Genomic DNA, 56976 nt, shown 5'->3' on the forward strand with positions numbered 1-56976 from the left:
CTGACAAGACTCGTTTTCGGTCCACCCTGCCTGCCCGGAGTTTTTTTCGAGCGATTTACCGCTTCGGATCGTTTCCAGTCCGGCAGAAGCAAGCTTAAGCCCTAACCGGCGCAGTCGCTTCGAGTAGCGTACTACTATGTCGGTAGCGACATCCCACGCCCGAAATCCGGATCGACCCGGCGGACCGCGGTTACGAAAGGCGTTTTACCTCGTGTGGTTCGTCGACCTCATGGCGACTATGCAGTTGTTTCTCGTCCCGTACGCTCGAGAGTTGAACCCCATCACGGTCATGTTCTACGAGAGCATCGGGTTGGTCGGCGTCGCCCTCGCAGCGGTCACGTACGCGGCGATAATCGTCGCGGTCGGGCACCTCCTCTCGAGACCGTTCGACGTCGGCTTCGTCACCGCGGTCGTCTCGAGTTACGCCTTCTTCGCGAGTAACAACGTCTTCCTCCTGCTATTCCGCGAACCGCTGTTCAGCGGTGCGGGGATGTAACTCTCGACGAAGAGAACCGTCTCGAAGGGTGGTCCAGCCGTTCGCATACTCGCCCCTGTGTATTCAAGTACGTACGTGAGAACGTCCAGATATGCAGGCGTTAGAGCGGATTGTCGATCCCTGCGCCGGGACGGGTGAAGGACCGTTGTGGCACCCCGGGGAGGCGGCGCTTTTCTGGGTGGACATTCCCGTGGGCGTACTGTACCGCTACGATCCCGAAACGGGCGAAAATGCCGTCGCCTACGAGACCGACGACTCGCCGCTGGGTGGATTTACCATCGAGGACGACGGCTGCCTGCTGCTTTTCGAGCACGGAGTGGTTCGTCGCCTGCAACCCGGATCGGTCGACGCCGACCCCGTCGTCCGAGTCGACTCGAGCACGCGATTCAACGACGTAATCGCCGACCCCGAGGGGCGCGTGTTCTGTGGCACGATGCCCGGCGAAAACGCGCTGGGGGACCTCTACCGCATCGATCCCGATGGTACCGTTCAAGTCGTCCTCGAGAATGTCGACATTCCGAACGGAATGGGATTCACGACCGACGAGGAGACGTTCTACTTCACGGAATCGGAAGCGAATCGGATCTACGCGTTCGATTACGACAGGACTACTGGGGAGATATCCGCCCAGCGGACGTTCGTCGAAACGCCGCCCGACGACGGGGTCCCGGACGGGATGACAGTCGACGAAAACGGACACATCTGGTCGGCGCGTTGGAACGGCGGTCGAATCCTGCGATACGATTCGACGGGTGCCGTCCGCGCCGAGTACGAACTTCCGGCCCGAAAGGTGTCCTCGGTTACGTTCGGTGGTTCGAAGTACGCGGATCTGTACGTTACGACCGCGCTCGACGGCGGAACGCGCGACGCGGAAGGAGACGGAGCTGGGGTGCTGTTTCGCGTTCCCGGCTCCGAAATCGACGCCGCCGGCGTTCCCGAGTTCCGATCGAGGATTGGGATCGAGTAAGCGAACGGGCCCTACCCAGAAGCGAACGAAGGTTCTCAAAACCCGCGGCGAGATCGACTCCTGCTCAGCCCGACCGCCAACTTCGATCCGGTTTCCATCCGAGCACGCGACGGGCTTTCTCCGTCGAGATGAGCGACTGGTGGGACTCGAGGGGTGCATTCAGGCTCGCATTCGGATAGTAGCGCTCGACGAGCGTCTCGGAATCCGCGGCCGCGGTCGTGTCGGCCGCGACCGCCCAGAAGCGTTCGTGCCCGTCGAAGGACGCCTCGACCGCCAGCCGAGCGATCGACGCGGCGTCATCGATGTGGAGGTACGAAAAGAGCACGTCTCGAGTCGTGTGGTGCCAGGCGTCGGCCAGTCCCTCGAGCGATCGGTCCGTCTCGACGAACGTCTCTCGCAGTTCCTCGTCGGTCGCGACCCACGGGTACCGAAGCGACGATATCGTCGGCCCCTCGGGCGTTCGAGCGAATCCGTCCGCGGTGACCTCCATGGCGTGCTTGGCGACCGCGTACGGATCCCTGGGCGTCAACGGGTGGTCTTCGTCGACCGGGAGATATCTGACCTCGGTCGGCGCCTCCTGGTAGGCCGCCCCCATCGCGTTGATGCTCGAGGGGAGAACGACCGACTCGAGGCCGAGGTTCGTCGCGGCCTCGAGGACGTGGTAGGACGATTGAACCGTACTCTCGTACGTTTCGAACCCCGGATGGTCGGTCGGTCCCGGTATCGTTCCCATGTGAACGACCGCGTCCGCGTTCGTCTGCGCGAGCGACCCGTACACCGCACCCGCATCGAGCAGGTCGATCGACTGGAACCGATCGGAGACGGTTTCGGTACGTTTTCCGCGAGAGAGATTGATCGTGTCGTATCCGTGCTCGCCGAGCTCCGCGAGGATCGCCTCGCCGATCTTGCCGTTGCCGCCGGTGACCGCAACTCGCTCGATGGCCATAGGCCACCTTCTCGAGGGGACCAATTATAGATGGCGTCTCGCAGAACGGTCGTTCGAAAACAAACAGCCGTAGGTAGCGGCGGGTTCGGCAGAACTACACGGGAAACGCGGTGTGTCGATCCCGGACGATGGCGACGAGTTCCTTCGTTCGCCTTTGGGGGGCTTCCGTCCGTCGACGGGCGGGTGGGAAAGCACATAAGACCGACCGAGAGAAACGTCGGTGTACACCGCGTGAAACGCACATGGATCTCGCACTCGTACTTCCGCCGACGACGGACGACCGCTGGGATATCGCGACGCAACTGGGTGTCACCGACGCAGTCGTCCACACCCTCGAGATCGGGGAGGGCCAACGTCCGACGGACTACGATACGCTCTTACGTTGGAAGAACCGTTTCGAGCACGCCGGAATCGATCTGCGCGTCATCGAGGGAAGCGTCCCGTTGACCGATACGACGCGACTCGGAAAGCCCGGCAGGGACGAAGAGATCGACGAATTCTGCCGGTTCGTTCGAAATATGGGTCGGCTCGATATCCCCGTGGTCTGCTACGACTGGATGGCCGGGATCCGCTGGGCGCGGACCGCGACGTCGGTCCCGTCTCGAGGCGGGTCGCTCACGACGGCCTATGACGACGACCAGATGTCTCGGGGGCCGACGCCGGACGTTCCACCGATCACCGCCGAGGAGCTCTGGGAGAACCTCGAGTACTTTCTCGAGCGCGTCGTCCCAGTGGCCGAAGAGGCGGGGGTCAAACTCGGCCTCCACCCCGACGATCCGCCGCGCGAGGAAGTCAGAGGGGTTCCCCGCATCGTAAACAGCGTCGAGGCGTACGAGCGCGTGCTCGATATCGTCGACAGCGAACACAACGGCGTCACGTTCTGTCAGGGGAACTTCGCGGCGATGGGCGTCGATATCCCCTCGACGATCCGACGGTTCGGCGACCGGGTCAACTTCGTCCACTTTCGGGACGTCGAGGGCGACGCCGACGGATTCGTCGAGACGTGGCACGACGACGGGCCGACCGACATGCTCGCCGCCATGGAGGCGTATCGCGATATCGGATTCGACGGCCCCGCGAGGCCCGATCACGTCCCCACGATGGCCACCGAGACGAACGACAATCCCGGCTACGAGACGATGGGGCGGCTGTTCGCGATCGGATACATGAAGGGGCTACTCGAGCAAATCGGGCCAGACGAATAATCGACTCGCCGATAGAGTCGCCCAGATACGCCCTCCACGAGTCGTAATCGCACGTTCAGCCCAGTCGCTCGAGCGTCTCGGCACCGTCGGAGAGCGACCGGATCGGATCGGTCGGGCGATCGTGTTCGTAGATTCCCCACTCCGCGTTCGTCCGTTCGACCGCATCGAGACAGGCCTCCAGGTCGAGGTCGCCCTCGCCGAGTTCCGTCGGTGTTCCTGTCGACGTCTCGGCGTCGGCGAGGTGGACGAGCGAGATCCGATCCCGATACCGCTCGAGGAGTGAAACAGGGTCGACGCCGCCGACGTTCGCCCAGCCGAGGTCGATCTCGAATCCGACCGCGTCGTCGGTCCGCTCGAGCAACGCCTCCATCGCCGTCCGATCGCCGCAGGCGACGAACTCGTGGTCGTGGTTGTGGTAGTGGAGGTCGATCCCGTGGCCCTCGAGGGCCGCGGCGACCTCCGAGAGACGCGTCGCCGTCGATTCGACGGCCTCGGGAGACGCGAAGTGATCGTCGTCGAGATACGGGACGACGAACGTGTCACACCCGAACTGCGTGTACAGTTCGACCGTCTCCGAGAGGTCCTCTTCCAGCGCCTCGAGGCCAACGTGGGCCGCCGCCGGCGTCAGCCCGGTTCGCTCGAGCGCGCGTTCGATTTCCCGTGGCTCGGTCTGTCCGACTCGGTGGGCGAACTCGACGCCGTCGAAGGACGTCTCGCCGATGCGATCCAGAATCGATGGGATCGGTTCTTCGAGGTCGCGAAGGGAGTACAGCTGTATCGCCGTCCGGGTCATACGTACACGGATCGGCGACTCGAGGTATAGTTCTTGTGAGATTCTTCACGCCGAACACGTCGGTCCGATCGGACGAGAGGAGTTCGTTCCCGCCTGGAAAACGGCGGGCCCACGTACTAGCATGAATTACAATCATAGCGTTGTAATTCATCCGAACGAGAGTCACCGAGAGATTGACGCCGATACGAACGGACTACGACTCCGTGACGGGTTCGACGCGGGTCCCGTGGCCCGATTCCCCGAGGAGCGCGCCATCATCGTAGACGACCTCGCCGCGGACGATCGTCGACACCGCCTTTCCGGTGAAGGATTCGCCTTCGAACGGTGTAACCCGCGATTTCGAGCGAAGCGTCTGTCGATCCTCGAGCGTCCACTCGCGGTCCGGATCGACGATCGTGATGTCCGCGTCGGTGCCGATCTGAAGCGAACCTTTCTTCGGATACATGCCCCAGACCTGCGCGGGGCGAGTCGAGTGTCGCCTGACCCACTCCTCGAGGGACAACCGCCCCTCGTCGACGAACGTGAGCATCGCCGGCACTTCGGTCTCGAGGCCGACGAAGCCAGAGATCGCGTCCCAGGTGTTTCCGAACGGATCGTCGACCATTTTTTCCTCGTCGGTGTGGGGGGCGTGATCGGTCGCGATACAGTCGATCGCGCCCTCGTCCAGGCCGGTCTCCCAGAGCTTCTGCCGTTCGTCCGCGTCGCGAATCGGCGGTTGGACTCGAGCGATGTTGCCCTTCTCGCGCATGACGTCCTCGGTGAACCAGAGGTAGTGCGGCGTCGTCTCCGCCGTCACGTCCACGCCGCGATCTTTCCCACGGGCGACGGCCTCGGCGCCGGCTCCGGACGAGACGTGGAACATGTGGATCTTCGCGCCGGTTTCCGCCGCGAAGGTGATCGTGCGTTCGATCGCTTCGCGTTCGGCGACGACCGGCCGGGAGTGCGAGTGATGGATCGGGTCCGATTTGCCCTCCGCTTTGAACCGGCGCTCGTAATAGTCGATTATCTCGTCGTTCTCCTCGTGGAATCCGAGTCGCTTGCCCGTCTCGGCGATTCGCTTCATCGCCTCTACCACTTCACCGTCGGATGGCGGAGGCACGTCGCCGACGGTCGACCCGAGGAAGATCTTGTAGCCCAGCGCGCCCGCCTCGTCGAGGGCGGGAATGCGATCGAGATTCTCGGAGGTGATCACGGCGTAGCTCTGAAAGTCGACGTGGGCCGACGCCTCGGCGCGCTCGTACTTCAACTCGAGGCGTTCCGGACGGTCGATTATCGGGTCCGTGTTCGGCATCCCGACGACGGTCGTCACGCCGCCCGCGGCTGCCGATCGGGTCGCCGACTCCCAGTCTTCTTTGTACTCGAGTCCGGGTTCGCGGTTGTGGATGTGACAGTCGACGATTCCCGGGACGAGGACGTTCCCGTCGGCGTCTATGACTCGGTCGGCTTCGGGGAGCGCGTCGCTGTCCCCGACGGCGACGATCGACCCGTCCTCGACGGCGACGCCGGCGTCCTCGACCCGGCCCGTCGGCGTCACGATGGTGCTGTGTTTTACCACGAGATCGACAGTCATCGGGAGACGGTTTCGTTCAGGCGCGGATATAGCTTCTGTTGCGTGGTGAGCAGGATTGTATCGCTCTCCTCGCACATGACCAGAGATGGATCACACTCGTCGCACACTGTGAGCGTCATTGAAGGCGGGGGTGCAGGTCTCACAGCACTGTTCCAGAGGCGGTGCGGGATTCGACAGTAAGGAGATGCTTCCCGGCTGGTACGTCTGGCATACTAAACGGGAAGGGAGTGGTTCGTTGGGTCGATGCACTCTCCCGAACTCCGCGATCGAACGGTTCTCGTCACCGGCGGCGCAGGCTTCATCGGGAGCCACCTCGTCGAGGCGCTGGTGCCCGACAACGAGGTTCGCGTCCTCGACGACTTCTCGAGCGGGCATCGCGAGCACCTGCCCGAGGACGTCGCGGTCATCGAGGGCGACGTCGGCGATCCGATCGCGCTGCAACGGGCCGCTCGGGGCGTCGACGTCATCTTTCACGAAGCGGCGCTCGTCAGCGTAACTCGGAGCGTCGACGCGCCGCGGACGAGCAACCGGATCAACCTCGATGCGACGCTGCTCGTCTTAGAGCAGGCCCGCCAGGAAGACGCGCGGGTCGTCCTCGCCTCGAGTGCGGCGATATACGGCCATCCGGCGGAGCTCCCCGTCTCAGAGCGAACGACGCCGGACCCGACCTCGCCCTACGGCGTCCAGAAACTCGCGGTCGACCAGTACGCACGGTTGTACGACGAAATCTACGGAGTCCCGACCGTCGCGTTGCGGTATTTCAACGTATACGGGCCGCGTCAACAGGGCCCCTACAGCGGCGTCATCTCGACGTTCCTCGAGCAAGCCCGAGACGGAACCCCGCTGACGGTCGACGGCGACGGCGAACAGACGCGGGACTTCGTCCACGTCTCCGACGTCGTCCGGGCGAACCTGCTGGCCGCGACGACCGACCGAACCGGCGTCGCGTACAATATCGGAACCGGTCGATCGACCACGATTCGCGATCTCGCGGGACTCGTCTGCGACGCCACGGGCAGCGACTCCGCTATCGTCCACGAACCGCCGCGGGACGGCGACGTTCGCCACAGCAGGGCGGATATCTCGAGCGCTCGCGAGCACCTGTTGTTCGAACCTCGCGTCTCGCTCGAGGCGGGGATCCGGTCGCTGGCGACCGAGACGAGCGAACCCCCGGTTTCGAACCTCGAGGAGAGCCACTCCGTCGACTCGAGCGGCGGCGTGGCCGACGAACCGATCAGATAGGGTGAAGCTACTGCTCGAGCGCGGGCGTAACCGATGATCGGATGGCCCGTAAAAAGCGCCAGTCGTTCCACGGACAGAGTGCTATTTCACGCCGGGACGATCGAATATCCGTCGTTGTAGGTGAGTGATAACTATCGGCGTCGGTGGCCTACGAGGGACGTATGATCGATAGTTTGATCGTATTCATCGTGAGTCTCCTGATCGGCGCGATCGGGATATACGTCGGCGCACGCCTCGTCGTGGATACAGAAGACTACACGTACGCGATCGTTACCGCGTTGCTCGGCGCGATCGTCTGGGGAGTCGTGGGCTTTTTCCTGGGCTGGATTCCGCTGCTCGGTCCGCTGCTGGTCCTCGTCGCCTACCTCGCCGTCGTCAACGCCCGCTACCCCGGCGGCTGGGTCCAGGCGGCAGCGATCACGATCATCGCCTGGATCTCGGTCCTCGTCGTCCTGTACGTGCTCGCGATCCTGGGCGTCACGGGATTCGATGCGGTCGGCGTCCCCGGCATCTAACCGACCGGCTCTCGAGCGCGGTCGTTGGGTCAGCCTACGAACGCGAAATACCGCGTTTCGCGGTCGCCGTGTCGAAAACTCCGTAACGTCAAACGGGAACCAAGAGCCGACACGACTCGACAAAGGCCGATATTACCGACACGAAATCACCGGATGCGACACGGGTTGACCAACCGAATGCGGGTACTCGAGGCGGTCGTGGTCCCCTCGCTCGATTGGACAGCCGATGAGGCGACGGATCGGTTCCGCGATCATCCCTGGTTGCGCCGAGCGGGCCCATCCACGCCGACTGGCCGAACGCTCTAACTAGCCAGGAGTTTGACACCACACGTTCGAGTGGTCCAAGTCCGGTCCAACATCGAACGTAGCGCCATCGAAAAGCGTATTTACGTATAGCTAATCCGATAACAGAACATGACCGATAAAAATTACTTTGTAGCACCGTGACGTGGACAGGATCGACGATGAGCGATCACCACCGTCGGCCACAGCAATGAGCACTCACGCCCAAGCATACACACCGGCGTCGATCCTCGCGCTGGGATACGACGCCGGGTTCGACGTGTCCGTCGCCGCGAGAAGCCCGCTCCAGCTCGAGTGGAGTACGCAACTGGTCGCGACCGCAGCGATGGTCGTCCTCGTCGTCCTCGGCGGGATGCTCCTGCTGAGGAATCGATTGGACGGTACCGGTTCGGGTTCGAATCAGTCGATGGTCGATCGACAGGAGTTCAAAACGGATCGCGAGAAAATCTGTGAACTCGTCGACGAAAACGGGGGGCGGATGAAACAATCCGAGATCGTCAACTCAGTGGACTGGTCGAAGGCGAAAGTGAGCCGGCTGTTAGCAGAGCTCGAGGAGGACGATCAGCTCACGAAGTTGCGGCTCGGACGAGAGAACCTGATCTGTCTCCCCGGACACGAACCGCCGGCGTCGAAGTCGACCGACGGGTCGGACGGCTCCTGACGTTTCAGGGATAAATACCCGTTTTCTCGCGGCAAACCAGCGGCTGTACGCGCCGACTGACCGTAGTACTGAATTTCTCCCCGAAAAGATTGCTCCGGTTTATGCGCTGAAATGGCGATACTCCAGTGCCTTTCAGGCACAGACATGAACACACGCAATCAACTCCTCGTCGTGGTAACCGTCGTGATGCTCGTACTCTCGAGCGGGGCGATGGTGACGGGCGCGTCACCGGCCGAGAATACGACAGATGATGAGACGGTCGACGACGGTCTCGAGACGGACTACGGCGATAACGACACAACGAACGAATCGACAGACACGGACGGTGAGGTAACCGACGACGAGTCGGTGACGGTAACGATCGAAGAGGCGACGATCGTCCTCGTCGAGGATAACCTCTCGGACGTAGCCGGCGAGGACGGCACGGAAATGATCGAGAACGCATCCGACGACGCGTACGCGGTCCACACCGTCGAGGACATGACCGTAACGATCGAGGAAAGCTCGGTTCACTCGATTAGCGACGGAAACGGCGCATCGACCGATGCACAGTCGAACGCAAGCGCCGACACCGGCCTCGAGTCCGGCGACGTGACAGTCGACGCGGCGACGATCTTCGTCACCGTCGACGGCGTCGAAGGGCTGACCGAGACGGCTGCAGACGACGACAGCGCCGACGAGTACGACTCAGAGAGCGATACGTCGACCGACGACAACGTCTCGGTGACCGACGACGAAGCGAACGAATCCGAAACGAACGCTTCGGAAGAGGGCTACGACGATAACGCGTCGACTGCCGAAGACAATAGCTACGACGACAACACGTCGACTACCGAAGACAACGGCTACGATGATAGCGCGTCGGCAGACGGAAACGGCTACGACGACAACGCGTCGGCAGATGACGGAACGGTCGTCGACGACGAAGCCGACGAGACCAGTATCACGATCGAAGAGGCGACCGCGTTCGTCCTGATCGGCGACTACCCGAACATCGCCGATGCTGGTGCGACGGACGTATCTGACGCCGGCGACGCTGTCGACGAGAACGACACCAACGGCGCCGTCGAGACGAACGAAACTGATGGTGCCGTCGACGGAGACGGTGCTCTCGAGGATAACGAAACGACCGAGTCTGCCACCCAGAATGGCTGTGTGCCGGTCGAATCGAGCGACGGAGCGACGGATAACGGGGCGTACGACGACGCGGGAGCGAACGGAAACGACTCGATCGACTGCAGCACCGAGACGAACGAAAGCGATAGCACGACCGACGGCGAAAACGGTATCGGTGCCGACAACGGTGCTGACACCGACGAAGCCGCTTCGGACACGTCGACCGAAGCGAACGTCTCCGTGACGATCGAGGAGGCGACCGTCTTCGTCCTCGACACCGAAGGCGAACTCTCCGGAGCGAGCGAGACAAGCGCGAGCGATGACAGTGCCGCCAACGAGGCGCCAGTCGAGGACGACTCCGAGACGTCGACCGACGGCGACTCGATCGACGTAACGATCGAAGAGGCGACGATGGTCCTCGTCGACAGCTCCGCTGACGAGCCAGCAGCCTCGGCACCCGCTGACAATGATGCGGTCGAAGACGAACCGGTCGAGGAACCGGCCCCAGCAGAGCCAGCGCCGGATGCGCCGGCGACGAACGACACTGACGACGGGCCTGCTGTCGACGGAGCGGACGAGACGACTGCCGACCCGGCGACTGAGCCAGGCACAGACGAGACGACCGCTGCGAACGGCCCGGCCGCAAACGACTCGACAGATGCCGGTCTGGCCACTACCGACACGCCCGCCGAGCACGAGCAACGACGTCAACCGCGTTTCAGACGCGACGACCGCGGAGGCGGTAAAAGTCTTCGAGGGGATCTACCGGGACGTCAACATCGGACTGGCCAACGAACTCGCGCGCTCCTGTGAATCGTTCGGCATCTCGGTCCGCGAGGCGATCGACACCGCGAACGACCTGCCGATGTGCGACCTCCACGACCCCGGTCCCGGCGTCGGCGGCCACTGCATCCCGTTTTACCCCCACTTCGTGCTCTCGCGGGTCGCCTCGGAGATGCCGGTGACGCGGGCGGCACGTCGGGTCAACGAGTCGATGCCCGCGGTCACCGTCGCCCGACTCGAGCGAGCGCTCGAGGACAGAGAGACGACGCTCGAAGACGCGGCGGTCGCAGTGCTCGGCATCACCTATCGACCGGGCGTCGAAGAGACGCGAGCCGCCCCCGCCCTCGGCGTGATCGAGGAACTCGCAGATCGCGGAGCGACCGTCTACGGCCTCGATCCGCTGATCGATCCGGCTGCGTTCGGCGCTCGACCGCTCGAGATCGACGAGTTTCCGGACGCAGATGTCGATGCGGCGATCCTGGTGACGCCCCACGAGGAGTTCGAGGGGATCGACTGGGGCCGCCTCGAGCCGACCGTCGTCGTCGACGGCAGGGACGCGCTCGATTTCGACGACGAGGCGTTCGCCCGTCACCGCGGCTACACGCTCGGCGGCGCGAGAAGGGACGACGCGTTGGCCGGCGGAGCGGCGGTCGACGGAACGCCGATCGAGGACACGCCGGTCGACGGAGGTGGACCGTAGATGTACCGCGGAAAGACGATCGGCGTGGTCGTGACGGCGTACAACGAGGAGTCGTTCGTCGGCGAGGTTATCGAGACCGTCCCCGCGTTCGTCGACCGGATCTACGTCGTCGACGACGCGTCGCCGGACGGCTGCTGGGACGTCATTCAGCGGGTGAGCGCCCGAATCAACGACAACGCGACGCCGGAGCGCGCGGTGGCCGACGGCGGGGAAAGCAGGCGCGTCGTGCCGATTCGACACGCGGAGAATCGCGGCTACGGCGCGGCGGTCAAGAGCGGCTACGAACGCGCGGTGGCCGACGGCATCGACGTCGTCGCGGTGATGAACGGCGACGGGCAGATGGACCCCGAGATCCTGGATCGAATCGTTGACCCCGTCGTCGCCGGCGAAGCCGACTACGCGAAGGGCAACCGCCTTCGCAACCCGGGCGACCGCCGCGGAATGTCGACGTTCAGGTTCGTCGGGAACGCGCTCCTGACCGGCCTCTCGAAGTTCTCGACGGGCTACTGGTCGATCAGCGACCCCCAAAACGGCTACACGGCCATCTCGAGCGACGCCATCGAAGCGCTCGATCTCGGGGCAGTAACTGACGAGTACGGCTTTCTGAACCACCTTCTCACGCACCTGAACGTCCGCGGGTTCCGAGTCGCCGACGTGCCGATGCGGGCCGTCTACGGCGACGAAGAGAGCAGTATTCGATACGTGACGTTCATCAGGTTCGTCTCGACGCTGCTGTTGCGGAGTTTCCTCTGGCGGCTGCGGGTCCGGTACGTCCGGCACGAATTTCACCCCGCCGTCCTCTTCTACGCTGCCGGTTCGGTCGGTTTGCTCGCGGGCACCGCCGGATTCGTCGGCTCGGTCGTCGAAGCGGCCCGGGACGGAGACGGGTTGACAGCTTCGATGACGGCGGTGCTGACGCTTCTCGTGAGCACGATGTCGCTCGCGGCAGCGATCACGATGGACGCCGAGGAAAACGAGGCCCTCGAGGTCACCTACGACGAACGCGACTCGACGCCGACGGGCGATCGCGATCGCATCGAACGCTGAGACGATCTGCCGTGAATCAGCGCCGGTTCGACGAGGCGCTCTCACGGACCGGTCAAACAATTAATATCTACGGTTACCAGTCTCTCAGTCGATCGCGTAGGTAACGATGTCGGTTCCCTCACACGCGGGGCACTGGATCGTCCGGTCGGAGACCGACGTGCCACAGGTCCGACACTCGTGGACGACCGTCCGGTCGACGGTCCCGTCCGGTCGCCTCGACGAGTCGGTTGTCGCGTCGGTCCCCGCGTGAGCGAGAACCTCGAACAGTTTTGAAAGGCTCATAGCGCTGACGATCTGGAATACCTGAAAGACTGGCATAAGTGTTTCGCGCGTATGACCTCCATACTGGCAGTACGGCGCCTATACTGGTTTCCCGACGATCGGTCGACGACGAAAACTCGCCGGCGCGATCAGTCTCGATCCTGCAGTGGTCGCGGCCCAGCGGTCGCGGACCGACGAACCGCAGGGCGCGGTTAACAAAGCCGGCCGAACTCGCCTAGTTCGCCAGCCGAATGCACGTGCTGATTCTGACGACGAACGAGGACGCACCCTTCATGAACCAGCAGCTCGCGGCGCTCGAGCGACTCGGAGTCTCGTTTACGGTTCGGTCGGTTCCCGGAGAGACGGGTCCCGGACGGTCGCGCAGCCCCCTCGAGTACCTCAAGTTCTTCCCGACGGTCGTTCGCGAATCGCGAAACGGGTACGACCTGATCCACGCCCACTACGGGCTGACCGCGCCGATGGCGCTCGCTCAGTTCAGACAGCCGGTCGTGCTCTCGCTGTGGGGAACCGACGTCTACGGTCCCGGCGAACCGATCAGCCGATTCTGCGCGCCGTTTTGCGAGGAGGTCGTCGTGATGTCTGCGGAGATGGGACGAACTCTCGGGCGGGACTGTACGGTGATCCCCGACGGCGTCAACGTAGCGCAGTTCTACCCGATCCCGCAGGCGGAAGCCAGAGAACGAGTCGGCTGGAACGAGGAGGGATACGACGTGCTCTTCCCGTACTCGCCCGACCGGGAGGTGAAAAATCATCCGCGGGCGAGGCGAGTCGTTCGGGCCGTCGAGGAACAGATCGGAGCGCCGGTTCGGCTTCGAACGGTGTACGGAGTCGACCACGACGAGGTCGTCCACTACATGAACGCGGCCGACGCGCTCCTTCTGACCTCCGAGAGCGAGGGGTCGCCGAACTCGGTCAAGGAGGCGATGGCCTGTAACGTCCCCGTCGTCGCCGTCGACGTCGGCGACGTCGCCGATCGGCTCGACGGCGTCTCGCCGTCGACTGTCGCCACGAGCGATCGCGATCTCATCGCGGGGCTTCGAGACATCTTAGAGCGCGGCGAGCGTTCGAACGGGCGCGAGGCGGCCGCCGAGATCAGCGTCGAACGAACGGCGGCGCGGATGCTCGAGACCTACGAGCGAGCCGTTGCGAGAAAATCTTGATTCGAGTTAATAGAAGACGATGCCGACCACTTCCATCGCGAAGAACATGGTTACCCAGAGGCCCGTCGTGATGATGACGAGATAGCCGACGCCCATCGCAGCCATCCGCGGGTTACGCGGCGAGCCGAGGAACCACGCGGCGATCATGACGTAGACCGGCATCAGGATGATGCCGAAAATGAGCCAGGTCCCCGTATCCGGAAACCCCGCTGTCGGGCCTCTGCCGCCGTAGCCGTGAGTCAACACGACCTCGAGGATCGAAACGAGCGCGCGATCGACCGCGATGGCGCTCATGCTCTCACCTCCGCCATCTCGCCGCCGTCGTCCGACTCATCGTCAGTTTCGTTCTGTAAGTGTTCGATCGCGTGTAGTTCGACCACCGGGAACACCTTCGCGACCACGAGAAAGAACATGGTGACCATCGCGATCGTTCCGGTTATCGACGCCAGTTCGATCAGGCTCGGCACGTAGCTACCCGGCACGGCTTCGTAGATATCGAACGTCGGGTGCAACAACCCGTCGGCGACGAACAGGACCTTCTCCATCAACGTCGCGGCGAGCACGGCGATCGCGGCGACGACAGAGCGTTTCTTCGTGAACACCGCGGGACGGACCGCCTGAGCGAACGTGTAGATGAGCACCAGCGTCACGAGGGTCATTGCGAGGATGTAGATCGGCGTCGAAAGCTTCGCGCCGACCGCCGCGGCCTGATCGACCGGCGGCAGGAACGTGCCGCTGATGTTCTGCTGGAGCTGGAGCCAGAGAAAGAGGAGACAGAAGAAGCCGAGCCAGAGGGTGAGCCCGCGGAACACGTCGTCGCCGATGATGTGGTCCCAGTCGTAGACGTATCGGAACCCGTACGATAACAGGATGACGCCGCTGATAGCCGAGGTCAACGCGATGGTCAGAAACTGCGGTCCCTGAATCGCACCGAACCAGCCGGGCATCGACGGGATCAACGCGAACAGCCACGGGATGACGCCGCCGTGGAGCAACAGGGGCGCGAGGATGATGATCGCGAGCGCGAGCCACCAGACCATCCGCTGGACCATCCGATCCTCGCTCTCGGTGTAGCCGATCGTCATGACTTTGTAAATCGGCTCGAAGTGGCTCGGAAGGTCGTCGCGGAGACGAGTGATGTCGTACCGGAGCGTCAGCGCCAGATACGTCGTCGTGAGAATGAGATAGAGCGTGATGACGGTCACGTCCCAGACCAGCGGCGAGCTGTGGACGGTGATGTGAAAGTGACCGACGATGCTTCGGACCATCCTGTCGGGCCGTCCCAGGTGGACGATGATGTAGAACCCGGCCGCGGACAGTCCGGCGATCGTCAGGAGTTCGGCCAGTCGCGCGACCGGCATGTACCGCTCCATTCCGAGCAACCGAACGGCGGCAGAGAGGATGATACCGCCGTGGGCGATCCCGACCCACCAGATGAACGCGCCGATGTACACGCCCCACGGAACCCCGCCGCCGCTCCCCCAGTCCGAGAGGCCGGTCACGATGAGTCCACGAGAGAGCTGGTACATCCACCCAAGGAGAAACACACCGAACACGAGTCCCGCGACGGCAAACAGGACGTAATAGCCCCTCGAGGTGTCCTGAATCGGGCGCAAGATGTCCTCTCTGGTCGGTCGTTCGGTGCTCATAGCAGGTCCCCACCCACGGTTCCCTCCTCGGTGACGTTCTTTCGAGCGTCGGCGAGACGAATGGTGTCGTCGTCGTTGCTCAGGTAGCTCAGTTCGTCGTACTGAATCGGTCCCTCGACCTGCTGTGCGTTTGCTCCCGGCTCGTTGCCGATGTAGATGATGTTCGGATTCGTCCCCATCTCCTCGAGCAACTTGAACGTCGAATCGGCTTCCCCGCCGAAGTCCTCGATCAGGGCCTGGGCCTCCGCTTCTGTCATCCCGTCGTCGCCCTCCTCGGCCGGTTCCGTCTCGCCGTCGACGATGTCGATCGCTTCCTGAATATCGTCGTCGTCGTCCGCGGCGACCGCCCTCGCTCGTGCGAGCGCCGGGTTGTCCAGGTACTGTCGGGGTGGGCTCTCGGGGTCGTTCATGTCGCCGAACTGGATCGCCTCGGGCGGACACGCGTCCTCGCAGGCCGTACTTCCGACCATCTCCTCGCCCTCGTGTCCGTCCTGACGGGTTGGACAGAACGTACACTTGCTCATAACGCCGCGTGGCGCTCGGCTGTCGACGGGACGATCGCGCTCGTCGTATATGTGCTGGTCATCGATTGCGTCCTCCGGAACCTCGGGTTCCATCCACTGGAAGTAGTTAACACCGTACGGGCAGGCGACCTGACAGTACCGGCACCCGATGCAAATCGCGTAATCGGTGAGTACGAGGCCGTCACTCTGGCGCGTGTGACGCGCCGTCGTCGGGCAGACTTTCTCACACGGCGCGTCGGTACAGTGCTGGCACGGACGGATGAGTCGCTGTGCGCCCGTTTCGAGTTGCTCGTTGGGGTCCTCCCAGTCGAGGACGTACATCCAGTTCACGCCGGAATCGAGCTGATTCTCGTCGGCGCAGGCCTCCACACAGGAGAGACACCCGTCACAGGTCTCGAGATCCAGGGCCATTCCCCACTGGAGTCCCTCGTCGTCACCACCGCCCTGGGTGCCGGCGTCGACGCTCGGTTCTGGGTCGTCCGCGGTCGACCACGCGCCGAGTCCGAGGAAGGCCGCGCCCGCTCCCATCTTCTTTATGACCTCGCGGCGGTCGACATCGCCGTCGCCGTCGAAGGCCTCGAGGGCTTTCGCGAGTCCGCCACTGTCCTCGTCGCCGGACTCCATCTCGGCCAGCGCCGCCTCGGTAGGTCGATCGTCCTGACCGAATTCCTCCATCACGTCCTCGTGATACCGCTCGTGAAACTCCGCCTCGGAGAGTGTTCCCTTCGTGACGGCCATCGCGTCGCGAGCCATCTCCATGCCGAGCTCGACGTCGTACTCGGTCTCCTCGAGTGATTCCTCGAGTTCGCGTTCCCACTCCTCGCCGAGCGGGTGGAACGAATCGTCCGTTCCGTTCGACTCGTCGTCCGCGTTCATTCAGCGCTCCCTCTGGAATTCGGCTCCGCAGTCGCAGTGGGACGCTTCGTGAGACCCCAGCTGATCACGCCGAGTAACAACGCCGTGGCGACGGCCAACGTGAGCCAGCTCGTCGGCGAGGCCGCGCCGTACGCGTTGGATGCAGGGAATACTCGAGTCGTCTGGATCATCACGAGGACGAGAAAGAGGACGCCGAACATCGACGCGACGGCGACCCAGATACCGTCGTAGAATGCTTTCATGGTCTCGTCCGCATCGCGGGCACCGCTCTCGGTCTGTTCTTCCGGTGGATCCGGTTCGGTTCGGTACGTGTGACCCATGGGAACACAACCTACGTCAGCAGTTACAAAAGAACCGCGGGGAGATCCGAGGATAAATTCGAAATTAGACTGCGTTTGGGCGATGATACTGCGGCGTTATCGAGTAACGTTCAATAACACGGGAACGTCGTCAGTGTCGACATCGGCGGGTCGACCATCGGCCCGAACGACCACGGACGGGCGGCGTCACCCCACATCCGGGCAGTCGGCACACTCAAAAACAAGAGTCACTCGTCGCCCGCCAACTTCTCTCTGGGTTGCCAGAGCGCACACCAGTCTGCGGACCGTATCTGTCCGGCGACCTCCGTACACGCGCCGATCGCGTCGCCGTTGCGATCCGCGATGTAGAACGTGCAGTTGCCACACTGTGCGCCGTCTCTGGCACCGCACTCGTAGCCCGCGTTGCTCTTCGATTGCAGTTCGTCCTCGTCGGCTCGCTCGAGGCCGTCGATGCTCGGCGCGGTCGCTTCGGATTCCGGGACCTCGCCCTCTAAGACATCGAGACACCAGTCTTCGGGTCGTTGCACTGGCGGCGTTGGGTCCGCGCCAATATTGAGACAGCCAGCGAGACCGACGACCGCACCACTGCCGGCAAGTTGGAGCAATCGACGCCGCGTTTCTCGACGCTCGGAGTCGTTCATGCGGAAATCAGTCGACCGGACGTTCGAGTGCGAGCGGTATCAAGACGGTCACTGTTCCAGCGACAACGACGGGTTACTGGCCTCGACGTCCGTAAGTGCCTCGAGCGATCGACGGCACTCACTGCTGAGCCACAGACGAGCGGTCGATCGGTTCGCGTCAGCTTCACCGCCGGTATTTATAAGCACTCGATCGTAATCGGCACGTATGACGGTACTGGTCGCGTACGATAACTCGGGTCCCGCACAGAAGGCCCTTCAGTGGGCCGTCGACGAACATCCCGGCGAAGAGATCGTTCTCCTCCGCGTCATCGAAGCCGCGGGCGGTTCGACGTCCGCCGGAATCGGTCTCGCCAAGGAGAAACTCATGGAACTCCAAGAGGAGAAACACGACGAAGTCACCTCGGAGATTGCGGACGTGCTCGACGACGACGACCTCGAAGTGCGGACCGAGACGGCCGTCGGCGACCCCGCTCGAGAGATCGTCGAATTCGCCGAGGAGAACGACGTCGATCACATCCTCGTCGGAAGCCACGGTCGATCGGGCGTCTCTCGCGTACTACTCGGCAGCGTCGCGGAGACGATTGCCCGCCGCGCGCCCGTGCCGGTGACGGTCGTTCGGTAGTCGACCGAGGACGGTCGGTAGTCAATCGGAGACGTTCGAATCGGTTGGGGACCGGCTGACGAAGATGGCCCGCGCCGTGGGTAAGTAGATCCGGCCGAACGGCTCACTCGATTTCCTGTGTCTGCTCGAGAAGGGTTTCCGAATCGAAGTCGTTGAGCGCGTTAGGTTCGTCTTTGATGGTTTCGATGACGAAGCGAGAACTCGTTCTGACGACTTCGTCGATGCGCTCGTAATCGCTGATGAGTCGGTGGACCATTTCCCTGTCCGAGAGGTGCGAAATGACGACGAAATCCGTCTCGCCCATCGTGAAGTACACCTGATTGACGCCCTCGACGTCGGCGAGTTTCTCACCGACTCGCTTGTGATACTGCTCGTCGTACTCGGCGGCGACCTCCGTGATAACGGTGATGTCGAACCCCACCTTCTCGAGGTCGATGTCGTAGAGATCGTTGGTGACGATGCCGGCGTCTTTGAGCTTCGTCAGCCGGTAGTGAACCGTCGATTTCGGAATGTCGGTGTGACCCGCGATCTCGTCAGGACTTCCAGTTCCGAGTTCGGCGATCGCCTGCAAGATCTGGATGTCGCGTTGGTCCATACCGTATCCCATGGGCGAGTCGGATAAACAACATTCGAAACGAACCCCTCGAGTTGAACCACGATCAGGAGATCCGGTCTATCTGGACGGGGAGAAAACGCTCACGAAGAGAGTATCAACGGAGGACCGCAGTTTGCAGAATGTGGTTTTACACGCAACGGTTTATTAGTACGGTGTGCGATATATATTAGTATGTCTGAATTTGGGTCGAACTCGTCGGTCACCGACAGCTACGACGAGTACGTCATGCCGATCTGGAAGTCACTCGACGTGCCGGTCGAACGAGCCCACGGCTGTACGCTCGAGGACTTCGACGGGAACGAGTACCTCGACGCGTTCTCGGGGATCTCGGTGACGAACGTCGGCCACGGAAACGACGCGGTCGTCGAGGCGGCGACGAACCAGCTCGAGCGGTTCGTCCACGGCTGTTCGTACGTCCACCCGAACGAACCGGTCGCCTCGCTCGCGGAGACGATCGCGGACGTGAGCCCGGGGGACCTCCAGAAGAGCTTCTTCTGTAATTCGGGGACCGAGGCGGTCGAGGGCGCGATCAAACTCGCCCGAAAGTACACCGGTTCGACGGAGGTCGTCGCCCTCGAAATGGGGTTTCACGGCAGGACGCTCGGCAGTCTCGCGCTGACCGGGAACAACGCCTACAAACGCGAGATGGCGCCGGCGCTCAACGACGTCTTTCACGCCGGCGCGCCCTACGGCTACCGGTGCCCCCGCTGCGAGGGCGAACGGTGTACGCCGTCCTGTGCCGACGACATAGAGCACGTCATCGGAACCCACACCAGCGGGGACGTCGCCGCGGTCGTCGTCGAACCCGTCATGGGGGAAGCCGGAATCATCGTGCCGCCCGACGGGTGGCTCGAGCGCGTCCAGGAGATCGCACACGACCACGGCGCGTTGCTCGTCTGCGACGAGGTCCAGACGGGGTACGGCCGAACCGGCGAGCTGTTCGCGAGCGCGCACTTCGACGTCGAACCCGACATTCTCACCCAGGCGAAGGGGATCGCCAACGGCCTCCCGCTCGGGGCGTTCACGGCCTCGGAAGCGGTCGCCGACGCGTTCGACGCCGGCGATCACCTCTCGACGTTCGGCGGGAATCCCGTGGCCTGCGCTAGCGCACTCGCGACGATCGACCAACTGCGAGGCGGGATCGTCGAAAACGTCCGAGAACAGGGCCGATGGCTCGAGTCGGAGCTGGACTCGCTCGAAGGGGCCCACGACGCGGTCGGCCAGACGCGGGGGCTCGGGCTGATGTGGGGGATCGAACTCGTAGACCCCGAGAAGACCGGCCCTCGCGGCGTCGCACCCGCACCCGACGCCGACCTCGCCGCGTCGGTCCGCGACCACCTCCGCGATGAATCGGGCGTCGTCATCGGCGTCGGCGGCTACTACAAGAACGTACTGCGACTCCAGCCGCCGCTGTCGATGACGCGCGACCAGCTCCAGCGGGTGGTCGAAGCACTCGAGCGAGCGCTTGAGGCGGTCTGAGCTCACTTGAGCGAGCGGTTGATCGAGATTCGGTTCCGGTCGTCACGCGTGGCGTGAACTGAATCCAACTGGAAATCACAGGGTAGCTTTAACAGCCAATAGAACACAGTATATTACACCGTGTTCGAGAAGGTTCTTATCGCCAATCGCGAGGAGATCGCGGTCCGGATTATGCAGGCCTGCACCGAGTTGGACATCGAGGCCGTCGCCGTCTACAGCGATGCCGACGAGGACGCAAAGCACGTTCGCCTCGCGGACGAGGCCTATCGCGTCGGGGGTTCGAAAGCCGCCGACAGCTACCTCGATCAGGAGTCCCTGCTCGAGGCCGCACGCGAGGCCGACGTCGACGCGATCCACCCGGGCTACGGGTTCTTGGCCGAGAACGAATCGTTTGCCGCGAACGTCGAATCGAGCGGGTTCGAGTGGATCGGGCCGCCGAGCGACGTGATGGCCGATTTCGGGGAGAAGACCAGAGCCCGGAAGATCATGTCGGCGGCCGACGTGCCGGTCGTGCCCGGAACGACCGACCCCGTCACCGATCCAGAGGCGGTGGCGGCCTTCGGCGAGGAACACGGCTACCCGGTCGCGATCAAGGCGGACGGCGGTGGCGGGGGTCGGGGACTCAAAATCGTCCGCGAACCGGACCAGATCGAGGAGAAATTACGGGAGGCGATTCGCGAGGGCGAGGCTTACTTCGACAATCCGAACGTCTATCTCGAGCGCTTTCTCGAAGCCCCGCGTCACATCGAGGTGCAGGTGATCGCCGACGAGCACGGAACCGTCCGACACCTCGGCGAGCGAGACTGCAGCGTCCAGCGCCGCCAGCAGAAACTTCTCGAGGAGGCGCCGGCGCCGGGTCTCGACGACGACACTCGAGAACGCCTCTGCGAGGCCGCCTGTCGCGGGGTCTCGAGCGCCGACTACGTCAACGCCGGGACGGTCGAGTTCCTCTACGACGACAGTACGGGCGAAAGCGACGACGGCGAGTTCTACTTTCTCGAGGTCAACGCCCGGATTCAGGTCGAACACGGGGTCAGTGAGGAGCTGACCGGCATCGACCTCGTGAAGTGGCAACTGCGCGTCGCCGCGGGAGAGCGCCTCTCGTTCGAGCAGGACGAGGTCGAACACCGCGGCGCTGCGATGGAGTTTCGACTCAACGCCGAGGATCCGGACAACGACTTCACTCCCATTCCCGGAACGCTGTCGACCTATAACCCGCCGCGTGGCATCGGCGTCCGGGTCGACGACGGCGTCGATGAGGGCGACGCGATCACGCCCTTTTACGATTCGATGTTCGGCAAGGTGATCGTCACCGGGGAGGACAGGGCCGAAGCTATCGCCCGCGGTAAGCGAGCGCTCGCCGAAATCGAAATCGAAGGGATACCGACGACGATTCCGTTCCACCGCCACATTCTCGAGGACGAGGGCTTTCTCGAGAACCGACACTCGACGACGTACGTCGAGGAGGAGTTGCTCGAGGAGTGACGAACGTATCGTGAGCCCCTCATGGCGAGAGACTCACACGAGGGGCCCTGAGTGTTGTTCAAACTCGTACCGACACCGAGTGGTCGATAGATTGCCCAGCGTACTACCTGAAAACATCAACTATCGGTATTATCTCTGAGATAGAGTATCGTAACCCCGCTGGTGAGACCGATCGTAGCTCCTTCGACGACTGCACCAGTCAACGAACCGTCGAAGAGAAGTGTATGAACCGCACTGGCGACTACTATCCCGACGACGACGTTCATAAAAACGAACAGCAACGGATTCCCTTGATCGAAACGGCGTCGCACGTTCATACGTCATTCACAAACTTCGACAATGAATACGTTTTTTGTATCGAGACATTCATCGATTCGAAAAACTGCTATCGAGCGTTCATCCCACGTGTTTTGTGATAGCGATAGAAGGTAACTCGATTTGGTCTGCTCAGACGACCTCAGGAAGCGACGCGAGTTCGATGTCGTTATCCTCGAGTCGATCGTGTATCTCCTCGAGAATCGCGACGGCGTTCGGATTGTCCCCGTGAATGCAGATGCTGTCGGCGGGGATATCTATCTGCTCGCCGTTTGCGGCTTCGACGACGCCTTCCGTCGCGATGGAGACGAATCGATCGGCGACGAGGGAGGGATCCCGGTCGCCGACCTGCTTTTCGACGATCAGCGATCGATCGGCGCGGTAGTCGAGGTCGATATACCCCTCGAAGACGGCCTGCAGGCCCTCGACGTCCCGTGCGACCTCGTAGATGTTCATATCGGTCGCGAGATAGATGAGGTCCGGATCGACCTCGAGCATCCCCTCCATGACGGCGCGGGCGTGTTCGTCGCTATCGGAGAGCATCGAGTACATCGCGCCGTGGGGTTTGACGTGTTGGACGCTCGCGCCGTGCCGGCGGGCAAACCCCATCAGCGCGCCGAGTTGATAGACGACGTAATCCCGGAGTTCCTCGGGGGTCGCGTCCATCGTTCGGCGCCCGAATCCCATCTTATCCGGGAGGCCAGGGTGGACGCCGATGCCGACATCGTGTTCGGCGGCGAGTTCGACCGTCTCGCGCATGACGTGTGGATCACCCGCGTGGTAGCCGCCGGCGATATTCGCCGACGTGATGTAGGGCATGACCCCCTCGTCGTTGCCCATCTGCCAGTTGCCGAAGCTCTCGCCCATGTCGCAGTTGATGTCGATGGCGGTCATAGTCGTATTTCGACCGCAAACGACATTATAGCTTGTGTCGGGGTAGCAAATCTCGAGGGGAGAGGCCCGGGGTCACTCGAGCGTCGCGATCGGCTGATCGGCTTCGATCTCGGCTTCGTTTTCGACGTGGAACTCGGTGATCGTCCCCGCCTCCGGCGCTTCGATGTCGTGGAAATTCTTCATTACTTCGACGAGGCCGATGGTGTCTCCCTGCTCGACCTGGTCGCCCGGTTCGACGAATAGCGCTTCGTCCGGATCCGGCCGTCGGTAGAAGACGCCCGGCATCGGCGAGTTGATGGTTGTTGTGTCAGTCATTGTAGTTAGTAGGTAGTGATGGTGGTTTCGTATACTGGTTCTGGAGCGGTCGCGTGGACTCGGTTTCCGATTCACCGGCTGGGCGTGTCATCCCGAGCATCTTAGCTATCGCCCGAGAGCACCGCCTCGATCTCGTCGAGTCGTTCTCGGCTATCGGTTCGAGCCGAAATAGCGGCTTCAACGTCGACCGGTTCGAACGTGACCGTCTTGTGCGTTTGTCGCTGTGCGAGCAGTCCGCGATCGGCGCTGATGACGGTGCCGACGGTCGCGTAGCCGCCCCCCGTCACCGCGTCCTGCATGAGGACGATGGGCTTCTGGGGCACCTGAATCGAGCCGACCGGATAGCCGAGGTCGACGACGTTCGAGGGGTTCGTCCCCGCGCCGAACGGTTGCTCGCGCTCCTCGAACTCGATGTCGGGTCCCTCGAGTCGGTAGCCGGTTCGATCGGCTTCCGGCGAGACCGTCCACTCGGCGTCACAGAGGGTTTCCCTCGACTCCTCGGTGAGCCGATAGTCGGTAAGTCCCACGACGATCCGGACGGTGTCTTCCGCGGCGTAGTCCGGGACGTACTCCGCGGGCAGTTCGGTTCCGACCAGCGCCGTCGGGTCTCCGCCGTCGACGTGCTCGTTCGCGTCCGCCTCCGTCGAACCGATCTCGAGTCGATCTCCCTTCTCGAGTCCGCGCCCCTCGTGACCCCCTATTCCGACGAGCGTGTACGTCGATCGGCTTCCCATCACCTCGGGAACGTCGATCCCGCCGGCGACGGCGAGGTAGGCCCGCGCCCCGTCGGTCGCGAACGCCACCTCGAGTTCGTCGCCCGCCTCGACGGCCACCGTTTCCCACATGCCGATCGGCTCCCCGTCGAGACTGGGCGACATGTCCGCGCCGGTGATCGCGACGACGGCGTCCTCCCGAAACGTCGCCGTGATTCCCTGGTAGGTCATCTCGATCGTCGCCGCGTCCGCGTCGTTCCCGACGAGGAAATTGGCGACGCTGTGTGCGTAGGGATCCATCGCACCCGATGGCGGCATCCCAATGTGGTAGTTGCCGGACCGGCCGCGGTCCTGTATCGTACTCGAGATGCCGCCGTCGCGGATTTCGATCATTGGATCCCCTCCACCAGCCGGTCGTTGTACGCGTGCGGGTCGGCGAAGAACTCGTCGGGGGAGAACTCGACCCGTTCGTAGGTGTACTCGTACGTGCCGGCTTCGACCTCCTCGCGGATCGCGTCGTACTCCGCGCGATCGATGGCGCGGTAGTTCAGGATATCGCCCGGATTGGGAAAGACGATCGACTCCGTGAAGTCCGGAAGCTCCTGATCGACGTCGAGCACTTCGACCGGCGTGCGCCCGTACAGCTGATAGCCACCCGCGCCCTGTACGGGGTAGATGACCGAGAACGCGCCGCCGAACCCGACCGCCCGACTCGGCGTGTCGGTTCGGGGCTCGACGTACTTCGGAACCTCGAGTTGCTCGCTTCGGGGCACCATCTGGAAACACCACGGGAGGCCGGGAACGAACCCGACCATCGTCACCATGTGCGGCGCGCCGACGAACGCCTCGAGGAACGCGTCCACCGAGTCGAAACCGTTCAGCTGCGCGGAGTACTCGAGGTCAGTCCCGTCGGGGTCCTGATGGCGGTCTCGAAACTCCATGAGCGTCTCGTGGGTCCACGGATCCTCGAACAGGACCGGCACGTCGATGACGCGCGTCTCCCACTCGTACTCCTCGAGGTCGATCTCCGATTCGATCGTTTTCAGTCGCGCTATCAGATCGTCGGGGTGGATCACTTCGGGGTCGATTCGAAGCATGTACGAGGCGTTGCCGGGGCAGTTCTCGACGACGCCCTCGATCTCTTGTGCAGCGACCTGCTGGGTGATCGCCATCGCCTTGAAATTGGCGGTGAAACTCATCGCCTCCGCGAGTTCGACGAAGACGAAGTCGTCGGCCCCGTACTCGTAACGGGGATCGGGAAGCGCGGCTGGGGTGATTTGCTCGGGGGCCATACTGTGTGACGCTAATTCATGCCACGAAGATTAAAGATATTGGTGTAGAGTCTATATTTCGACATGATGCCCAACCTTATACAACAGTCACGGGGAGAAATCGACTAGCTCGAGCGATACCAGGCCATCGCCTCGGGGACGTGTTCCTCGAGCGGGTCGTAGTCGTAGCCGAGTTCGTCGCGAGCCCTCTCCGAGGTGTAGTAGAGGCGTTTGGTCGCCAGGCGAGCCATCTCTCGGTCGAAGGGGAACACTCGAATCCCCGAAACCGCCCCGACCGTTTCGACCACGGGGCCGGCGGCGTGAATCGCCGCCGCCGGTACCTCGAGCGGTGCGCGATGACCACCGGTGCAGTGGGCGATCCGCGATATCGCCTGCTCGAGCGTGAGATTCTCGCCCCCGAGGATGTAGTGAGCGCCGTTCTCCCCGCGTTCGAAGGCGGCCACGACGCCGTCGACCACGTCGCTCACCCCGACGATGCTCAGTCCGCCGGGGAGATAGACCGCCATCGCCGGATCGGTCGCCATCGCGAGCAACTGCGTCGTGAACGTCTCGTCGCCGGGCCCGAAAATCGACGTGGGATGGACGGTGACGGCCTCGCCACCGGCGCTCGCGTAGTCGTCGACGAGCTCCTCCGCCTCGGCTTTCGATGACTGGTACGCGCCGACCGGCGGGACCACGTCGGTTTCGTCGGCGACCCCGCCGTCCTCGGACGGTCGTCTCGTCCCCGCCGTGCTCGTGAACACCAGCCGACCCGGGTCGACGTCCGCGTGTCGACACGCCTCGAGCAGTCGTCGGGTGCCGCCGGCGTTGACGCGCTCGACCGTCGCCGCATCGGCGCTCCAGAGGCCGATCCCCGCCAGATGGAAGACGGCGTCAGTCCCGTCAACGAGCGAGCGAAGCGTGCGGTCGTCGAACAGATCCCCGACGTGCCACTCGAGCGAATCCGCGAGCCCGCCGCGATCCGAGGTGGGGCGCGCGAGCCCCCGAACCGTCCAGCCGTCGGCGAGGAGGCGCTCGCACAGGTGGGTGCCGAGAAAGCCGGTCGCGCCGGTGACGGCGGCCGTCTTCGTCATCGATCCACCTCGAGTTGCGGCGGGACGGCGTCCCCGCTGACCATCGCGTACAGCCCGTAGGCGGCGGAAACAGCGGGGTGGGTCGACGTTCGCGGCGGCAGTCCGCCCGACGGAACGCGATCCCGAAGCTCCTCGAAGTCACAGCCGGTGACCCGCACCGACGATTTCCCCGGTCCGAGTTCCGCGGCCAACGCGTCGTCGTCGTTAACGTCGCGTCCGAGCAGCGTCGTTCCGATCGTATCCAGCGCGATCGCCTCGCCCGTAAACAGCGTCCGCGCGGCGAACGGCTCGCCGGCGAAGGCCGTCGTCGCGTCGAGGATCGACAGCGACGGGTCGATGACCTTCAGCGCCGCTCGAGCGCGCTTGTTCGCCGGGACTTCCGTCCCCTCGAGGCCGGCCTCGACGTGGCGGCCGAGCGTCCGCATAACGCCGGCGACCGGCCCCGCTTCGTCGGGCCGAAGCGTCGGGACGACCACTATCGAGGTGTCAAGAAGCACATCGGGAACCGACAGCTCGAGCGATTTCGGCCGATCGGGGAGTGAAACGGCGACCCGGGAGTCCCGTTCGGCCGCGAGGTCGCATACCCGACAGTCGAAGCGGTCCTCGAGCGCGCCATAGCCGAGGTAGTCGACCGTCCGCTCGAGCGCGATCGAATCGTGACTCGAGCCGGCGATCGCGAGGTCGCTCGAAGTCCCTTCGGCGAGGCGGGCGACGACCGCTCCGACGACGGCCGGATCCGTCACCATGCCAGTCGAGGGGTGGAACGGGTAGTGAACGTCGGGAACGACCGTGATCTCGTCGGCGTCGACGAGACGTTCGTCGACCGGGTCGAGCAGTTCGCGGACGGGTCGTTCGAGTCTGGCCATCCGCGCGTCGATATCCGGGATCCAGTTGGCGCGGTGGGGTCCGGACCGCGGTCGCCCAACGGTAACCGGTCCGTCGACCGAAACGCCGACGGTCGCCCGGGAACGATCACGGTCGATCAGGGCGCTGTGAACCGTCATCGATCGGGGGCGGTTCACGAAACCACCTCCACCGACTCGGCTTCCGGGCAATCGTCGGCTGCGAATCCGTAAGCCGTCTCGACGAGCTCGAGCGTTCGTCGGCCGTCCTCGCCGGTCACGGGCGGCCTCTCGCCCGCCCGAATCGCCTCGACGAAGTCCGCGAGGGCGTCGTAGTGCGCCTGAAGGTAGAACGTCGGTCCGTACACGTCCGGCTCGCCGCCGGTCACGCGACTCACGACGTTCGAGAGCGCCGAGAGCGCAGCGCTTCCGTAGAAGTTCGTGGGCAGGAACTCCTCGCTTTCAATCGTCCCCGTGATCCCCTCGAGGCGAACGTTGGTGTTGACCTCAGGGAGTTCCTCCCACTGGTAGGAGCCACAGTGAAGCGTGATCGCCGTTCCCGTCTCGGACGCCTCGAGAAGGACCGTCGCGGCGTCCTCGACCGGAACCTCGAGCGTCGAGTCCACCGTCGCGTCCCTGATCTCGAGCGGCCCGAAGGTCCACTCGAGGTAGTCGAAACAGTGGACGCCCAGTTCCATCAGCGACCCGCCGCCGGCCGCGTCCGGATCGAGCGGCCAGGCGGGCGGCGCGTCTTCGACGGGCGGCCGACCGAGCGGGCCGTCGTTGACGCGAACCATCGATGCGTGGGGAACGTGACCCACCCGCCCGTCGTCGTAGGCACCCTTGAGTTCGCGGAGGTCCGGCTGGTAGCGCAGCGTGTGATCGACGCCGACGCGAATCCCCGCGTCGGCGGCTACCTCGAGCATTTCGTCCGCCTCTGTCGTCGACCGAGCGAACGGTTTCTCGACGAAGACGTCGACTCCCACGTCCGCCGCGGCTTCGACCGCATCTCGGTGCAAAAACGGCGGTAACGCGACGACCACCGCGTCGAGCGTCTCCGCCTCGATCAGTGTCTCGTAGTCGTCGTACACGCGGGTCGCGCCCGCCGCGGTCGCCCGATCGCGATTCGCCGGGACCGCATCGGCGGCCGCAACGACGTCGACGCCCGCCATCGCGTGCGCCGATTTGAGGTGAACAGTACCGATGTTGCCGACTCCGAGCACGCCGAGTCGAACCGGATCGGCGCCGAAGAATCGTCGTCGAATGAAAGCGCGCATCTCCTCGAAAACGGACCGCAAGCGGGCTTTGTTATCGCTCGCTTACCGTTTGTCGACTCGAGGTAGGAATCGGTTTCTGCGGTTACGGGCTCGACTGCGTGGACGCTGGCCGGCTTGGCTGGGCCGTCGGCGCCGACTCACGAAAACGGTCGGCGATGTCACCCATCGTCTCGACGACCAGGTCCGTCTCGCTGCGACGCCGCTCGACGTACTCGAGAATCGCTCGCATCCGCCGGTCGTCGCGCTCGTGCGTGAGGTTGTTCGGGTGCAACCACATGTGAAAGACGCCGTCGCGGCTGGCCGCCTGATCGATACCGCGTCTCGCCAGGACCACCATCGGATCTGCCCACACCGACTCGGCGATCGTCCTGGCCGACCCCTCGAAGCCGAAACAAAACAGCGACGCCGGAATGTCGACCAGCCCGTACTCGTCGATCGACGGCTTGACCAGCAGGGATCGGTCGGTCAGGACCGAGTCGACGACGCCGCGAGCGCCGTCGGCCGTCGGCGACCGTCCACGGTACGCCGCGATCCCGTGTTCAGCCAGTACGTCCCGATGGCCGACGCCGTTTCGCGGGTAGATAAACGAGTCGATCGTCTCTCCCCACTCCGCCGCGATCTCGACGCTGCGAGCGATTTCCGCCTCGGCGAGCGTCCTCGAGGTGGCCGGATTGTCGAACAGCACGTGCGAAAACGAGTGGCTCGCGAACTCGTGGTCCGGCCCGCTCGAGAGGATACCCTCGACGAGGTCCCGGCCGTATCTGAGATCGGGGCGGTCGCGCCACTCGGTTCGCTCGCGCTCGAACCAGCCCGCCGGCGCGGGATGGTCCGCGTGCTCGCCGTCGCAAGACTCGAGCATCAGGTGGCCGACGACCGCCCACGTCGCCGGAATATCGTACTCGGCGAACGAATCGAGCATCGCGCGCCAGCCGCTTCGCCCCGACTCGAGGCGAGTCGTCGGCGGGGACTCGAGGTCGTGGAATCCCCAGCCGAGCTCGGCGTCGAGCGAGATTACGACGCTTCCCATCCACTCCACCAACCGGAATTCATACGTGTTCGTTCCCGTCCGACGGTATTGTTATGGAGAACCTGTATTCGTCCTGTGCCGGGCGAGTAGCGTCGTCGAGAAACTCCGGCCGATGGTCTGCTGTTCGGCCCGGTACGTCCGGTTCAGCCGCTCCCCTCGCACGCGTTCGCCGTCGTTTCCCGGTGCAATCCGCACATAACAAAACCGTCGTCTCACCACCACACCCACAGCGGGCGTCAGTGACGCCTCAATATCATCATGAGCGGACACACTTCGACATCTCAGCGAGCGTTCGTACTCGGTCTCGACGGCGTTCCCTGGAGACTCATCGAACGGTGGACGGACGACGGCGAATTGCCCAACTTCGAACGGATGCGAACGGAGGGTGCGGCGGGCACGCTCGAGAGTACCCGCCCGCCCACGACGCCGCTCGCCTGGCCCTCGATCGCCACCGGAGTCTGGCCCGACAAACACGGCATCTACGGCTTTCAGAACCTCTCTCGTGGCTATTCGCACGAAATGTACACGAGCAGGGACTGCAAACAGCCGCCGCTCTGGGAGCAGCTGTCCCCGGCCCACGTCGGTAACGTCCCGTTGACGTATCCGGCCACCGAGATCGACGGGACGATGGTTACGGGGATGATGACGCCCTCGACGGAAAAGGAGTTCACGCACCCGCCCGAACTCGGCGACGAGATCGCCAGTCGCATCCCCGGCTACGAGATCAGCCTCGACTACCCCGAGTACGCCGATCGCCTCGATGAGTTCGAAGTCGCCGTCACCGACATCCTCGAGAAGCGCCGGAACCTCATGCGCCTCCAGATGGAACACGCGGACGACTGGCAGCTTTTCTTTTTCGTCTACACGGCGCCGGACCGGTTCCAGCACCTCGTCTGGGATATGGACAGGCTATGCGAACACTACAAGAAACTCGACGACATGCTCGGCGAGGTGATGGCGTACACTGACGAACACGACGCGGATCTGTACGTCGTCTCCGATCACGGCTTCGGGCGGATCGATCGGCTGGTCTACGTCAATCACGTCCTCGAGCAGGCCGGCTACCTCTACAGACGCGAAGACGAGGGCACTCGCGGCGCGCTCGCGAACCTCGGAATCTCCCGCGAGAAAGTCACGGGGCTGCTCGACCGGGTGGGCATCTCCGAGGAGCGACTCGTCCAGTCGCTGCCGCGGACGCTCGTCGATTCGGTCGCCCAGCAGATCCCCGGGGACCACGCGCTCTACGACGTCGACTACGAGCGGACCGTCGCGTTCGTCCACGACGCCGGCAACTGCTACATCAACGACACCGAGCGCTTCGAGAAGGGGATCGTCGATCCGGCCGACGTGCCCGCGTTGAAAGCCGAGCTGATGGACCTCTTCGAATCGGTCACGAACGAGCGCGACGAACAGGTGCTCCGAGTCTTCGACGGCGACGACTTGTTCCCCAACGACCCGGGCTCGCCGAACTTCATCGTCAACGGGAAAGACGGCTACGAATCCCGAAACTCGATCACCGACGAACCGTTCGGCGACACCGGATCGACCGCGGCGAGCCACCGAAGCACGGGTATCGTCCTCTGTCGTGGTCCGTCGATCGAACCCGGCGGCGAACTGCGGGGCGCGCGCGTCGTCGACATCGCGCCGACGCTGCTTCACGGCATCGGCGAACCCGTTCCAGCCAACGCCGACGGACGAGTCCTCTTCGACGCGTTCCGCGACGATGCGCCCGCCTCGAGAACTAAAGTAGAGCGTTCCGACGTGACGCGCTCGACGGACGGCGAGGCGGTCGACGACGACTTTACCGACGTCGAGGATCGTCTCAAGGGCCTCGGATACATGGAGTGAGTGCGCTCGAGGCGCGATCGAGGTAGTGATCCCGAGTACTCGCGCTGGGACGAAATCACAGTACTTCTCAACAGATAGTATTACGCGACTGCGCGGAGGTGCGCGCGTACAGCGCGGTAGAGATCGTCGTAGGAACGGAAGTCGTCGGTCGTCACGTGCCACCGACTCGAGACGGCGTCGATCATCGAGCTGTCCACGTTCGATTCTTCCGAAGTGTGTTGCAGTTTTATCGTTCGGAGTGACAGAGCGATCACCGCACCCGTCGAGCGCCCGCCTTCGCCGCGTTCCAGACGGGATAAACCGTATTGTAGACGCTGTTCGGTGCGTTTCGCGCGCCCGCTCGGAGGAGTCGGTGGTGGAGCGGCGATCCCGACTCCGCGACCAGTTCGTCGAGGTCGGCCTCCGAGAGCCACGCGAAGAAAGCCCGCTCGGCGGGACTCGAGGGGGCGGTTTCGCGAACCGTCTCCCGAATGTCTTCCCACATGTATCGCTCGTCTAAGCCCAGTATCCAGTTGCCGTTTTCGAATGCCGATCGAACGTCGTGGTAGTCCTCGTCCGCGAACGGGTAGCCGTGGGCGGCTGGATCGAGTCCGGCCAGACGAAGCCCGACCGCGGTTCGATAGCACTTCTCGCATTCACCGCAGTTTCCGTCCATTCGGACGTTACAGGTCTGTAACTCGAGTCGGGAGGCGTCCGGATCGGCGGTGGGGTCGTCGACGTACGAGGCGATCAGTTCGAGTCGTTCCTGACGGGTGAGGTCGTAGCAGTCGTGGTGACAGCCGGTCCCCGTCCAGCGGACGTAGTCGTCGATGTCCGGGCGAGAGCCCCACTCGAGGTCGATACCCTCCCAGTGGGTCGCGGCGACGTAGAGGTCTTCGATCCCGCGCGCGTAGGCCATCGGTGCACAGAGGCCGAGCAAGCCGAGTCCGTGGCCGACGGAGCTGTACCACGCGCCGTCGACGTGGCGTTTGTAGTGGGCGAGCAACATCGGGTGATCGAGCGCCGAGAGCATGTTCGATTCGATAAAGGCCGTCTCGAGGTCGCGCTCGGCGGCGAAATTCCCGACGCGCGAGCGCAGGGTCTCCCAGTCCTCGTCGTCGCTCGCGTCGGGCGTGATCGTCCACCCTCGGATGCTGATAAGCGTGGGATCGTCCGCCCGGTGACCGACGTAGGAGGCGGTCGAATCGACGCCGCCGGTGAACAGGAGCCCTGACTCCTCGCCCGCTGGCGGATCGACGGTCGTCGCGTTTCGCGCGTAGAGCGTGCCGCCCTCGAGAAAGTCGTGCATCGAGAGCAGCGAGGCTTTGACGTCCTCTAATGCCCGCGCGAAGGTCGCGTCGACGTCGTCGACGTAGACGTCGGCTCCCTGGGCCCACGCGACCGGACAGACGTGTGCGAGCACCGGAACGGCGAGGATCCCTTCGGGGACGGCCTCGATCGAACAGTCGTACTTCGTTCGAAACGACTTACCGGTGAAAAACCGCTCGAGGTCGCTCGAGGGCCGAATCGAGGCCTCGAGCGTGTCGTCTTCGGCGGTCACCGAGTCGATGATGATGGCGGACATTGTTGGGTAGTGACGAGACCGTTGAGTCCCGTTCGAGTCGATAACTGTCACCACAACTGGCTACTAAAACAGCCAGTATCGTTACACAGTCAACAGATCTGAAAGACGATCGTAGCATTCGATGGGGCGACGTACAGGCGGTTCAATACCGACCTACAGCGGACAACGTAGTCGGGGAGAAACGAACGGTAACTGAAATCAAACGGGTGCCGTACTGTTCTTTTTATTGATGCATCTGTGGTAACAGTGTGTCAGAGCGACGCCCGCCCGGCGGGAACCGACGATCGAATCGTCGCAGTTCGTCGCCGGATTCGGTGACGAACGGCCTGACGTCACCCATTCCTTTCGAGAGAGTGTGTTCGCGCTGACTATCATCAGGTATGAGCCCTATAACAAACCAGTCATCCCTGTTCAACTCGCCACCGATGGCGCTCCATATGGAAAGCAGCGACCGAATCGAAACGGGCGATCGACGATGAAACGAGCCGCACTCGAGATCGTCCTCGCGATCGGATATCTCGCCGTTGCTGGGGCCGCGCTCGTCGCTCGAGCGAACCCCGCAGACAGCTACGAAGTGTCTCTCTACGCGGCGACGCCGGAACTGACCTGGATCGGGGTCGGGATCGCCCTCGCGATCGCGGTCAGTACGACGCTCGCGTGTCGGGGACGGTACCAGGGAGTCGCGATCGGACTGGGTGCCTGTGCCGTGACGACGATCGTCGGGCTTCCGCTGATCAGAAACTACCAGTTCGCGGGGGTCGGCGACGCCCTCTCGCACCTTGGCTGGACGCGTGACATCGTCACGGGCAACCTGTTCCCGCACGAACTGCTCTATCCCGCGTTGCACTCGATCGCATCGACGATTCACTTCGTCGGCGGGGCCCCGCTCGAGCGCGCCGTCCTCTTGATGGTCGTCGTGTTCTTCGTCCCATTCCTGATTTTCGTTCCGTTGACGGTTCGCGAACTCTCGGGGAACGGACTCGCGATCGGTATCGCGGCGATCGTCTCGTGGGTCGTCCTGCCGATCAACAACGTCGGCACGCACATGGGCGCCCACACGAACTCGAACGCGCTGTTTCTCGTCCCGGTCGTTCTCTTCGCGCTCATCGCCTACCTGCGACGCGGCGACGACCTCGAGCGACTGCCGTTCGGTCTCTCGTCGTTCAGCGCGTTGCTCATCCTCACGAGTCTCGCATTGCTGTTCGTCCATCCCCAGCAGCTCGCGAGCGTCGTCGTCCTCATCGGCTCGGTTAGTGTCATCCAGTATCTGGCCCGGTGGCGATTCGAGGATCATCCGATGGTCGATCATCCGACGACCTACGCGCACACGATCGTACTCGGGCTGATCGGCGGCGTGTGGGCGTTGAGCAACGAGCGGTTTCGCGACGCATTCGGTGGGCTCGTCAGCGGAATCATCTCCCAGGACGTCGGCGCCGGATCGACGGTGGCCCAACGAGGGTCGTCGTTGACCGAAGTCGGCGGGAGCCTCGCCGAACTGTTCGTCAAAATGTTTCTCGAGGCCGCCATCATCGGCGCGGTCGTCGGTATCTTCCTGCTCGTTATGTGGTTTGGGTGGACGAACATCGATCGCGAGACGAAGGCGTTCTGTACGTACTTCGGGCTGGCGCTGATTCCGCTGGGCGGCATGTTTCTGGTGTATTTCGTCGGGACGCCGACGATGGCGTTCAGACAGGTCGGCTTCATCTACGTCGTCATCACGATTCTGTCCGGCGTCGCGATCGCACACGTGACGACCGGGCTCTCGAACGTCGTCACGACACCCGGTGCGAACGCGCTGGTCGCGACGCTGCTTGCGGCGTTCGTAATCCTCGGTTTGATGACGGTCTACGCTTCGCCGCTCATCTACCAGCCGAACCAGCACGTGACCGACGCGCAGATGAACGGCTACGAGTCGAGTTACGTCCACGAGGTCGAGGATCGCCCACACGCCGGCTTCGGGGCCGATCCGTTCCGGTTCGATCACGGGATCAACGGCGTCGAGTCGGACCGGGTCTCCTCGTCGCCGTTCGAGAGCGGCGTCGTCAACGGAAGTGCGTTCGAAAGCGGGAATTACAGCGGGGCCTACGACGGCCACGACTACTACTTCGTCGTCTCCGAGTACGACACGACGCGCGAACTCGAGGTGTACGACGAACTCGACTACAGCGAGGAGTCCCTCGAGGGAATCGAGCGGTCGCCGAGTGCGAACAAGGTCATCTCGAACGACGAGTTCCGGATGTATGCCGTCACTGCGGGCGGTGAATAACGCCGTACTGCGGCCCGGATATCGAAACGCGTGCATAACAAAGCCGGAATCGGCCTTCCACGGTGATACGACAATGCCTGCTCTTGAGGACGTACGCGTGTTGGATTTGACGAGGGTCCTCGGTGGCCCGTACGGGACAATGTTGTTGGCCGACCTGGGCGCCGACGTCATTAAAATCGAACCGCCCGGCGGCGATTTCGTCAGGGAAACGCCGCCGTTTCACTCCGACGACGACGAGTTCGGCGGGTACTTTCAGAGCATCAACCGCGGCAAACGCAGCCTCGAGTTGGACTTCACCGAGGAGGACGATCGAGACGAGTTCCGATCCCTCGTCGAAAAGGCCGACGTCGTCGTCGAAAACTTCCGCGTCGGAACGATGGAGAAGTTTGGCCTCGAGTACGAACGCCTCGCCGAGATCAACCCGCAACTGGTCTACGCGTCGATGCGCGGCTTTGGCGACCCACGAACCGGCTCGAGTCCGAAGCAGGCCGAACCGGCGTTCGACCTCGTTGCCCAGGCGCTTGGCGGCGTGATGCACCAGACCGGCTCGGAGGACGGACCGCCGATGAAAGTCGGCTTCGGTGTCGGCGACATCTTCACGGGCGTGTTACACACCGTGAACATTCTCGCGGCGCTGCACTATCGCGAACGCACCGGCGTCGGCCAGTTCGTCGATACCGCGATGTACGACGCGATGGTGAGCCTCGCAGAGCGGGCCGTCTACCAGCACTCCTACACGGGAGAGGTCCCAAAGCGGCAGGGAAACGCCCACCCGACCCTGTTTCCCTACAACGCGTTCGAAGCCGAAGACGGTTACGTGGTCATCGCGGCCCTCGGCGACAACCACTGGCGCGGGCTCTGTGAGACGATGGATCGACCGGAGTGGATCGTCGACTATCCACACGCAAACGATCGATTGGCGAATCGGGACGACCTCAGAGATTCGATCGAGAAGTGGGTCTCGACGCGAACGACCGACGAAGTCCTCTCGGCGCTCGAGGGGGACGTGCCCTGCGGCCCCGTACAAGACATTAGCGACGTCTACGAGTGCGAACACGCCCAGCGCAGAGAGATGCTCGTCGAGGCGGACCTCCCACACACCGACGAGACCGTTACGATCGCAGGCACGCCGATCAAGATGGCCAAAACGCCCCCCGAGCCTGGAGACCGGGCCCCGCTTCTCGACGAACACCGATCGGAACTGCTCGAGGCCGACTCGCTCTCGAACGCGGACCTCGAGGATATCTACCCCGGACGCGTCGAGGTGTCGGACGGGAGCAGTCACGACAGATAATATACGTATGGCCTCGAACGACCCCCAGACCGACGAGCAAGACGAGACCGCGAACACAGGAACCGATCGAGTCGCCGGCGGGTCGATAGAATCCGACGACGGCCGTGGCGACCGCGACGAACGCAGGGGACGCGAGAACCAAGCGACGGACGATCGAACGACCGGCAGGTCCGATCGCGAAACCGCGAGCGAGGACGGAGACGACGATCCGTACGAGATTCGGCTCTACGAACCGTCGGACCGCGCCGGTTTCCTCGAGTTGTACGACCTCGTCTTCGGCGACGTCGACGGGGAGTGGTTCCGCTGGAAGTACGAGGACAACCCCTACGTCGACCACGTCCCGATCGTGCTCGCGACCCATGAGGGGTCGATCGTCGGGACCAAGCCCTGTTTCGTCCTCGAGTTGCGCGCCGACTCGAAGACGTTTCGCGGCTACCAGCCGGCGGACGTTATGGTCCATCCGGACCACCGTCGACGCGGCCTCTACTCGCGGACGACCGAGCGGATGAAAGAGTACTACCGCGCACGCGATCCGGAGCTGTTTTTCAACTTCCCGAACCCGGCGACGCTCTCGGGAAGTCTCAAACACGGGTGGGAGATCGTCGAGCGCGTGCCGACCTACTACCGGATCCAGCGGCCCGAGTCGATGCTCGAGATGACGGAATCCGAGCGAGTGGCGACGCTGACGAGCGTCGCGACGCCGGTCGTTGAGCGGTATCTCGACGCGCAGACGCCGCGCGAGTCGGGCGTTCGCGGCGTCTCCGTCGAACGATACGACGAAGTCCCCGCCGAGGTGTTCGCGGAGATCTACCGCCGTGCGATTCCGGGAACGATCCACGCCAATCGAAACGAGACGTTCTACGAGTGGCGGTTCGAGAATCCCACCCGCTCGTACGAAGCCTACGTCGCTCGAAAACGTGGGGAGGCGATCGCGGGGATCGTGACGGGCACCGCGATCGAAGACGGGTCGCGCATCACGAATCTCACCGACGTGGTCCCGCTCGCGACGACGGCGGATCGGCGGGACGGTATCCGGGCGCTGCTGTCCCGAATCGTCGACGACCGGCGCGACGACGCGATCCTCGCCGTCAGCGGCGACGGGATTCCAGAATCGATACTCTCGGAGTTCGGCTTTTACTCTGATCTCGCCGTTCCGCTGTCGCACGTGTCACAGCCGACGACGCAGGTTACGTACCCGATCAGTTCCGAGGGAGGCCACGAGTGGACAGTCGGCGGCCGAGCGGTCGCAGACGCCGCGAACTGGACGATTACCTTCGCCGAGCAGGACACGCGATAACTTCTCGAGCCGTCCGTTTCTCCGAAGTCGATTGTTTTCCTCGTTATCGTATTTTTCGACAGATACTCTCTATATCGTGAACGAACTGGTGTGTACTAAATATATTCTGTAAATTTAAAGTAGGCTCCTAAGGAAAGATTTATGGCTCCAAGGTCGTGTTTCCAAGATGCATGACGCAGAATTCCCGCACTAACGATTCGAACCCTCCAGTTACGAACCGTAATTCCGGATTATCGCGGCGCTCGTACGTCCGATCGCTCGCAGCGGTCGCTGCGGCGACGACCTCGCTCGGCGCCGTCGGATCGGCTGCAGCCGACGACGAGTACGAGCGGATCGAAGCACAGGGACAGACGATCCAGATCGGTTCCGGCGAGACCTGGGCGAACAAGTACATCGACATGACCACCGGCCAGGACATCACCATCATCGCCGAGGGGTCGGGCTGGTCGATACGAAACGTCGGCTTCGAGGGGAAGAACACCTCCGGAACCGGCTCCGCGACGTTCGGGATCGCGGACACCGGCGGCGAGACCAGTACCATCGAGAACGTCTACCTCGGCGACGGCTCCGACGGTCGCAACGCCAGTTCGACGGGCCACGGGCAGACGGCGTTCTGGGTCAATCCAAAACACTCCGGCCAGCTCGAGCTGAAGAACCTCAACATTCAGGGATTCGCCGACAACGCGATCTACGGCTCCGCACCCGGCAACTCGGGCGGTGGAACGGTTCACATCGACAACTGTTTCGCGGCGAACTGTCGGGTTTCCCACTTCCGGGTCGCGACTGAAGGAAGCTCCGTCAAAAACTCGAGCGTCTACGTCGGCGATAACGGGTTCAGCGGCCGCGGCATCTGGGCCTGGGCGCCGGGAACGATCGACGTCAGCAACTGTCAGATAGAGACCAACGGTTCGAGCCCGTCGATCGTCGCCGGAGCGAACGGGAAAGGGACGAACGTCGTCGTCTCCGAAAGCGACTACACCGGCGGTGCGAGCAGCGGAATCAGCGAAAAGGCCGGCTCGAACGTCCGGCTCGGTGACGACGTCGGCACCAATCCTGACGCCGTCATCCCCGACGGCGTCCCGACCTCGCCCGAAGCGGCTGCCGGCAACGAATAACTCCTTCTCGTAGACACGGTTATTTCGCGGCGTTCGCATCGGCCGCGATTGATTCGTCGTCGGTTCGAGCCCATTTCCTTTCACGGACGACTAGGGACTGTCGAGCAGCCGAGCCCTCGAGCGTCGCTTCTCGAGTCGTCCAACCAAAGCCGACGGACGGCGAACTGAACCGTTTCTACGCGTAACGACGTATTACGACCAGTTCCTCGGTGCGAACGTTCCGTTCGTGTAACCGTTTCGCGAGTAATTCGAAATTATCGTTCGACACGCTCGAGACGGATATATTAGAATTCGTGAATTGAAGTAGAAAGTATACTGAACGAACGTTCCAATCAAAGCGTACCTAAGTTTATTTTATACATTTTTCGTTGGAAAGGTTTATGCTGGTATGTTTGGATTACCTGAATGCATGGCACGCGAACCTTCGGTACTGAATTCGAGCGACGCGGATAGAGCGGACGATGACTTCCCCGATAGCGGGAGTAACGACGGCTTACTGCACAGACGATCGTATCTCAAACTGGCCGGTTCGACGACCGTGGCCGCCGCGCTGGGATCGCAGACGGTCGGCGCGGACGAACAGGAGTACGAAGTGATCGAGGCCAACGGCCAGACGATCGACATCGGCGACGGCGAGACGTTCGAAAACAAGCTCATCGACGTCTCGAACGGGAATTCGATCACGATTTATCCCTACGGAAGTTCGAACGTCACCATCCGGAACATCGGCATCAAGGGAGTCTACCGCGGAGAGGGATTCATCATCTCGTGTGCGGACCCCGACCCGTCCGGTGAAAACGTAATCGAAAACGTCTATATCGCCGACGGAGCCACCAAAGAGGGCGAATCGTTCGTACACGGCCCCGGCGCAGTCTTCCTCCACAAGGACAACGAAGGCCACTGGGACATTCGCAACTGCAACGTCCAGGGGTACCCGAACAACGGGTGGTACTTCTCGAACACCGCCAGCGGCGGCAGCGTGCGATTCGAGTCGTGTTACGGGAAGAACAACGGCGTGACTACCTACCGCGTCGGCGGCGCCGACGACAAGATCGTTGACTGTGTCGCGTACAACGACGACACCGACTACGGGCAGGGCTACGGCGGATACTCCGAAACCAACGGTCGGCCCGTCTGGGTCTGGGAACCCGGCGGAGTCGAAATCATCGACAGCCACTTCGCGGCGGGGCCGTACCCGTCCGCGCTGGTGGTCGACCGCGGAAACGGAGCGACCATGCGCGGCGGCGCGTACTCCGGCAACGCTCAGGGGAGCTTAGAGGAGATCGACGTCGGCTCCGATCCGGTGCTCGAGCCGCCGGAGGGCGTCCCGACGAGCGCGGAGGAAGCGGCCGGCGGCGGGAGATCAAGCGCGCCCTCATCGGGCGAGGACGAGTCGGAAGAATCGGACGAGAAAGAAGCGCAACTCGAGAACCTCCTGCTGTTCGACGGGAGCGACGAGGACGTGAGCCGGTACGAGTTCGTCGTCGATGGCGAGATCGAGAAATCGGACGCCAACGGGGCGACGCTCGACGACGGGGACGCGATCGAGGACGGCACCGCTCACGGGGTCGTCGCCGACTGGAAAGACGCGTTCCGATTCTCGGGGTCGCTCGAAGAACTCACCGTCGACGGGCCGGCGACGGTCTACTGTAACGACGAGAAGATCGACCCCTCCGACTACGGCGAAGAACTTCCACACACACTGGAGGTCGACGGCAGCGGCACGCCGACGAGTTTCGAGATCACCGTCGACGGAACGGTCGAACTCGCGGGTGACGCGGATCCGGGAGACGAAGTGACGGCGATCTCCGGGTCGACGGTCCAGAGTTCGGTCACCGACGGCACTCAGACGTTCGACTTCTCCGGGACGCTGACCGACGTGAGCTTCACCGACGGCGAGGCGATGGTTTCGCTCGACGGCGAGCGGATCGACATCTCGGAGTACGGCGATCAGAGCCTGCTCCCACACGCGCTCGTCATCGACGGCACCGACGCCGAGGGGCCGAGCAGCTACTCGTTCGAGGTCGACGGCCGCGTCGTCCAATCGGGCTACAGGGAGGCGACAATCGACGACGAGGACGTGATCGACGACGGCGCCGTTCGCGGCGCGGTCGCCGGCTGGCTGGACGCCTACTGGTTCGACGGCGACATCCAGAGCCTGACGATCATCGGCGACGCGTCGGCGGACATCCAGTACAACGCACGGGATCAGTGAACTGGCGCTCGGAGAGCGGTCGCAGCGTCTCGAGTCTTTTTTCGGCCTAGGTGAGCATCCCGACCGTTTTTCGGAGATCGAACAGGCCGCTGATCGAGGCGAGTCCGGCCCAGATACCGACGCCAAGTGCGATGACGCCGGCCAGCGACGGAATGGTCGAAACGTACGGCACCGCGACGAGGACCGACAACCCCATCGCGGCGGACACGACCGTCGTGAGCGCGAGCGATCGGGCGATTTGCCAGCCGTCGAGCGACAGCTCGAGGTGCATCACGTAGACGTTGATGAGCGTGTAGATGCCGAACGTGATTACGGTCGCGTACGCGGCGCCGACCACGCCGTAGATCGGTATCAAGACGACGTTGAGAGCTACGTTTCCGAGCGACGTAACTAGTTTCGCGATCGCTCGGTCTCTGGCCCGACCGAGGTAATCCAACCCGTTCGTCGTGACGGAGGTGATCGCCTGGAAGACGACGTACACGCCGAAGACCTGCAACACGGGAGTGGCACCGGCGTAGGCCGTTCCGAAGACGAGGTCGACGGCCGGCCCCGCGACGAGCACGATTCCGATCGCCGCCGGAACGTAGAGAATGAGGACGGATCGCAGCGTCGCCTCGTAGATCCGCGCCGCCTCCTCGAGCGAATCGTTGGCCTTCTGTTCGCCGTACGTCGGCGAAATCGAGAATCCGAGCGACCCTGCCGGGACGAGTACGAACTCCGAGATCTGTTTCGCCAACACGTAGTAACTCACCGCGACGGGGGTCAAGAAGTACCCGACCAGAACGGTGTCGATGCGCCGGTCGAGGACGTTCGCGCTGTGGGAAGCCGTCATCGGAATGCTGTACTTGAGCATTCGATTTCGGAGCGATTTGCTTCCGCCGGTATCCTCGTGGGTCGTGTAGAAACGTCGATAGAGGAGAACGGCACCGACTATCGATGCGAGTGCGGCACCCGCAGCGTAGCCGATCAACGCACCGGCGACGCCGAATCCGAGCGCCGTCAGCGCGACGACCGCGACGACCCGGAGTACGGCATTGGCCGTCTCGACGACCGCGCTCAACTGGACGCGGTTGAACCCCTGAAAGACGGTGTTGTGATAGGAGTAAAGCGACTGGCAGACAAGATACCCCGCCCCGAACACGAGCAGCGTCGAGAGCTCCGGCGTGTCTAACACCGCCGCGATGAGATCGCGTCCGAAGACGATCCCCCCGGCGACGAGCGCCAGCATGAGAACGCGATAGCGCAGCGAAGTCCGGATGAGAAACGGGATCGATCCCGGATCGGTCTCCTTGCGGTCCGAAATGTACCGCGCGACCGATCTCGAGAGCCCGAGATCCGCGACCAACTGAAGGACGGCGACGATTGCGATGACGAGAAAGAGGAGGCCGTACTCGTCGGGCGTGAGTAACACCCGGGCTAGCAGTAGCATCAACAGGCCGTTTGCGACCGTGTTGACGACGCGCGCACCGAGAGTCTCCTTGAACCCGTCGAGGAGTTTCTCCGTTATCGACATCGGCGGATGCGTCCTCGTCGTCCACCCGGCCGACCGGTAACGAGACTCACCATCGCTTGGAGACCGGCGGGCCGACTCACCACATCGCTCGAGACCTGTGCTCCCGCGAACCTACGACGACCGCCCGATCGAACCCACCGTGTGGGCCGAGTTCGGGGGCGGGTACGGCGTTCGATCACTGGCTCGAGACAGTGTGCAACGGCGTATTGTTATCCCGTTCGTACCGTTCCGATCGAACCGCGTTCGCTCGAGCGCGCCGTCTCTTCGACGAATCGCTAGGAAACGGGTTTTTCGATCGCCACAGACGATCACGGTGGTATGCGAATCCTGACCGTCAGTTACGGCGACGTATCGCAGGGCGCGGTTTGGTAAGACGAGTATAACAATTCGCTTCCCAGAGTGTATCTGCGGTATGAATATCGGGTTCTATCACGACGCCGCCGGAACGCGCGAATCCGGCGGAATCGCGGTGTATACCCAGCGAATGGCGACGGAGTTGGCGCGAAATCACGACGTCTATCTCTACACCCGTTCCGGCGAACGCGCTGCGGTCCTCGAGGGATCCGACGTGACGGTCGTAGAGACGCCGCCGATCGACAGCGCGCTGACGTCGGCGCTCGAGCGGGTCGCGCCGATGACGACACAGGACGTACAAAAGCTAGAGATGACGGCCTGGGGCGTTCGAAACGGCGTCTTCGAGCACATCGACGCGACGCTCGACGTGCTGTTCACGTTTCAGTTTCTCGACGATCTGTTCGTCTCGAACCTCGTCGACGTGCCGACGGTGTACGCGTTTCACAGCCTGTCGACGGTGGGTCTGGGATCAGCGCTTCGAGAGCGGTTCTCGCAGACGGATCTGGTTCTGGCGAACTCCGATCCGACGGCGCGCCAGATCAGCGAAAAATTCGGATACGACGTCGACGGGATCGTCTACCCCGGCGTCGACCACGAGCAGTTCACGCCGACCGCCCCGCCGGCCCTCGAGAGCGACGATCCGATCGTCCTCTTCGTGGGCCGTCTCGTGGCTGGAAAAGGCGTCTTCGACCTGCTCGAGGGCGTCTCGAAAATCGAGAAATCCGTCGAGCTTCGCCTGGTCGGCGGCGGAGAGGCTGACGCCGTCCGAGCGCGCGCTCGAGACCTCGGGATCGCGGACTCGGTCACCGTCGACGGCGTCGTCCCCCACACCGCCCTCCCCGGCTACTACACCGCCGCGGACGTGTTCTGTCTCCCGACCCACGACGAGAGTTTCGGCATGGCGACCGTCGAGGCGATGGCCTGTGGCACCGTGCCGGTGACGACGGCGATACCCGGCGTGCAGACCTACGCCGTCGACGGGGAAAATTCGCTGCTCGTCGACCCCGGGCGGCCGGCCGATCTCGCCGACGCGCTCGAAACCGTGCTCGACGATCCCGTGGCTCGGCAAGCGCTCGGACGGCGGGCCGCCGAAGATGCGCGCCGGTACAGTTGGCGCGAGCAGGCCCGCACGCTCGAGCGGTTTTGCGCCGAGACGCTCGACGTGGAGGTCTCGAGCGAGAGCGAACCGGCACGGCCCGTCGAGCTACAGACGCCATAGGAGGGGGCTACAGACGCCATAGGAGGGGGTTTCAGCGTCCGTTCGATCCGAGCCAGCGAACCGCGAACGGGTTGACTCTCGGCAGTCTATCGGCGCTCGTCTCCGGAAAGAATGGCCCCCGCCCCAGAACAGATGCTGGCACGCGAACTGTTCCAGTACTGAATACGATTGCCGGGAGCCAGTTGAATGTACGCGGTCGTTCCCTAAAAGTCCTTCTCGAGTGTCACTCGGTGCAACCGGTGACTATGCCGTCGTTTCGGAGGAATCGTGTGATATCGATCTACTGCTCGGATTCAAACCGAGGACGCCAGAACCAGGTGAAACCGGGCGATATCGGTTTATTCGATTCGCGAAAGCTTGCCGTCGACGGTCTGTTGTTCTCGTCGGTTCGAGAGGACGTGAACGAGAGAGAGCGCGCAGAAGGCGACGACGACCGACCCGGCCAGCGCCATCGTCGGAATCGCGGTCAGCAGGGGGAGCTCGAGGAACGCGGCGGAGAGGACGCCGATACCGACGACGCTCAGAACCGCGTAGAATCTGTCCCAGCGGTCTTGCTGGTGCGTATCGGTGTCGAGATACATCATCAGCAAGTCGGCGTTCTCCGAGAGGTCGATCAGGCCGCGGTCCTGGTCGTACTCGACGATGCCAGCGTCGTCCATCTTGGGTAAGTGCGTCTGATATAACGCGACGTACACGCGCTTTCGTTGATCGGAACTCAGCGCGTTGATGTCCGTGTCGTTCTCCCAAGCGGCGATCTGTTCGGCGAGTTCGCCGAGGGTCACCGTTCCCTCGGTCTCGAGCAAGTAAGAGAGGACTTCTCGACGACGCCGGTTTTTCAGTAACTCGAAAATGACATCTTTCGAGAGGCGAGCGTTCTGCTCCGACTCGGTTACCGCGGTTATTTCTTCGGGTAATGACGTGTCTACTGAGGACATTACCGTCCGCCTCCACGGATCGAGCGATTCGATTCGAATCTGTCCGTCAGGTTTTCGAAAGATCTGCGAGACGGTCCCGTCGTCATCACCCACTGTCCCGATGTACGGCAAGTCGCAATCACGATTGACACACCAATTTGGAGGGCAACGGTGAGACTCTTAAACACGGCCACGTTTTGCACCGATTGCAAAGGGTGTACGGTGTCACTTCGTCGCCGTCGGGACCGATCGCTCACGGCGGGAGCACGACCGGCCGACTGCGTCGAATCGACCCGGCCGCGGCCCGACCTCGTTCCGCGATTGAATGTGCGTATCACCGCCGTAGGCACTGAGTTCGAACGATCGACTGGGTTCGCTCGAGGCGAAAACCAACTGGATCGGCGGACTGGGGTCACTGGAACGGAACGTTCGATGGCGTCGACATTAACTAACTCGACAGTTCGGTGGTGAAAGCTTCCTTTACGTCCGTAGTCGGTTGCTTCTCTCTCGACGGTTACCTTCCCCGAGGGCTCTCGTTCGTCCCGTCAACGCGCTTTGCCGGTCGAGACCTTGACTGCTCGTACGGGCTCGAGGGGAAGTGTCGTAGATGACCGGCGCGACCCGTCGTCGGCAGTGAGCGTTCGAACGTCTCGATACTCATTCGACAGTTCGAAACGCCCCGTCCGGCCCGCTGTGGCCGTCAGGGCCGGCAGTAAGTCGGTATTTCCATCGAAACCATGCGAGCCCCTTACAGTCGTGCCACGGGTTTTTCGACCACTGATGAGCCGGTCTACCATACATCGCGTCGAAGACGAAACACAGGAGAAAGAGGGCGAAGAACTGTGTCCCGACTGCGAGACCGCGACGATCGTCCAGGATCCGGATCGTGGCGAGCGCGTCTGTCGCGACTGCGGGCTCGTCTTGAGCGAAGACCCGATCGATTACGGACCGGAATGGCGGGCGTTCAACGCGCAGGAACACGACCAGCTCTCGCGGGTCGGGGCACCGCTCACGCAGTCGATGCACGACCGCGGGTTAACCACAACCATCGACTGGCGCAACCGCGATGCGAAGGGGCGTTCGATGTCGGCGGACAAACACGGACAGCTCCACCGACTGCGGGTCTGGCAAGAACGCATTCGAACCAAGAACGCCGGCGAGCGAAACCTCAAGTACGCCCTCTCCGAAATCGATCGCATGGCGAGCGCGCTGGGCGTTCCAAAGCCGGTCAAAGAGACGGCGTCGGTCATCTACCGGCGGGCGCTCGAGCGGGACCTCATCCGCGGTCGCTCGATCGAAGGCGTCGCGACAAGCTCGCTCTACACGGCCTGTCGAAAAGAAGACATCCCGCGAAGCCTCGAGGAGGTAACCGCCGTCGCCCGCGTCGATCAACGAGAGATTGGGCGAACGTATCGGTATATTGCGGACGAACTCGACATCAACCTCGAGCCGACAGACCCGAGCCAGTTCGTTCCGCGATTCTGTTCGGAACTCGACGTGGGAACTGAAGTCGAATCGAAAGCGGTCGACATTATCAGGGAAACGACCGCACAGGGACTTCACTCCGGAAAATCACCGACCGGGTTCGCTGCGGCGGCCATCTACGCCGCCGGGTTGCTCTGTGATGAGACGATTCCACAACGAGCGGTCGCCGAAACCGCACAGACGACGGTCGTCACGGTACGAAACCGATACCGCGAGCAACTCGAGGCGATCGACGAACAGCCGAAAGCGGCTACATGATCGAGCGCTCGTCCTCGCTGTAGACCTCCTCGTTGAGCAGCGCATGTAAGTTTGAGTACGGAACGAACGCGATGAAATCGTCGTTCTCGTCGTACAACTCGAGCCCGTTTTCGGCCTCGTCGTATCGTTCGCAGATGACCTGGCCTTCCGGTAGAATCGCACGGAACATATCTACCAGTAGGGCTTCCACCGAGAAATACTGTGTGGAACATTCAAGGTAACTAATATCTCGAGTCCGGAATCGTGCGAATCTCGGTATGCACTCGGAAGATCGATCGCGGTAGGGTAACGGGGTCGACTGTGACGAGACAGCTGTGTCGGAGACAAACTGTGACGGGGTCGACTGTAACGAGGCAGCTGTGTCGGAGACAAACTGTGACGGGGTCGACTGTAACGAGGCAGCTGTGTCGGAGACAAACTGTGACGGGGTCGACTGTAACGAGGCAGTTATGACAAGAGACAGCCGTGGGCCGGAACCCGCTCGCTTCCCTCGAGAACTCTCGTTCGTGTCCTCTATCCGTCCGAATGCTGTCCGTCTTTCCAGACGAGCCCGTCGATCGTCGCCTTCAGTACGACTTCTCCGTCCGCTTTTTCACAGACGACACGCGACGTGAACTCGTACCGATCGTCCCGTTCGTCGACCGTCTCGTACGTGGACGTACAGGTAATCGATTCGCCGGTGTAGACGGGTCTCAAAAACTCGAACTCCATCCCGTGGGCGAGGACTTCGTTGTCGCTCCCGATCTTCGTCGGCAGCGTCGCGGTCAGCAACCCCTGTACCATCACCCGGCCGTCCGCATCTGGTTCGGTGTGTCTCGGCTGCGTATCGCCGGAAACGGCCGCGAACTGGCGAACGTCGTCGACGGTAAACGTTCGCTCGAACGTCTGTGACTCGCCCGCAACTGGCGGATTCATGAGAGTTAAGTATCCTACCGAACGTTCGGTACGCGAAAAAAGTTTGGGCGGTCGAACGATCGGATCGCCGTTCGAGCAGCCGAATCGGGCGCGACATGCCTCCGAACGGTCTGGAACGCAATCGATACGCCTCCACCGGTCCGGAGCGCCATCGGAACGCCCCCAGCGGGCCGGAACCCATTGGCACACCTTCGGGCGGATTCGAACGCCACTCCGCGTTTCACCGTGCTAGTCTGTATACCATCACACCAGGGACGCGTCGCTACCGCCTCGGTGACGTTTCGCTCGCGCTCGCAGGTCGAGAAATCGGAGACTACCGTCGCCGAGGATAGAAGCGACGAGCGGCGTTAGCCGTCGTCTCCCCGCGTCGAGACGCCGTAGTCGACGTGAACGCGCGGTGTGTGTGGCGACTCCGGCGCTGGAACCCCGTTCCAGTCGACGAGTCGGACGTTCGCCATCTGTCCGGAGAACCGAAAGCGGCGAACGCCGGTCTCGATCGCGCCCTCTGCGGTCTGTGAGGAAACGACCGTCGCCTCCTCGAGCGGGTTTCCATCGATCATCTCGATGGTCCCATCGACGCTGATTTCGTAGTTGGCCGGAACGCCGCGGCCAACGATCGTCACAAGATTCGGTCGACTGTCTTCAGTCGGCATACTGTGATGACCTTATTCCGCCAGTATAAGCCTTCTTATCGCCGAAATAGTAGGAATACGTGAGGGTTTCGCCGTCGAATCGTTCGGCCGGGGTCACGACGGTAGCGAGTCGAAACGGTCCCGCGCTCGGAGGCTACGAACGGGCGGTCCCCGCAGTTCGAGACGAAGGAAAGAGAGTCGAACGAAATCGACGCGCAATTACTCGAGGAGGCCGAGTTCCTCGAGACGGTTGGAGATCACGTCGACGGCCTCCTTCGCGTCTTCGACCTGCTTGCCGCCGGTGATGACGAGTTTGCCGGAGCCGAACAGAAGGGCGACCACTTCGGGGTCGTCGAGCCGGTAGACCAGCCCGGGGAACTGTTCGGGTTCGTACTCGATGCTCTCGAGACCCAGGCCGATCGCGATCGCGTTCAGGTTGAGGGTGCGCCCGAGGTCGGCGCTGCTGACGATGTTCTGGACGGTGATTTCGGGATCGTCCTCGACCTGAATGCTGAGATCGCGGAGTTCGTCGAAGACGATAGCCAAGCTCTCGTGGACGTCGTCGGTGCTTTTCGCGCCAGTACAGACGATCTTGCCCGAGCGGAAGATCAGTGCGGCGGACTTGGGATCTTGCGTGCGGTAGACGAGACCGGGGAACTGCTCTGGGTCGTAATCGGCGCCCACGAGGTCCATCGCGACGCTCTCAAGGTCGAGTTCCTGTCCGATACCGGTCGAGGCCACCACGTTTTCGATGGTGATAGATTCCTTCGGGTCCGTCATAGTCAGGTAAGAAAAGGTATCTAACGCTTATAAATACCTGCATTCCTGCCGGTGCCGTCCGAATCGACCATATATTGGACAGAGAGAGACTGAAGCGGCGTTTAAACCCGATACCGCGGTGTCGACCGGGGGGACGTTCGTTTCGGTCTGGAACGGCGTGCGGTCGTAGCGTCAGAACGATACTTGGGACGGACTCCGCAGGAGCTATTCAACCGGCCGTCGGGTCGGTTTCGTCGATCGCCGCCGCGAGGAGATCAGTTGCGATGTCGAGTTCGCGATCGGTCACGTCCAGCGGAGGTAACAACCGAAGCGATCGGTGGCCACAGCCGAGCGTGAGCAGGCCCCGCTGCAGTGCGGCCTCGAGAACGGCATCGCGTCGCTCGGCGCTCTCGAACTCGATCGCGGTCATCAGTCCGAGTCCGCGCGCGTCGACGACGGACTCGGGACGAGTACGTTGAATCTCCTCGAGTTGACTCAAGAGCCGATTCCCGGCCCGCGTGGCGTGCTCGAGGAGGTCGTGTTCCCGAATCGCTTCGATCGTGAGGGTCCCCAGGATCGACGACAGGACGTCGCCTGCGCCCCACGTCGAGGAGAGCCGACCCGTTTCGTCGGGAAACAGCTCCGACGTCGAAATCGTCGCGCCCACACGGAGCGCTTTCGCGCTCGTGATGACGTCGGGTTCGAACTCGTAGTGATCTGCCGCCCACAGCTCGCCCGTCCGGCCGAGCCCCGACTGGATCTCGTCGGCGATCAGCGGAATATCGTGGGTCTCACAGAGGTCGTTTACCTCGCGCATGAACTCGGGTTCTGGAACCGTGTAGCCGCCCTCGCCTTGGATCGGCTCGAGGATGAGAAAGGCCACCTCCTCCGGCGGTACGTGCCCGCTATCGTGATCGAGCTTCTCGCGTAGAGTGCGGACCCCCTCGAGCGAGTGGGGGACGTCGTGGATCCCGCTGAGTTCGGGAAACGAGCGTCGGTGGACCGATTTCGAGCGATTCAGCGACAGCGCGCCGAGCGTTCGCCCGTGAAACGCGCCCTCGAACGTGAGGCCGTACTTCGGCGTCTCACAGTGGTCGTAGCAGATTTTGAGGGCGTTCTCGACCGCCTCAGCGCCGGAGTTCGAGAGGAAGACGGTGTCGAACCCGTACTGCTCGGTGATCTCCGTCAGCGTGTTCATCAGGTGGGCCGGGCCCGGCAGCGCCGTGTCGTCCGGCGTCCCGCCCGTGCTCAGATAGAAGTCCTGACCGGCGATCTTCAGCGGGTCGACGAGATCGAACGTCGATAACTTGTCGAGCAATTTCGGATTGTTGTAGCCGAGGGGAGCCGACGCGACGTGGCTCGTGAAATCGAGCAGGACGTTTCCGTCCGGGTCCGTACAGAACGGACCGACGGCGTCTTCCGTGATATCCCAGACGAAATCGTAGACGGATGTGCTGGGCGCGGCCGCGTTCCGGTGGAAGTCGACCCACTCGCGGGCGTTGGGTCCCGGCAACTGCTCGACGGTCGGCTCCGCAGTTGGTCGCCGCATACGTTGTCTCTTCCGTATCGCTTGATAAAACTTGGCGAGCGACGAATACCGGATAGGACAGAACGCATGTCGAAGGTGTGAGTCGCTCCAAACCGTCCTCGAGATCGGTCGCACTCTCCTCAGCCGTCGAGCGATGGAACCACGTGAGAGTAACGAACGATTTACCGCGCGAAACGATCGACAGCGGAGAGTAAGACGATAGTCTCGTCGATAACATCGGACTGGGAGCGTAATGACGCAGAGTACCTATCACATCACGGTGCCACGAGGTGGGTGAGTGGCAGTGGTGACCCGAAATCGGCTTCGGCTTGGACTGGCAATACTCGTCGTCGTCTCCGCCGCAATCGTCGCGAGCGCCGCAGGGAGCGGTCCCGAGACGGGATCCGCCGACGTCGTTCCGGACGCCCCGCCGACGGAAAACCACACGGTCGTCACCGAGTCGGGACGGGCCGGAACGATCACCGCCTACGCGCCGGACGGCGACGTTCGCTACTACAACAACTCGCGGACGAAGTACTTCGACGTCGACCCCGTCGAAGGCGAGCCGATGACCGTCGAGTACGCGGCGACCGATACGATTCACACGGCGGGCCCAACCTGCGGCGAACCGCCCTGCGCCCGGAACGTCATCGAACGGGCGAACCTCTCGACCGGCGACGTCGAGGTGGTTTACGAACGGTACGACTACACAGAGAACGCCGCCGAGTGGCACGATTCGACCCGCATCAACGAAACCCGCGTTGCGGTCGCGGACATCGTCGACGATCAGGTCTTCGTCGTGAACACGGAGACGGAAATCGTCGAGTGGCTCTGGGACGCCCAGAGCGATTTCGCGCTCGAGAGCGGGCACTCGTTCCCGAACGACTGGACCCACATCAACGACGTCGAGTACGTCGAACGCGGCGAGATGGCCGGCCGGATTATGGTGAGCGTCCGCAATCAGGACCAGGTCGTCTTTCTCGACAGGGACGAGGGGGTACTCGAGAATTGGACGCTCGGGAGTGAAAACGAGTACGACACCCTTCACGAACAGCACAATCCGGACTACATCCCCGAGTCCCGTGGCGGCCCGGCGATCCTCGTCGCAGACTCCGAAAACGGTCGGATAGTCGAATTCCAGCGCGAAGACGGCGAGTGGGCACAGAGCTGGGAGTGGCAAGATGACCAGGTCCAGTGGCCACGAGACGCCGACAGACTCCCCAACGGAAACACGCTCATCACTGACAGCCACGGCAAGCGCGTTATCGAAGTCAACCAATCGGGCGACATCGTCTGGGAGGTCGAATCGACGATGCCCTACGACGCAGAGCGCCTCGAGACGGGCGCCGAGAGCGCGGGCGGCGAAAGCGCTGTGGCGCTCGGTCTCGACTCCCGGACAGGCGGTGAGGGCGGCGGCGACGAGAACGGCGGCTCAGGCGGCATCGAACTCGACGTCTACGCGTTCCTCGGGGAGATGGCCGAGTCGATTCTCCCCCACCGAATTTACAACGCGCTGATCTTCGTCGCCCCCGTCTGGGTCGGTGAACGGGAAGCCGCGGCTATCGGAGTCGGGGTGCTTGCAGCGCTGACGTGGATCGGTCTCGAGGCCGTCTGGCGGATCCGCGATGCCGGCGTTACGGTGCAGTCGCCGATCAGGCGCGACCGAAAGTGAGTGAGTCGACTGGAAACGGGCGCGATCGGTCCGGTGAGACCGTGCCGAATGCCCGGTCGATTATTCGTCGGGTTGGGCAGATCGGTTCGGTTCGTCGTGCGTTATCGAATCCGGCTCGGGCGCGACGACTTCGCCGCCGCCCGGTTGTTCGGCGGCGTAGGAGAACTGCCCCTTGCCGTCCGGTGACTCGCCCTGGGTCCACGGATACGATGGATCCGGCTGCTGGTCGCGCCTGGTCGAGATGAACGTGTAATTGACGTCCTGATTCTCCTGTTCCTGCGGGAAACTCGCGGGGACCGGGACGGGGTCCTCGAGGCTGTCGAGGGCCTCGATCCACTGGTTCTGGTGCATGGTGTCTCGAGCGATGAGGTAGGAGAGCATGTCTTTCATGCCCGGGTCGTCGGTGTACTCCCAGAGGCGGGTTGCGAGGGTGCGACCGGTCGCCTCCGCCATCACGTTCGCGTAGAGGTCGCCCGCGAGGTTTCCCGAAGCGGCGATATAGCCGCCGGTGAACGGAACCCCGTTGCTGTCGACCGGCATCGCCGACTCGCCAGCGGAGAGGAACTGGCGTGGGTTCTGGCGAGTCATCGCTTCGGCGGTCGCCGCGGTTTCCTGAGCTTCTTCTCCCATCTCCGTCGGTGAGCCCCGGAGATTCTTCGTGACGGCCGACGCGAGCATCTCGATGTGTCCCAGTTCTTCGGCCGCGGTTTCCATCAACAGGTTCCGGTACTCTTCGTACCCCTCCGGGAGCGCCCACGCCTGGAACATGTACTGCAGGGCGACGCGCATTTCGCCTTCTTGCCCGCCGATCGCCTGCTGGAGCAGTTTCGCGAAGTGCGGGTCCGGGTTCTCGACGGTGACCTCGTACTGCAGTTCGGGTTCTTGGAAGAACATGCACTGGCCACTGCCGATGCCAAGCGGGATAAACCACTATTAGGGCTCTAACAGAGAGTTGCTCTGGGATAGAAGACTGGCTACGACTAGATTCAGGGCAACCGCACGTTCAACGCCGACGGGAGAGCAGACGAGAGACGAACGACGATCGACCGACGGGCGTACACCGCGGTGATGACGACGATCTACACCTCGAGTGAGGAAATACACCACTGTGTATTTATTTAATTAAATTTAAATATTTTATTTCATTTAAAACTAGTAATTAACACTAGTCATCTATATAGTACTACTAGTAATCATTTTCAGCGAACGACATCGAATCGTGTGATGTAATGCCCTCCATTCGCCGACGCGTACTCCTTGCCAGTACGGGTGGGGTACTAACTGCCGTCAGCGGCTGTAATGCCCTAAGTTCGTCCACCAAATCGAGCGAGACTGGATCCGATCCCCATTGGGTGAAGATGTATCTTGGTGACCGTGACGAGACTCACCACGTTACGGTCATGATTACGAACAAAGGCAGTGATACTCTTTTCGAGAGGGAATACCAATTGTCAGACAGTAACGAGGCTGACGAGGATGCGACGTTTCCGGCATCGACTGACCCCGAAACAATCGTTGTGACTGTTTCCGGAACTCGATTTGAACGAGACTGGCCGGGCTTTGAGCAACCGGCACTTCCCTGCGATGGCCCGAATGAGTCTGGTATCGCGATATACGTAGAGAATGCTCAGGACGGGACACCGGACGTTCGACTCGAAGCAGACTGTCAGTCCATTAGTGGAGAGTGATATCACGTCTAGCTTCCGAAGTTCTCCACGCAAGGCGTCTCAGTCATACCCTGTATTCAAACTCGCCCGGCTCTATTCGTCCAAACAGAACGGGTTCCAGCACACGCACGGCAGCCGTTTTTGTCATCGCAGGCGAAAGAGAACTCATGGCCACGCACGTTCTCGTCCCGGTCGACGAATCCGAACAGTCCGACGAGGCGCTCGAGTTCGCGCTCTCCGAGTATCCCGATGCGCGGGTCACGGCGTTGCACGTCGTCGACGCGGCCGAGATCCGGGGCGGCGTCGCGCTCGAGTCCTACAGCCCGGAGTCCTACGGAAACCTGCAGGACAAACGAGAAGAACGCGCAGCGAGGACCTTAGAGCGAGCGCAGGCGCGTGCCGATCGCCGCGATCGCGACCTCGAGACGGTACAGATGGTCGGCACCGTCGTTCACTCGATCGTTTCGTACGCGTCGGGACACGGCGTCGATCACATCGTCATCGGCAGTCACGGCCGTACCGGCGCGAGTCGCGTCCTCCTCGGCAGCGTCGCCGAGAAGGTCACTCGCCGGTCGCCGGTTCCGGTGACGATCGTTCGGTAGTGCCGGTCGGGCCCGTCGACCTTTGGACGATGCCCGCACTGGCGTTCGATGGGAATCCTGCCCGCGCCCCTCCGACGCGGGGAGCGTACGCTGCTGTGTGAAATCACGTCCACAACCGAACGGCTCGAAATTACGACCGTTCGTTGCCGGTCGCGACGCCGCTCGTGATTATCGTTCGGATCCCCTCCTCGACGGTCAGGTCGACGTCGTAGACGTTCTCTCGAGCGACGTGGATGACGAACCCGCCCATGACCGGGTTCGGTGCCATCGGCATGAAGAGCGTGATCATGTCGTCGTTGCCGATCTGTTCTGCGATGCGTTCGGGCGGAACGGACGTCTTGAACGCGATGACGTAGGAGTTCTGCTGGGGGTACTCGACGAGTTTGACCTCCTGAAAACTATCCGTCCCCGATTCGAACATCACCTTGCTCATCTCGTCGAAACTCTGGTAGACGCGGCCGAAGCCGGGAATCGAGCACATGAACTCGTCGTAGTGGGAATTGATCCGCGACATGCTGGATGCTTTCTCGGAGAGAAATCCGATCATGAACACGAGCGCACAGAACAACACGCCAGTAATCGCGATGGTTAGCCAACTACTCAACGGATTGAGATACGGCGCCTGGTTGAGGACCTCGAGCAGCGGCGCGAGCGCGTTCGAGATGAACCGAAAGACGAACGCGATGATAAGCAGCGTAACGACCAGCGGGAACAGCGCCGCAAGCCCCCTCACGAAGAAATGTTGACTCTTATCTTTGACGAGCGACGGCGATCGGTACTCATCCGGCGGATATACCATGTACACTCGTTTCGAGACCGCCCTATTGAATCTCCCGGTAAATTGACAAGACAACAATGAGTGTCGAAGGTGGGTAGCGCGACGAATTATAGGTTATATATCACGAAGTGTGTCTCAAGCGCTACTCGAGAAATACGAGCGGTAGTCCCGTCCGTGCTTAAAAATCGAGCCGTGATCTTTCAGAATCCGGTCGACGTCGTCGTATCGAAACACGTCCCACGTCTCCCGCTGCTCGTCGTAGTGGACTGGCCGCTCCTCGCGCATCTCGGCGTACCAGCCGAACGGCGATAGTTGCCCGTCCGGACTCCGGATGGGGTCCGGTGGCCGTCAGACGCCGACGACTAAATCGGGTGACTGTATCGATTAATCGATCGTTTAATCAGTTGTAGTTCTTTTGTTTATGTTCATCGTACACGGCGGGAAAGACGGAAAGCGTCGGCAAGGAGCAGCTCGTCTGAAATCGCTTCGGTGGCTACGCTCGAGAGATGTCGTCGATAATTTCGTCTATGAGCGTCTCCGCTCGGTCGATGGCGTCGTCTCGATTGGTCGTCGTGTGCGTGTGTACTCCCTGTTTGAGTACGAAGAGGATGTGATCCGCCGTCAGTTCCGGATCGACCGGCCGAAAGTGCTCGCGTTCGATTCCGTTTCGAATCGTCTCGGCGAGCGTCTCGTGGAGGCGCGACTCGACCGCCGTCGTTTTCTCCCGGAAGTCCGGATCCCACTGGGCGTGGCCCCACAATTCGACGAAAAGCCGCGAAACCGCAGCCTCGGTTTCCGACGGCGGCCCCGAAACGATCCGTTCGGCGTGCATCGGTTCTGGATGCAGGATCTGGTCGACGAACGCCCGCAGTTCTTCGGTGGGATCGTCGAACTCCCGTTCGGCCTGTCCGTCCATGAATAGTTCGACGAACACCTCGAGCATCGACAGCAACAGATCGTCCTTGCTATCGAAATAATGGTATATGAGAGAGGGGTTTTGGCCGAGTTCGTCGCCGATATCGGTCATCGAGAGGTCCGCGTAGCCGTGTTCGACCAGCGCGCGAAATGCCGCTTCTCTGATTCGTCGTTCCGTCTCGGGATGCCCGGTCATCGTCCGGGCTATGCAATCGTCCCATAAGCCAGTATCGAGTCAAGCGTTCCACCGTTGAGCGTTCCCACGTCGAACGGTCCGATATCATCGCTTCCCGTCGAACCGTCCCTGAGACCCTGAACAAACCCTATACGGTGCCTGTCGAATGAAAGTGGCATAGGAACGATATCGCTTGCCGGCCCGTGGGACCTTCGACTCGAGGTGACCCTCGCGAACGCGACGGC

The 56976-nt window shown here is 62.6% G+C and carries 53 protein-coding genes and 1 pseudogene (1 of these 54 cut by a window edge); 24 read left to right on the top strand and 30 right to left on the bottom strand.

From position 1 onward, the window contains the following. Window positions 1-136: 136 nt before the first annotated feature. Entirely contained in the window at window positions 137-496 is a 360-nt protein-coding gene (locus BM348_RS17815; RefSeq protein ID WP_092906991.1) for a hypothetical protein, read from the top strand. A gap of 91 nt (window positions 497-587) precedes the next feature. After that, a complete protein-coding gene (locus tag BM348_RS17820; protein ID WP_092906993.1) occupies window positions 588-1463 on the top strand; it encodes an SMP-30/gluconolactonase/LRE family protein in 876 nt (291 codons plus the stop codon). A gap of 64 nt (window positions 1464-1527) precedes the next feature. Here BM348_RS17820 and BM348_RS17825 read toward each other — a convergent pair whose 3' ends face one another. After that, window positions 1528-2409 (bottom strand): NAD-dependent epimerase/dehydratase family protein, encoded by an 882-nt coding sequence (locus tag BM348_RS17825; protein WP_092906995.1) that lies wholly within the window; start codon window positions 2407-2409, stop codon window positions 1528-1530. 242 nt (window positions 2410-2651) lie between these two features. Between BM348_RS17825 and BM348_RS17830 the strand changes: the two genes are divergently transcribed. Beyond that, window positions 2652-3614, top strand: a complete 963-nt coding sequence (locus tag BM348_RS17830) for a mannonate dehydratase (RefSeq protein WP_092906997.1) — start codon at window positions 2652-2654, stop codon at window positions 3612-3614. Between the two features lie 55 nt (window positions 3615-3669). Here BM348_RS17830 and BM348_RS17835 read toward each other — a convergent pair whose 3' ends face one another. Both BM348_RS17835 and allB read right to left on the bottom strand, forming a co-directional pair. Beyond that, window positions 3670-4407, bottom strand: a complete 738-nt coding sequence (locus BM348_RS17835; RefSeq protein ID WP_092906999.1) for a sugar phosphate isomerase/epimerase family protein — start codon at window positions 4405-4407, stop codon at window positions 3670-3672. 193 nt (window positions 4408-4600) lie between these two features. Then, window positions 4601-5977, bottom strand: coding sequence for an allantoinase AllB (gene allB, locus BM348_RS17840; protein ID WP_092907001.1), 1377 nt, complete (start codon window positions 5975-5977; stop codon window positions 4601-4603). A 243-nt stretch (window positions 5978-6220) separates the two neighbouring features. Here allB and BM348_RS17845 point away from each other — a divergent pair, with 243 nt between their 5' ends. The 6 genes and pseudogenes from BM348_RS17845 to BM348_RS17865 all read left to right on the top strand — a co-directional run bounded on the left by BM348_RS17845 (window position 6221) and on the right by BM348_RS17865 (window position 12344). Next, the gene (locus tag BM348_RS17845; RefSeq protein ID WP_092907003.1) at window positions 6221-7219 is read left to right on the top strand and encodes an NAD-dependent epimerase/dehydratase family protein; all 999 of its coding nucleotides are present in this window, start codon (window positions 6221-6223) and stop codon (window positions 7217-7219) included. Window positions 7220-7380: 161 nt separating this feature from the next. Further along, on the top strand, window positions 7381-7734 hold the full coding sequence (locus BM348_RS17850; protein WP_092907005.1) for a hypothetical protein: 354 nt from the start codon (window positions 7381-7383) through the stop codon (window positions 7732-7734). A gap of 493 nt (window positions 7735-8227) precedes the next feature. Continuing rightward, entirely contained in the window at window positions 8228-8698 is a 471-nt protein-coding gene (locus BM348_RS17855; RefSeq protein WP_175507243.1) for a helix-turn-helix transcriptional regulator, read from the top strand. 144 nt (window positions 8699-8842) lie between these two features. Then, window positions 8843-10627 carry a hypothetical protein gene (locus BM348_RS22005; protein WP_245779527.1) on the top strand — a complete coding sequence of 595 codons (1785 nt, stop codon included), beginning with the start codon at window positions 8843-8845 and terminating at the stop codon, window positions 10625-10627. Continuing rightward, window positions 10509-11297: pseudogene (locus BM348_RS22010) on the top strand (UDP binding domain-containing protein); the annotation flags it as partial. The gene BM348_RS22005 and the pseudogene BM348_RS22010, both read left to right, overlap by 119 nt. Beyond that, window positions 11298-12344, top strand: a complete 1047-nt coding sequence (locus BM348_RS17865; RefSeq protein WP_092907009.1) for a glycosyltransferase family 2 protein — start codon at window positions 11298-11300, stop codon at window positions 12342-12344. A gap of 84 nt (window positions 12345-12428) precedes the next feature. Here the strand turns inward: BM348_RS17865 and BM348_RS17870 are convergent, their stop codons facing one another. Beyond that, complete coding sequence (locus BM348_RS17870; RefSeq protein ID WP_092907011.1) at window positions 12429-12626, bottom strand: hypothetical protein; 198 nt, start codon at window positions 12624-12626, stop codon at window positions 12429-12431. 230 nt (window positions 12627-12856) lie between these two features. On the opposite strand from BM348_RS17870, the gene BM348_RS17875 reads away from it, so the two are divergent. Then, complete coding sequence (locus tag BM348_RS17875; RefSeq protein WP_092907013.1) at window positions 12857-13786, top strand: glycosyltransferase; 930 nt, start codon at window positions 12857-12859, stop codon at window positions 13784-13786. 6 nt (window positions 13787-13792) lie between these two features. On the opposite strand, the gene BM348_RS17880 is transcribed toward BM348_RS17875, so the two are convergent. The 5 genes from BM348_RS17880 to BM348_RS17900 form a co-directional block, all read right to left on the bottom strand. Next, window positions 13793-14080, bottom strand: a complete 288-nt coding sequence (locus BM348_RS17880; RefSeq protein WP_092907015.1) for a hypothetical protein — start codon at window positions 14078-14080, stop codon at window positions 13793-13795. Next, window positions 14077-15435 (bottom strand): NrfD/PsrC family molybdoenzyme membrane anchor subunit, encoded by a 1359-nt coding sequence (nrfD, locus tag BM348_RS17885; protein WP_092907017.1) that lies wholly within the window; start codon window positions 15433-15435, stop codon window positions 14077-14079. The genes BM348_RS17880 and nrfD overlap by 4 nt, the downstream gene beginning before the upstream one ends. Continuing rightward, entirely contained in the window at window positions 15432-16835 is a 1404-nt protein-coding gene (locus tag BM348_RS17890) for a 4Fe-4S ferredoxin N-terminal domain-containing protein (protein WP_092907019.1), read from the bottom strand. The genes nrfD and BM348_RS17890 overlap by 4 nt, the downstream gene beginning before the upstream one ends. Then, window positions 16832-17155, bottom strand: a complete 324-nt coding sequence (locus tag BM348_RS17895) for a hypothetical protein (RefSeq protein WP_092907021.1) — start codon at window positions 17153-17155, stop codon at window positions 16832-16834. Before BM348_RS17895 ends, BM348_RS17890 begins: the two co-directional genes overlap by 4 nt. A 227-nt stretch (window positions 17156-17382) precedes the next feature. Beyond that, entirely contained in the window at window positions 17383-17796 is a 414-nt protein-coding gene (locus BM348_RS17900) for a high-potential iron-sulfur protein (protein ID WP_092907023.1), read from the bottom strand. 205 nt (window positions 17797-18001) lie between these two features. Here BM348_RS17900 and BM348_RS17905 point away from each other — a divergent pair, with 205 nt between their 5' ends. Further along, entirely contained in the window at window positions 18002-18418 is a 417-nt protein-coding gene (locus BM348_RS17905; protein ID WP_092907025.1) for a universal stress protein, read from the top strand. Between the two features lie 103 nt (window positions 18419-18521). On the opposite strand, the gene BM348_RS17910 is transcribed toward BM348_RS17905, so the two are convergent. Next, window positions 18522-19013: an Lrp/AsnC family transcriptional regulator gene (locus BM348_RS17910; protein ID WP_092907027.1), complete on the bottom strand. Its 492-nt coding sequence runs from the start codon at window positions 19011-19013 to the stop codon at window positions 18522-18524. Window positions 19014-19205: 192 nt separating this feature from the next. Between BM348_RS17910 and BM348_RS17915 the strand changes: the two genes are divergently transcribed. Then, the gene (locus BM348_RS17915) at window positions 19206-20513 is read left to right on the top strand and encodes an aspartate aminotransferase family protein (protein WP_092907029.1); all 1308 of its coding nucleotides are present in this window, start codon (window positions 19206-19208) and stop codon (window positions 20511-20513) included. Window positions 20514-20633: 120 nt separating this feature from the next. Beyond that, window positions 20634-21998: an acetyl-CoA carboxylase biotin carboxylase subunit gene (locus BM348_RS17920; protein WP_092907031.1), complete on the top strand. Its 1365-nt coding sequence runs from the start codon at window positions 20634-20636 to the stop codon at window positions 21996-21998. A 447-nt stretch (window positions 21999-22445) separates the two neighbouring features. Here BM348_RS17920 and BM348_RS17930 read toward each other — a convergent pair whose 3' ends face one another. From BM348_RS17930 to BM348_RS17965, 8 genes are all read right to left on the bottom strand, one after another. Then, the gene (locus tag BM348_RS17930) at window positions 22446-23207 is read right to left on the bottom strand and encodes a LamB/YcsF family protein (RefSeq protein WP_092907035.1); all 762 of its coding nucleotides are present in this window, start codon (window positions 23205-23207) and stop codon (window positions 22446-22448) included. Window positions 23208-23279: 72 nt separating this feature from the next. Continuing rightward, on the bottom strand, window positions 23280-23522 hold the full coding sequence (locus tag BM348_RS17935; protein WP_092907038.1) for an acetyl-CoA carboxylase: 243 nt from the start codon (window positions 23520-23522) through the stop codon (window positions 23280-23282). 101 nt (window positions 23523-23623) lie between these two features. Further along, complete coding sequence (locus BM348_RS17940) at window positions 23624-24628, bottom strand: 5-oxoprolinase subunit C family protein (RefSeq protein WP_092907040.1); 1005 nt, start codon at window positions 24626-24628, stop codon at window positions 23624-23626. Beyond that, the gene (locus tag BM348_RS17945; RefSeq protein WP_092907042.1) at window positions 24625-25527 is read right to left on the bottom strand and encodes a 5-oxoprolinase subunit B family protein; all 903 of its coding nucleotides are present in this window, start codon (window positions 25525-25527) and stop codon (window positions 24625-24627) included. Before BM348_RS17945 ends, BM348_RS17940 begins: the two co-directional genes overlap by 4 nt. A 104-nt stretch (window positions 25528-25631) precedes the next feature. Further along, window positions 25632-26600: an NAD-dependent epimerase/dehydratase family protein gene (locus BM348_RS17950; protein ID WP_092907044.1), complete on the bottom strand. Its 969-nt coding sequence runs from the start codon at window positions 26598-26600 to the stop codon at window positions 25632-25634. After that, a complete protein-coding gene (locus BM348_RS17955) occupies window positions 26597-27622 on the bottom strand; it encodes a DUF362 domain-containing protein (RefSeq protein WP_245779528.1) in 1026 nt (341 codons plus the stop codon). Before BM348_RS17955 ends, BM348_RS17950 begins: the two co-directional genes overlap by 4 nt. Beyond that, a complete protein-coding gene (locus BM348_RS17960) occupies window positions 27619-28719 on the bottom strand; it encodes a Gfo/Idh/MocA family protein (RefSeq protein WP_092907046.1) in 1101 nt (366 codons plus the stop codon). The genes BM348_RS17955 and BM348_RS17960 overlap by 4 nt, the downstream gene beginning before the upstream one ends. 82 nt (window positions 28720-28801) lie before the next feature. Continuing rightward, window positions 28802-29746 carry a polysaccharide deacetylase family protein gene (locus BM348_RS17965; protein ID WP_092907048.1) on the bottom strand — a complete coding sequence of 315 codons (945 nt, stop codon included), beginning with the start codon at window positions 29744-29746 and terminating at the stop codon, window positions 28802-28804. Between the two features lie 258 nt (window positions 29747-30004). On the opposite strand from BM348_RS17965, the gene BM348_RS17970 reads away from it, so the two are divergent. Next, a complete protein-coding gene (locus tag BM348_RS17970) occupies window positions 30005-31594 on the top strand; it encodes an alkaline phosphatase family protein (RefSeq protein WP_092907050.1) in 1590 nt (529 codons plus the stop codon). 250 nt (window positions 31595-31844) lie between these two features. On the opposite strand, the gene BM348_RS17975 is transcribed toward BM348_RS17970, so the two are convergent. After that, window positions 31845-33158 carry a hypothetical protein gene (locus tag BM348_RS17975; RefSeq protein WP_092907052.1) on the bottom strand — a complete coding sequence of 438 codons (1314 nt, stop codon included), beginning with the start codon at window positions 33156-33158 and terminating at the stop codon, window positions 31845-31847. 475 nt (window positions 33159-33633) lie between these two features. Here BM348_RS17975 and BM348_RS17980 point away from each other — a divergent pair, with 475 nt between their 5' ends. From BM348_RS17980 to BM348_RS18000, 5 genes are all read left to right on the top strand, one after another. Further along, window positions 33634-35424, top strand: a complete 1791-nt coding sequence (locus BM348_RS17980; RefSeq protein WP_092907054.1) for a hypothetical protein — start codon at window positions 33634-33636, stop codon at window positions 35422-35424. Between the two features lie 73 nt (window positions 35425-35497). Further along, window positions 35498-36718, top strand: coding sequence for a succinyl-CoA:mesaconate CoA-transferase (gene mct, locus BM348_RS17985; RefSeq protein ID WP_092907056.1), 1221 nt, complete (start codon window positions 35498-35500; stop codon window positions 36716-36718). A 7-nt stretch (window positions 36719-36725) separates the two neighbouring features. Then, window positions 36726-38015, top strand: coding sequence for a GNAT family N-acetyltransferase (locus BM348_RS17990; protein WP_092907058.1), 1290 nt, complete (start codon window positions 36726-36728; stop codon window positions 38013-38015). A 170-nt stretch (window positions 38016-38185) separates the two neighbouring features. Further along, a complete protein-coding gene (locus BM348_RS17995) occupies window positions 38186-39130 on the top strand; it encodes a hypothetical protein (protein ID WP_092907060.1) in 945 nt (314 codons plus the stop codon). 409 nt (window positions 39131-39539) lie between these two features. Then, window positions 39540-41345: a hypothetical protein gene (locus tag BM348_RS18000; RefSeq protein WP_092907062.1), complete on the top strand. Its 1806-nt coding sequence runs from the start codon at window positions 39540-39542 to the stop codon at window positions 41343-41345. A gap of 46 nt (window positions 41346-41391) precedes the next feature. Here the strand turns inward: BM348_RS18000 and BM348_RS18005 are convergent, their stop codons facing one another. Beyond that, entirely contained in the window at window positions 41392-42858 is a 1467-nt protein-coding gene (locus tag BM348_RS18005; protein WP_092907064.1) for a flippase, read from the bottom strand. A 412-nt stretch (window positions 42859-43270) separates the two neighbouring features. On the opposite strand from BM348_RS18005, the gene BM348_RS18015 reads away from it, so the two are divergent. Beyond that, window positions 43271-44431 (top strand): glycosyltransferase family 4 protein, encoded by a 1161-nt coding sequence (locus BM348_RS18015; protein WP_092907068.1) that lies wholly within the window; start codon window positions 43271-43273, stop codon window positions 44429-44431. Window positions 44432-44769: 338 nt separating this feature from the next. Here BM348_RS18015 and BM348_RS18020 read toward each other — a convergent pair whose 3' ends face one another. Then, window positions 44770-45366, bottom strand: a complete 597-nt coding sequence (locus BM348_RS18020; RefSeq protein WP_092907246.1) for a DUF7344 domain-containing protein — start codon at window positions 45364-45366, stop codon at window positions 44770-44772. A 759-nt stretch (window positions 45367-46125) separates the two neighbouring features. Between BM348_RS18020 and BM348_RS18025 the strand changes: the two genes are divergently transcribed. After that, complete coding sequence (locus BM348_RS18025; RefSeq protein WP_092907070.1) at window positions 46126-47088, top strand: transcription initiation factor IIB; 963 nt, start codon at window positions 46126-46128, stop codon at window positions 47086-47088. On the opposite strand, the gene BM348_RS21515 is transcribed toward BM348_RS18025, so the two are convergent. The 5 genes from BM348_RS21515 to BM348_RS18045 all read right to left on the bottom strand — a co-directional run bounded on the left by BM348_RS21515 (window position 47081) and on the right by BM348_RS18045 (window position 50943). Beyond that, the gene (locus BM348_RS21515; protein WP_175507244.1) at window positions 47081-47257 is read right to left on the bottom strand and encodes a hypothetical protein; all 177 of its coding nucleotides are present in this window, start codon (window positions 47255-47257) and stop codon (window positions 47081-47083) included. The two genes, BM348_RS18025 and BM348_RS21515, sit on opposite strands and share 8 nt — an antisense overlap. Window positions 47258-47601: 344 nt before the next feature. Further along, entirely contained in the window at window positions 47602-48003 is a 402-nt protein-coding gene (locus BM348_RS18030; RefSeq protein ID WP_092907072.1) for a MaoC/PaaZ C-terminal domain-containing protein, read from the bottom strand. Between the two features lie 347 nt (window positions 48004-48350). Beyond that, on the bottom strand, window positions 48351-48656 hold the full coding sequence (locus tag BM348_RS18035) for a hypothetical protein (RefSeq protein ID WP_092907074.1): 306 nt from the start codon (window positions 48654-48656) through the stop codon (window positions 48351-48353). A 198-nt stretch (window positions 48657-48854) separates the two neighbouring features. Beyond that, on the bottom strand, window positions 48855-49415 hold the full coding sequence (locus tag BM348_RS18040) for a TATA-box-binding protein (RefSeq protein ID WP_092907076.1): 561 nt from the start codon (window positions 49413-49415) through the stop codon (window positions 48855-48857). A gap of 208 nt (window positions 49416-49623) precedes the next feature. Then, entirely contained in the window at window positions 49624-50943 is a 1320-nt protein-coding gene (locus tag BM348_RS18045) for an aminotransferase class III-fold pyridoxal phosphate-dependent enzyme (RefSeq protein ID WP_092907078.1), read from the bottom strand. Between the two features lie 277 nt (window positions 50944-51220). Between BM348_RS18045 and BM348_RS18050 the strand changes: the two genes are divergently transcribed. Continuing rightward, entirely contained in the window at window positions 51221-52594 is a 1374-nt protein-coding gene (locus BM348_RS18050) for an arylsulfotransferase family protein (protein WP_092907080.1), read from the top strand. A 60-nt stretch (window positions 52595-52654) separates the two neighbouring features. Here BM348_RS18050 and BM348_RS18055 read toward each other — a convergent pair whose 3' ends face one another. Continuing rightward, entirely contained in the window at window positions 52655-53488 is an 834-nt protein-coding gene (locus BM348_RS18055) for a manganese catalase family protein (protein WP_092907082.1), read from the bottom strand. Window positions 53489-54428: 940 nt separating this feature from the next. Between BM348_RS18055 and BM348_RS18065 the strand changes: the two genes are divergently transcribed. Then, window positions 54429-54863 carry a universal stress protein gene (locus BM348_RS18065; RefSeq protein WP_092907086.1) on the top strand — a complete coding sequence of 145 codons (435 nt, stop codon included), beginning with the start codon at window positions 54429-54431 and terminating at the stop codon, window positions 54861-54863. 130 nt (window positions 54864-54993) lie between these two features. On the opposite strand, the gene BM348_RS18070 is transcribed toward BM348_RS18065, so the two are convergent. The 3 genes from BM348_RS18070 to BM348_RS18080 all read right to left on the bottom strand — a co-directional run bounded on the left by BM348_RS18070 (window position 54994) and on the right by BM348_RS18080 (window position 56752). Continuing rightward, complete coding sequence (locus BM348_RS18070; protein WP_092907088.1) at window positions 54994-55662, bottom strand: DUF502 domain-containing protein; 669 nt, start codon at window positions 55660-55662, stop codon at window positions 54994-54996. A gap of 114 nt (window positions 55663-55776) precedes the next feature. After that, the gene (locus BM348_RS22015) at window positions 55777-55926 is read right to left on the bottom strand and encodes a hypothetical protein (protein ID WP_245779529.1); all 150 of its coding nucleotides are present in this window, start codon (window positions 55924-55926) and stop codon (window positions 55777-55779) included. 208 nt (window positions 55927-56134) lie between these two features. Further along, on the bottom strand, window positions 56135-56752 hold the full coding sequence (locus BM348_RS18080) for a TetR/AcrR family transcriptional regulator (protein ID WP_092907090.1): 618 nt from the start codon (window positions 56750-56752) through the stop codon (window positions 56135-56137). Between the two features lie 201 nt (window positions 56753-56953). Between BM348_RS18080 and BM348_RS18085 the strand changes: the two genes are divergently transcribed. Then, window positions 56954-56976: the start of a hypothetical protein gene (locus BM348_RS18085; RefSeq protein WP_092907092.1), read on the top strand. The gene runs 172 nt beyond the window's last position; 23 of the gene's 195 nt are visible here — the first part of the coding sequence; its start codon is at window positions 56954-56956; the stop codon falls past the right edge of the window.

Source organism: Halostagnicola kamekurae (assembly GCF_900116205.1).
GTDB classification, from domain to species: Archaea; Halobacteriota; Halobacteria; order Halobacteriales; family Natrialbaceae; genus Halostagnicola; species Halostagnicola kamekurae.

Excerpts from the sequence above, each read along its gene's own strand:
- BM348_RS17815 (WP_092906991.1), top strand. The coding sequence starts at position 137 with ATGTCGGTAGCGACATCCCACGCCCGAAATCCGGATCGACCCGGCGGA.
- BM348_RS17820 (WP_092906993.1), top strand. The coding sequence starts at position 588 with ATGCAGGCGTTAGAGCGGATTGTCGATCCCTGCGCCGGGACGGGTGAA.
- BM348_RS17825 (WP_092906995.1), bottom strand. The coding sequence starts at position 2,409 with ATGGCCATCGAGCGAGTTGCGGTCACCGGCGGCAACGGCAAGATCGGC.
- BM348_RS17830 (WP_092906997.1), top strand. The coding sequence starts at position 2,652 with ATGGATCTCGCACTCGTACTTCCGCCGACGACGGACGACCGCTGGGAT.
- BM348_RS17835 (WP_092906999.1), bottom strand. The coding sequence starts at position 4,407 with ATGACCCGGACGGCGATACAGCTGTACTCCCTTCGCGACCTCGAAGAA.
- allB (WP_092907001.1), bottom strand. The coding sequence starts at position 5,977 with ATGACTGTCGATCTCGTGGTAAAACACAGCACCATCGTGACGCCGACG.
- BM348_RS17845 (WP_092907003.1), top strand. The coding sequence starts at position 6,221 with ATGCACTCTCCCGAACTCCGCGATCGAACGGTTCTCGTCACCGGCGGC.
- BM348_RS17850 (WP_092907005.1), top strand. The coding sequence starts at position 7,381 with ATGATCGATAGTTTGATCGTATTCATCGTGAGTCTCCTGATCGGCGCG.
- BM348_RS17855 (WP_175507243.1), top strand. The coding sequence starts at position 8,228 with ATGAGCACTCACGCCCAAGCATACACACCGGCGTCGATCCTCGCGCTG.
- BM348_RS22005 (WP_245779527.1), top strand. The coding sequence starts at position 8,843 with ATGAACACACGCAATCAACTCCTCGTCGTGGTAACCGTCGTGATGCTC.
- BM348_RS17865 (WP_092907009.1), top strand. The coding sequence starts at position 11,298 with ATGTACCGCGGAAAGACGATCGGCGTGGTCGTGACGGCGTACAACGAG.
- BM348_RS17870 (WP_092907011.1), bottom strand. The coding sequence starts at position 12,626 with ATGAGCCTTTCAAAACTGTTCGAGGTTCTCGCTCACGCGGGGACCGAC.
- BM348_RS17875 (WP_092907013.1), top strand. The coding sequence starts at position 12,857 with ATGCACGTGCTGATTCTGACGACGAACGAGGACGCACCCTTCATGAAC.
- BM348_RS17880 (WP_092907015.1), bottom strand. The coding sequence starts at position 14,080 with ATGAGCGCCATCGCGGTCGATCGCGCGCTCGTTTCGATCCTCGAGGTC.
- nrfD (WP_092907017.1), bottom strand. The coding sequence starts at position 15,435 with ATGAGCACCGAACGACCGACCAGAGAGGACATCTTGCGCCCGATTCAG.
- BM348_RS17890 (WP_092907019.1), bottom strand. The coding sequence starts at position 16,835 with ATGAACGCGGACGACGAGTCGAACGGAACGGACGATTCGTTCCACCCG.
- BM348_RS17895 (WP_092907021.1), bottom strand. The coding sequence starts at position 17,155 with ATGGGTCACACGTACCGAACCGAACCGGATCCACCGGAAGAACAGACC.
- BM348_RS17900 (WP_092907023.1), bottom strand. The coding sequence starts at position 17,796 with ATGAACGACTCCGAGCGTCGAGAAACGCGGCGTCGATTGCTCCAACTT.
- BM348_RS17905 (WP_092907025.1), top strand. The coding sequence starts at position 18,002 with ATGACGGTACTGGTCGCGTACGATAACTCGGGTCCCGCACAGAAGGCC.
- BM348_RS17910 (WP_092907027.1), bottom strand. The coding sequence starts at position 19,013 with ATGGACCAACGCGACATCCAGATCTTGCAGGCGATCGCCGAACTCGGA.
- BM348_RS17915 (WP_092907029.1), top strand. The coding sequence starts at position 19,206 with ATGTCTGAATTTGGGTCGAACTCGTCGGTCACCGACAGCTACGACGAG.
- BM348_RS17930 (WP_092907035.1), bottom strand. The coding sequence starts at position 23,207 with ATGACCGCCATCGACATCAACTGCGACATGGGCGAGAGCTTCGGCAAC.
- BM348_RS17935 (WP_092907038.1), bottom strand. The coding sequence starts at position 23,522 with ATGACTGACACAACAACCATCAACTCGCCGATGCCGGGCGTCTTCTAC.
- BM348_RS17940 (WP_092907040.1), bottom strand. The coding sequence starts at position 24,628 with ATGATCGAAATCCGCGACGGCGGCATCTCGAGTACGATACAGGACCGC.
- BM348_RS17945 (WP_092907042.1), bottom strand. The coding sequence starts at position 25,527 with ATGGCCCCCGAGCAAATCACCCCAGCCGCGCTTCCCGATCCCCGTTAC.
- BM348_RS17950 (WP_092907044.1), bottom strand. The coding sequence starts at position 26,600 with ATGACGAAGACGGCCGCCGTCACCGGCGCGACCGGCTTTCTCGGCACC.
- BM348_RS17960 (WP_092907046.1), bottom strand. The coding sequence starts at position 28,719 with ATGCGCGCTTTCATTCGACGACGATTCTTCGGCGCCGATCCGGTTCGA.
- BM348_RS17965 (WP_092907048.1), bottom strand. The coding sequence starts at position 29,746 with ATGGGAAGCGTCGTAATCTCGCTCGACGCCGAGCTCGGCTGGGGATTC.
- BM348_RS17970 (WP_092907050.1), top strand. The coding sequence starts at position 30,005 with ATGAGCGGACACACTTCGACATCTCAGCGAGCGTTCGTACTCGGTCTC.
- BM348_RS17975 (WP_092907052.1), bottom strand. The coding sequence starts at position 33,158 with ATGTCCGCCATCATCATCGACTCGGTGACCGCCGAAGACGACACGCTC.
- BM348_RS17980 (WP_092907054.1), top strand. The coding sequence starts at position 33,634 with ATGAAACGAGCCGCACTCGAGATCGTCCTCGCGATCGGATATCTCGCC.
- mct (WP_092907056.1), top strand. The coding sequence starts at position 35,498 with ATGCCTGCTCTTGAGGACGTACGCGTGTTGGATTTGACGAGGGTCCTC.
- BM348_RS17990 (WP_092907058.1), top strand. The coding sequence starts at position 36,726 with ATGGCCTCGAACGACCCCCAGACCGACGAGCAAGACGAGACCGCGAAC.
- BM348_RS17995 (WP_092907060.1), top strand. The coding sequence starts at position 38,186 with ATGACGCAGAATTCCCGCACTAACGATTCGAACCCTCCAGTTACGAAC.
- BM348_RS18000 (WP_092907062.1), top strand. The coding sequence starts at position 39,540 with ATGGCACGCGAACCTTCGGTACTGAATTCGAGCGACGCGGATAGAGCG.
- BM348_RS18005 (WP_092907064.1), bottom strand. The coding sequence starts at position 42,858 with ATGTCGATAACGGAGAAACTCCTCGACGGGTTCAAGGAGACTCTCGGT.
- BM348_RS18015 (WP_092907068.1), top strand. The coding sequence starts at position 43,271 with ATGAATATCGGGTTCTATCACGACGCCGCCGGAACGCGCGAATCCGGC.
- BM348_RS18020 (WP_092907246.1), bottom strand. The coding sequence starts at position 45,366 with ATGTCCTCAGTAGACACGTCATTACCCGAAGAAATAACCGCGGTAACC.
- BM348_RS18025 (WP_092907070.1), top strand. The coding sequence starts at position 46,126 with ATGAGCCGGTCTACCATACATCGCGTCGAAGACGAAACACAGGAGAAA.
- BM348_RS21515 (WP_175507244.1), bottom strand. The coding sequence starts at position 47,257 with ATGTTCCGTGCGATTCTACCGGAAGGCCAGGTCATCTGCGAACGATAC.
- BM348_RS18030 (WP_092907072.1), bottom strand. The coding sequence starts at position 48,003 with ATGAATCCGCCAGTTGCGGGCGAGTCACAGACGTTCGAGCGAACGTTT.
- BM348_RS18035 (WP_092907074.1), bottom strand. The coding sequence starts at position 48,656 with ATGCCGACTGAAGACAGTCGACCGAATCTTGTGACGATCGTTGGCCGC.
- BM348_RS18040 (WP_092907076.1), bottom strand. The coding sequence starts at position 49,415 with ATGACGGACCCGAAGGAATCTATCACCATCGAAAACGTGGTGGCCTCG.
- BM348_RS18045 (WP_092907078.1), bottom strand. The coding sequence starts at position 50,943 with ATGCGGCGACCAACTGCGGAGCCGACCGTCGAGCAGTTGCCGGGACCC.
- BM348_RS18055 (WP_092907082.1), bottom strand. The coding sequence starts at position 53,488 with ATGTTCTTCCAAGAACCCGAACTGCAGTACGAGGTCACCGTCGAGAAC.
- BM348_RS18065 (WP_092907086.1), top strand. The coding sequence starts at position 54,429 with ATGGCCACGCACGTTCTCGTCCCGGTCGACGAATCCGAACAGTCCGAC.
- BM348_RS18070 (WP_092907088.1), bottom strand. The coding sequence starts at position 55,662 with ATGGTATATCCGCCGGATGAGTACCGATCGCCGTCGCTCGTCAAAGAT.
- BM348_RS22015 (WP_245779529.1), bottom strand. The coding sequence starts at position 55,926 with ATGCGCGAGGAGCGGCCAGTCCACTACGACGAGCAGCGGGAGACGTGG.
- BM348_RS18080 (WP_092907090.1), bottom strand. The coding sequence starts at position 56,752 with ATGACCGGGCATCCCGAGACGGAACGACGAATCAGAGAAGCGGCATTT.